This is a genomic window from Mycobacterium sp. 1274756.6, from assembly GCF_001668625.1.
Classification (GTDB): Bacteria; Actinomycetota; Actinomycetes; order Mycobacteriales; family Mycobacteriaceae; genus Mycobacterium.
The window spans coordinates 1-55,063 of record NZ_LZLJ01000088.1 but is presented as its reverse complement, the minus strand read 5'-3'; the positions used below and the strand labels follow the sequence as shown (position 1 = coordinate 55,063).

The window sequence follows — 55,063 nt, the reverse complement described above, 5'->3', positions numbered from 1 at the left end:
AGGGGTGCGCCAGCTGCGCGGCACCTCGGTGAACCAGGTCGACGGCGTCGAGCACGTGCTGGTCACCGCCGGCACCGGCGTGCCCACCTCCGGGCTGATCCTGGGCTAGGCCCGCACCAACTCCACGCCCGAGAGCACCACGGCGTCGTCGCGGCCCGGCGCGGTCACCGTGGCGAGCACCGAGTCGCCCTCGGTCCACAGCCGGGCGCGCAGGGTCTCGCCGGGGAACACCACCCCGGCGAAGCGCGCACCGAAGCTGCGCACCGCGCCGGCGTCACCGTCGAGGGCGGCGTCGACGATCGCCTTACACGTCATCCCGTAGGTGCACAGCCCGTGCAGGATCGGCTGGTCGAACCCCGCGCCGGCGGCGAACGCCGGGTCGGAGTGCAGCGGGTTGCGGTCTCCGCACAGCCGGTAGATCAGCGCCTGCTGCGGCAGCACCGGGATGTCGACCTGCAGGTCCGGGTCGCGCTCGGGCGGGCCGCCCGGCCCGGACGGGCCGCGCTCACCGCCGAAACCGCCCTCGCCGCGGGCGAAGATCGACCGCTGCTGGGTCCACAGCGGGGTGCCGTCGGTGGCGGTGACGGTGGTCTCCAGGTCCACGACCGCGGCCTTGCCCTTGTCCCACACGCCGACGATGCGGCTCACCGAGCGGGCCTGCCCCGACGGCGGCAGCGGCGCGGGCACGCTGACCCGCTCCGAGGCGTGCAGGATCTTGGCCAGGTCGATGTCGATGCCCGGCCAGCTCACCTTCGGCGGGTCGACGGCGTCGAATGACGCTGCCACACAACCGAACGTCGGCAGCACCTGCGGGGTGCGGTCGACGACGTAGCTCAGCTCCTGCGGGTCCATCGGATCCGACCCGGCACCCAGGGCGAGGTTGTAGAGCTGGACGTTGGTGGCGCTCCAGGAGAAGTCCACGGCGCCGAACTCCGCGCCGAGCGCGGCGTCGAGATCGATGGGCATGTCAGTCCTTTCCGGCCGGCGAACCAGCGAGGTGCAACGCGGCCAGGTAGCCGAAGGTCATGGCCGGGCCGATGGTGCCGCCCGGTCCGGGGTAAGTGTGGCCCATCACCGGCGCGCTGACGTTGCCGGCCGCGTACAGCCCGTCGATGACGCTGTCGTCGTCGCGCAGCGCCCGGCCGTGCACGTCGGTGCGGATCCCGCCCTTGGTGCCCAGGTCGCCGGGGACCATCTTGGCGGCGTAGAACGGCGCCTGGTCGATCGCCCCGAGGTTGGGGTTGGGTTTGTTGGTCGGGTCGCCGTAGTAGCGGTCGTAGACGCTCTCACCGCGGTGGAAGTCCTCGTCGACGCCGCTGCGGGCGAAGCCGTTGAACCGCTGCACGGTCGCGGCGAGCTGCTCGGCGGGCAGGGCGGTCTTGGCGGCCAGCTCCTCCAGCGTGTCGGCGGTGACGATCACCCCGGACTCCAGCCACTTGCGCGGCAGCCGCTGGCCCGGGTTGAGCCCGGCGAAGATGTAGCGGTCGCGGTAGCGCTGGTCGAACACCAGCCAGGCCGGGATGTTCTCGCCCGGGCCGGGGCCCTGGCCGTACTCGCCGCCGTACATGTGGTGGACGGCCTCCACGTAGGGCATCGACTCGTTCATGAACCGCTTGCCGGCCATGTTGACGATGATCGAGCCCGGCGAGTTGCGCTCGCTCAGCGCGAACCACGGGGCGTCGGCCAGCGGCACCGTCGGGCCCCACCAGGCGTCCTCCATGACGTCCAGGGCGGCGCCGAGCTTCTCCCCGGCCAGGATGCCGTCGCCGGTGTTGGCCTTGGCGCCGACGGTCCATTCGGTGGTGATCGGGGCGCGCTGGTATTTCACCCGCATCTCTTCGTTGTGCTCGAAGCCGCCGCAGGCCAGGATCACCCCGCGACGGGCCCGGATCAGCTCCGGCTCCCCGGCGTCGGCGGTGGTGTCGCGCACGTACACCCCGCGCACCGCGCCGTCCTCGACCAGCAGGTCGGTCAGCGCGGTGTTGAGCCGCACCGGCACCCCGGCCTGCTGCAGCCCGATGCGCAGCGGCGCGATCAGCGCCCGGCCCATGCCGACCAGGTTCTTGCCGGTCGCCTGCGCCCACATGGTGCGCGCGCCCACCTTCAGGCTGCGCAGCACCCCGCGCGGGTGACGCTTGAGCTGGTTGAGCCGCACGTAGTCCTGCTGCATCACCACCACGTTGAGCGGCACCTTGCCGTAGGCCGGCTCCAGGCCCGCCTCGTCGGCGCCGAGCTTCTTGGCGTTGAACGGCTTGGGTTCGATGGAGCGCCCGGTCGGCTTGCCGCCGGGGGCCTCCGGGTAGTAGTCGGCGTAGCCGGGCACCCAGCACATCTTCAGCGGCGAGTGCTTGAGCACGAACGACAGCATCTCCGGGCCGCGCTGCAGGTAGGTGTCGATCTTCTCGGCCGGCACCACGTCGCCGATGATCTCGTGCAGGTAGGTGCGGGCCGCTTCGGGGGTGTCCTTGACGCCTGCTCGCTTGAGCACTTCGTTGTTCGGGATCCACACTCCGCCACCGGATCGCGCGGTCGAACCGCCGAAGTGCGGCGCCTTCTCGATGACGATGGTGGAAAGTCCCTGGTGAGCTGCGGTCAGGGCGGCAACCAGGCCTGCGCCTCCGCTGCCGACCACAACGACGTCGTACTCCTGACTAGTCATGTAGAACACGTTATAGAATTGCGGTAGCCAGGCGCTACTTGCCCGGCCACAACACACAAGGAGACGCCTGAATGCTCAGCGCCGCCGTCCGCGACGAACTCGCCGCCGACCTGGCCAAGGCCGAACGCAGCCGTGTCGCGATCGGACCGCTCACCGACGCCCACCCCGACATCGACGTCGTCGACGCCTACGAGATCCAGCTGATCAACATCCGGCAGCGGGTCGCCGAGGGCGCCCGGGTGGTCGGGCACAAGGTGGGGCTGTCCAGCGAGGCCATGCAGCAGATGATGGGCGTCGACGAACCCGACTACGGCCACCTGCTCGACGACATGGCGGTGTTCGAGGACACCCCGGTGGCCGCCGGGCGCTACCTGTACCCGCGGATCGAGGTGGAGGTGGCCTTCATCCTGGCCGCCGACCTGCCCGGCGCGGACTGCACCGAGGACGACGTGCTGGCCGCCACCGAGGCGTTCGCCCCGGCGATCGAGTTGATCGACTCCCGCATCGCGGACTGGAAGATCAAGCTCTGCGACACCATCGCCGACAACGCCTCCTCGGCCGGCTGGGTGCTGGGCTCCGAGCGGGTGGCCCCGACCGACATCGACATCAAGAACATCGACGCGGTGCTCAAACGCAACGGCGAGGTGGTCGCCGAGGGGCGCAGCGACGCCGTGCTGGGCAACCCGGTCACCGCGGTGGCCTGGCTGGCGCGCAAGGTGGAGAGCTTCGGGGTGCGCCTCAAGGCCGGCGACATCGTGTTGCCCGGCACCGCGACCCGGGCGATCGACGCGCACCCGGGTGACCAATTCGTGGCGGATTTCACCGGGCTCGGCTCGGTCCGTCTGAGTTTCGACAAGTAGGGAGAAGACAATGCCGCAGAAGGCGTCCGTCGCCATCGTCGGATCGGGCAACATCAGCACCGATCTGCTCTACAAGCTGCTGCGGTCGGAGTGGCTGGAGCCGCGCTGGATGGTCGGTATCGACCCGAACAGCGAGGGGCTCGCCCGGGCCCGCAAACTCGGTCTGGAGACCACCCACGAGGGGGTGGACTGGCTGCTGGCCCAGGACGAGAAACCCGACCTGGTGTTCGAGGCAACCAGCGCCTACGTGCACCGCGACGCCGCGCCCCGCTACCAGGAGGCCGGCATCCGGGCCATCGACCTCACCCCGGCCGCGGTCGGACCCGCGGTCATCCCGCCGGCCAACCTGCACGAGCACCTCGATGCCCCCAACATCAACATGATCACCTGCGGCGGGCAGGCGACCATCCCGATCGTCTACGCGGTCTCGCGGGTGGTGAAGGTGCCCTACGCCGAGATCGTGGCCAGCGTGTCCAGCGTCTCGGCCGGTCCGGGCACCCGGGCCAACATCGACGAGTTCACCAAGACCACCTCGCGCGGCGTGGAGACCATCGGCGGAGCCGACCGCGGCAAGGCGATCATCATCTTGAACCCGGCCGACCCGCCGATGATCATGCGCGACACCATCTTCTGCGCCATCCCCGAGGACGCCGACCGCGACGCCATCACTCAGTCGATCCACGACGTGGTGTCCTACGTGCAGACCTACGTGCCCGGCTACCGGCTGCTCAACGAGCCGCAGTTTGACGAACCGTCGCTCAACTCCGGCGGGCAGGCGCTGGTCACCACGTTCGTCGAGGTGGAGGGCGCCGGGGACTACCTGCCGCCCTACGCCGGGAACCTGGACATCATGACCGCCGCGGCCACCAAGGTCGGCGAGGAGATCGCCAAGGAGATGGCGAGCGTGGCAGGAGGCAGCAAATGACCGAGCACATCTTCGACATCCGCATCACCGACACGTCGCTGCGGGACGGCTCGCACCACAAGCGCCACCAGTTCGACAAGGACGAGGTGCGTGCGATCGTCTCGGCGCTCGACGCCGCCGGCGTGCCGGTCATCGAGGTCACCCACGGGGACGGGCTCGGCGGGTCCAGCTTCAACTACGGCTTCTCCAAGGTGCCCGACCAGGAACTGATCACCCTGGCCGCCGAAACCGTGCGCGACGCGCGGATCGCGTTTTTGATGCTGCCGGGCGTGGGCACCGTCGAGGACATCAAACAGGCCCAGGCCAACGGCGGGTCGATCTGCCGGATCGCCACCCACTGCACCGAGGCCGACGTGTCGGTGCAGCACTTCGGCAAGGCCCGCGAGATGGGGCTGGAGACCGTCGGCTTCCTGATGATGGCCCACACCCTGCCGCCGGAGAAGCTGGCCGCGCAGGCGCGGATCATGGCCGACGCCGGCTGCCAGTGCGTCTACGTCGTCGACTCGGCCGGTGCGCTGGTGCTCAAGGATGTCCGCGACCGGGTGGAGGCGCTGGTCGCCGAGCTCGGCGACGACGCCCAGGTCGGTTTCCACGGCCACGAGAACCTCGGCCTGGGGGTGGCCAACTCGGTGGAGGCGGTCTACGCCGGCGCCAAGCAGATCGACGGGTCGGTGCGCCGGTTCGGCGCCGGGGCCGGTAACGCCCCGGTCGAGGCGCTCATCGGGGTGTTCGACAAGATCGGCGTCAAGACCGGCATCGACTTCTTCGACATCGCCGACGCCGCCGAGGACGTGGTGCGCCCGGCCATGCCCGCCGAGTGCGTGTTGGACCGCAACGCGCTGATCATGGGCTACTCCGGGGTGTACTCCAGCTTCCTCAAACACGCGGTGCGGCAGGGCGAGCGCTACGGGGTGCCCGCTCACGAACTGCTGCACCGGGCCGGGCAGCGCAAGCTGATCGGCGGCCAGGAGGACCAGCTCATCGACATCGCGCTGGAGATCCAGCGGGAGCAGGCGGGCCAGCAGGGCTGATCCGCGTCGCGCGGGGCGCCGGTGTCCGGGAGTACGTTGGAGCCGGTGGCCCACCGACGCGAAGGGAGCACCCCGATGACTGCACCTGCCGGCGGCTTACGACCCCGATGGCGCGCCGCGATCGTTCTGGTCGGAATCGCCGCGGCGCTGGTGATCGGGTCGCCGGTGGCCGTCGCCGACCCGCAGCAGTGCGACACCGCGGTGGGACAGTCCATCGACGCCTATCTGCAGCGGCATCCCGACGTCAAGCAGGAGTTGACCGACAAGGGCCGGGCGGAGTCGCCCGGGGATCCCGACCCGGTGCTCGGCTACCTCAACCGGCACCCGCACGTGCGGCAGGCGCTGATCACGCTGTCCCAGCAGTGCGCCTGACCCGCGGGCGCGCCGCCCCGCGAGACCGGAAATTTTCAGGGTTCGCTCAGCGAAACCGCGCTTAGGCTCGTTCCACACCGTTGCGGCAGCCCGACGACCGCGACCCGACGGAAGGACGCCCCATGATTCTCAGCGCTGAACTGCGCCGCGTGTTCGCCGGCGCGGTGGTGGCCGCGCCCCTTTTGCTAGCGGTGCCGGTCGCCCACGCCGCCCCGGCCGATCCGTGCAACCCGACCGTGGTGCGCACGGTGGCCGACGGGATCAACGGCTATCTGGCCCGCCACCCCGACGTCAACCAGGCGCTGATCGACATCAACAACGAGCCGCCCGGTCAGGTCAGCGACGGCTACCACAGCTACTTCGACGCCCACCCGGATGTGGCCGCCGAACTCCGGGCGCTGCGGACCCCGCTGCACGACCTACAGTGCGTCAACACCGCGCTGCCGCCACAGGTGGTCAACGCGCTCAAGGCGCTGTGAGCGCCCCGCTCAGTTGAACGGGCTGCGCAGCAGGTAGCGGCTGGTCGGCACGGTGTCGATGTTGGTGTCGGCGCCGAAGCGGGTGATGCTGGCCAGCATGCGGCCCAGCCGGTCCTGCAGGTCCGCGTCGTCGCGGGCGCCGTACCAGGCCAGCGGGTCGGTGGCGGCGGCCGCGGGGAACAGTTCCTCGACGATCGCGTCGACGGCGGGCGCGTCGGCGGTCAGGGCCCGCACCACGGTGTTCTGGGTGTAGCCGAAGGTGGCCTGGGTGGCCAGCGCCACCGGGGTGTGCTCGACCTGCCAGCGGTGCAGCCAGGTCGGCCGGTCCAGGTCGGCGGGCCGGCGCAGCAGTGCCACATTGGCCAGCCCCGGAGTGCGTTGTCCGCCGCCGGGATCCGGCGGCGGCAGCGGTGTCGACTCGGTCACCAGGTACGCCGCCACCGCATCGGCCGTACCGGCCAGACTCTGCAGGACCGCCTGCACCTGCGCGCCGTAGCACTGCCGGGTCCACAGGGTCACCACCGCGGTCACCGGCGGATTCAGCGTCGTCAGTTGCAGGGCGGTGTCGGCCACCGCCGCGTCGCGCACATTGACCGTCAGGCCGGGCGGATCCAGGTCCAGCAGTTCGGTGGCGACTGGGCCGCGCAGCCGCTCGCACCACTCTTCGTCGGCACCGTTGCGGCGCAACAGGATCACAACTTTTTCCATCCGTGAGCCTCTTTCAGTCGAACCCCGGCTTGTGCCCGCCGAGCCGGCCGGTGAGGACATCGGCGGTGGCGGTGAGCCGCCGCGCCCGTTTGGTGATCTCGGTGTCGGTGAGCGCGGCGCCGATCTGCAGGGACAGCACCATCGCCTGGCGCTGGTGGTGGTCGTAGACCGGGGCGGCGATCACGCTGATGTCGTGGCGGCCCCGGCCGGGGTGTTCGTCGCGCAGGTACACCCGCTCGCCGATGTCGGCGACCAGTTCGGGCAGCAGCGCCGCCAGCTCGTCGGGCAGGCTGGCCGACATCCCGGCCATCAGCCCGTAGAGGCGCCGCCCGGCCGGGGTGAGGCGCTCGACGAGGTAACCGGCGCTGCGGCACTGCGCGATCACCCGGTCCAGCCGGTCGGTGTCGGTGGTCAGCGGCACCGTCGGCTCGCGGGCCAACCAGTCGCGCAGCGCCTCGTCGTCCCAGAGCACGAACATCAGCCCGACCGGCGGGGCGAACGGGTAACTCTGTCCCACCGGGACCGGCGGGGTGACCCCCGGCGGGGACACCAGTTCCAGCAGGGTGATGCGGTCGTCGATGACGGCGGCGAGTGCGGCGGTCGTGTCGAACGCGGCGGACAGGTCGCGAAGCTCCGCCCGCGCGGCAGGGCTCACCCGCATCGACTCCTGGGCGGCGTGCCCGAGTGTGATCAGGGCCGGGCCGAGCCGGTAGCTCTTGTCGTCGGGGTCGCGCACCAGCAGGCCGGCGTCGGTCAGGGTGGTCGCGATGCCCAGGCAGGTGGGTTTGCTCAGCCCGGTTCGACGGGCCAGCTCCGAGAGCCCGAACCGCTGCTCGGGGTGGCGGGACAGGAAGTCGAGCATCGCCACCACTCGCGCCGCCGGTGGCGACGAGCGGCCCGACGAAGAGGTCATGTCAATAAGGTACCAATGCGGCTCACAAATGAACCGAAAAGTTGACGCGTCCGCCGGGCCGCTTTAGGCTCCGAGAAGATTATCTACCGCTGCGGTGCAATAATGAACCGCAGTGCGGCGCGACGCTGGAGGTGCGGTGATGTTCTCCCAACCGTTGACCGAGGCGATCGCCGAGGCCGAACGCCTGGTCGTGCAGGCGCCGCACATCGAGAACGACGACGACCTGGTCGAAGGCCTGCAGTACCTCGCCCAGGGCATCGCCGCCTGCACCCACACCGTCTTCCACCACGACCGGGAGCATCCGTTCCTGCTGTCGGGCACCGGGCCGTTCACCAAGATGGGTCTGGACAACCCCGACACCCTCTACTTCGGGGCCCGGCTGCAGGGCGGGCACGAGTACGTGGTCACCGGCCGGCGCGGCACCACCACCGACCTGAGCTTCCAGTTGCTCGGCGGGGAGTACACCGACGACCACGTCCCGGTCAGTCAGGCCGCCTTCGACGACCGCGAACTCGACATCGCCGCCGACGGCAGCTTCGAGTGGCGGATCGTGCCCAACGGCCCGGGCCAGCTGGTGATCCGGGAGGTCTACAACGACTGGTCGGCGCGCCGCGGCACCCTGGCCATCGCCCGCACCGACACCGCCGGCACCGCGCCCGCCCCGCTCACCCGCGAGCTGGTCGAGAAGCGCTACCGGGTCGCCGGAGCCCAACTGGTCAACCGGATCAAGACCTGGCTGGCGTTCCCGCAGTGGTTCTATCTGAACCTCGAACCCAACACGATGGTGGCGCCGCGGCTCACCCCGGGCGGGCTGGCCACCCAGTACTCCTCGGCCGGTCACTTCGACCTGACGCCGGACCAGGCGCTGGTCATCACGGTGCCGGTCGGCGACGCCCCCTACCTGGGCTTCCAGCTGGGCAGCAGGTGGTACATCTCGCTGGACTACATCAACCACCAGACATCGCTGAACGCCACTCAGGCGCAGGTCGATCCGGACGGCAACATCCGCATCGTGGTCGCCGCGCAGAACCCCGGGATCACCAACTGGGTGGAGACGCTGGGCCGGCGCCGCGGGTTCCTGCAGTTCCGCTGGCAGCGGCTCTCCCGGGCGCTCACCGAGGCCGACGGCCCGCAGGTGCAGCTGGTCGACGTCGACGCCGTGCCCGACGCGCTGCCCTACTACGCGGACAACCGGATCTCCGAAACCGACTGGCGCGCCCGGATCGCGCTGCGCCAGCAACAGATCGCCAACCGGATGCTGGGGTGAGCAGATGAGTGGATTGCTGGACGGCAAGGTCGTGGTGATCAGCGGGGTCGGGCCCGCGCTGGGCACCACGCTGGCCCGCCGCTGCGCTCAGGACGGCGCCGATCTGGTGCTGGCGGCGCGCACCGCCGAACGCCTCGAGGAGGTCGCGGCGCTGGTGCGCGAGACCGGCAGGCGCGCCCTGGCGGTGCCGACCGACATCACCGACGACGCCGCGGTCACCGAACTGGTCTCCGCCACGCAGCAGACCTACGGGCGGGTGGATGTGTTGATCAACAACGCCTTCCGGGTCCCGTCGATGAAACCGTTGGGCCAGACCACCTTCGAACACATCCGCGATGCCATCGAGCTCAGCGTGCTCGGCACGCTGCGGCTCACCCAGGCCTTCGCTCCGGCGCTCGCCGAGGCCAACGGCTCGGTGGTCAACGTCAACTCGATGGTGATCCGGCACTCCCAGCCCAAATACGGCGCCTACAAGATGGCCAAGTCCGCGCTGCTCGCGATGTCGCAGTCGCTGGCCTCCGAACTCGGCCCCGACGGCATCCGGGTCAACTCCGTTGCGCCGGGCTACATCTGGGGCGCCACCCTGCAGGGCTACTTCGCTCACCAGGCCGGCAAGTACAACATGACCGTGGAGCAGATCTACGACGCCACCGCCGCCAACTCCGACCTGAAACGCCTGCCCACCGAGGACGAGGTCGCCTCGGCGATCCTGTTCCTGGCCAGTGACCTGGCCAGCGGTATCACCGGGCACACCCTCGACGTCAACTGTGGGGAGTACAAATCCTGATGACCGCGCGCACCGATGTCGGCACCGTCGACGACCTGCACGCCTCGGCCACCAAGCTGGTCGGCCTCGACGATTTCGGCGCCGACGACGACAACTACCGCCACGCGCTGGGCGTGCTGCTGGAGTCCTACCGCGACGAGGCCGGCCTGACCGAGTTGGGCAGCAAGATGTCCCGGTTCTTCCTGCGCGGGGCGCTGGTGGCCCGCCTGCTCTCCGAGGCCGCGTTCAAACAGCATCCGCAGTACGCCGACGTGGCCATCGAGCGGCCGATCTTCGTCACCGGCCTGCCCCGCACCGGCACCACCGCGCTGCACCGGCTGCTGGGCGCCGACCCCGGCCACCAGGGTCTGCAGATGTGGCTCGCGGAGTTTCCGCAGCCGCGCCCGCCGCGGGACACCTGGGAGGCCAACCCGGTGTTCCGGCAGTTGCAGGACGGGTTCGCCCGCCACCACGAGGAGAACCCCGGGTACACCGGGCTGCACTTCATGACCGCCGACGAGCTCGAGGAATGCTGGCAGCTGCTGCGCCAGTCGCTGCACTCGGTGTCCTACGAAACCCTGGCGCACGTGCCCGGCTACGCGTCGTGGCTGGCGCAGCAGGACTGGACCCCGTCCTACCGTCGGCACCGGCGCAACCTGCAACTGATCGGGCTCAACGACATCGGCAAGCGCTGGGTGCTGAAGAACCCCAGCCACCTGTTCGCCCTGGACGCGCTGTTCGAGGTCTACCCCGACGCGTTGGTGATCCAGTGCCACCGGCCGGCCGAGACGATCATGGCCTCGATGTGCTCGCTGGCCCAGCACACCACCGCGGGCTGGTCGCACCGGTTCGTCGGCGAGCAGATCGGCCACGACGCGCTGGAGACCTGGTCGCGTGGCCTGGAGCGGTTCAACACCGTACGGGCCGGGCAGAACCCGAAGCAGTTCTACGACGTCGACTACTTCGACTTCATCGCCGACCCGATCGGCACGGTGCAGACCATCTACCGGCACTTCGACCTGACGTTGACCGACGAGGCGCTGGCGGCGATGCGCGAACATCACGACGCGAGTAAGCGGGGTCCGCGCGCCCCGAAACACAGTTACGCGCTGGCCGACTACGGGCTCACCGCCGAGCAGGTGCGGGAGCGTTTCGCCGGGCTGTGAGCCGTCGGCGACGGTGCGCTCAGTCCGCCGCGCGGGTTTCCAACACCCCTTCGGCCACCGCGTGGTTGATGCTGTCATGCAGCCGGGGGCAGGCCGGCACCCGGCTGGGGTCGCCGCCGTCGGCGCGCACCTCGGCGAAATAGGCGCACTGCTCGCTGGCCGCGGTGTTCCACTGCACCGCGGTGTAGCCGGTGTCGTACTTTTTGACCGCGACCGTGGTGTGGCAGAACCGGCAGGCGACTTCGGTCAGGCCCGCGTTGAGGTAGCGCTCCCGGTCCCGGCGGCTGGCCTCGGCGACCGCGGCGGCGCGTTGCGGGTCGTTGGCGAAACTCGGTGCCTTGGCCCAGGTTCCGGCGCCCGGCCCGCTGTCGCCGTGCTCGTGGTCGTCGTCGTCGTGCGCGCCGTAGAGGAGCAGCATGGACTGCGCCACCTGCTCGACGCTGGGCCGTCGGCCCTCGCTGCTCATGCGCGTAACCTCACGAGCCCTGCTCGGCCTTTTCCTTCTGCTCGGCCTGCGCCTCGATGTTGGCGTCGATCTCGGCCTGCCAGTTGCGGTTCGCCGCGGTGGGGTCGATCTCGATCTCGAACCGGTCGGTCATCTCCGGGGTGACATCGGCGGCGTCGACGTAGAACTGCGAGTACCACCGGCGCAGCTGGTAGACCGCCCCGTCCTCCTCGACCAGCAGCGGGTTGTCGATGCGGGTCTTGTGCTTCCAGATCTCGACGTCCTGCAGGAAGCCCTTGGAGACGCCTTCGGTCATGGCGTCGGCCAGCTTGTCGGTGGTCTTCTCATCCAGCCCCTTGGGCTTCTGCACGATCACGCCCCACTGCAGCACGAACTTGTCCTGGCTGATGGGGTAGTGGCAGTTGATCAGGATCGACTCGGCCTTGAACTCGCCGTAGCTGTTGTGCAGCCAGTTGATCATGAACGACGGACCGAAGTAGGACGCCTCGGAGTCCAGCTTGGTGTCGCCGTAGGCGGTGCCCATGTCGGTGATGTCGGCGCGGCCGACGTTGTGCAGGTACTGCGAGGCGATGTGGCCCTCGAAGACGTTCTTGAAGTACGTGGGCATCCCGTAGTGGATGTAGAAGAAGTGCGCGAAGTCGGTGACGTTGTCGATGATGTCGCGGCAGTTGGAGTTGATCTCCATCGAGTTCCACCGCCAGTCGGTCCACTCGTCGCTGGTGGCCTCCGGGATCTCCGGGATCCGCACCTCCGGCTGCGGCGGGTTGTTCTCGTGGTCGTGCCAGACGAACAGCAGGCCGCCGCGCTCATCGGTCGGCCAGGACCGGGTGCGCGCCGCCTTGGGGGTGCGCTTGGAGTACGGCACCAGCTTGCAGCGGCCGTCCCCGCCCCAGCGCCAGTCGTGGAACGGGCAGGCCACCTCGTCGCCCTTGATGGTGCCCTGGGTCAGGTCGCCGCCCATGTGCCGGCAGTAGCCGTCGAGGATGTGCAGGTCGCCCTGGGTGTCGGCGAAGACCACCAGTTTGCGGCCGAAGGCGTGCAGGGCATGCGGCTTGCCGTCCCGGAACGTGTCGGCCACCCCCACGCAGTGCCATCCTCGGGCGTACCGGTCCGGCAGCGTCCCGGTGTCGATCTCGCGGACCTCGCTCATTTCGCCTGCTACCTCCACTCGCTGGTTACTAGAACACGTTACTGTTTTGTCCGGGTGTTGTGCAATATGTCCCGGTCAACCCCGGTGCGCACGACACTGCGATATATCTGGCTGCATGCCGTTGTTCTCCTTCGAGGGTAAAAGCCCGAATGTCGCCGCCGACGCGTTCGTCGCCCCGACCGCGACCCTGATCGGCGACGTCACGATCGAGGCCGGCGCCTCGGTGTGGTTCAACGCCGTGCTGCGCGGCGACGACGCCCCCATCCACGTGCGCGCCGGCGCCAACGTGCAGGACGGCGCGGTGCTGCACGGCGCACCCGGCGCAGCGGTGGAGATCGGGCCCGATGCGACGGTGGCGCATCTGTGCCTGATCCACGGAGCACGGGTCGGGGCGCAGGCCTTGATCGGGAACCAGGCCACCGTGCTCGACGGCGCGGTGATCGGGGCGGGCAGCCTCGTCGCCGCCGGCGCGCTGGTGCTGGCCGGCACCCAGATTCCCGACAGCGTGCTGGCCGTCGGCGCCCCGGCGAAGGTCAAGGGCCCGCTGGCCGGCACCGGCGCCGAACTGTGGGTGAAAGCCAACCCGGAGCACTACCGCGACCTGGCGGCCCGGTACCGGACGGAGCTGGGGGAGGGGTAGCCCGGTTTTGCTGGTGTGCTCGCACCCGTGCGATATCGTAGATATCAGGAGGTCGCCATGGCGGACATCTTGATCAGGGGGCTGTCGGAAGCCGCGGTGGCACAGATCGACGCGGCCGCGGCGGCCAGTGGATTATCGCGGCAGGAGTATCTGCGCCGCCGGTTCGAAGCGGAGCGCCGGCATGGGCGGGATGACAAGGTCACCCGCGAAGATCTGCAGCGCGCTGCGGCGGCGGCAGCCGATCTCGATGACCCGAACGTGATGGACGCTGCGTGGCGGTGACTGTCTGGCTTGTCGACAAGTCGGCCTACACCCGTCTCGCGTCGTCACCTGAGGCCGATGCGTGGATGGAGCGCATCGACCGTGGCCTGCTCCGGCTGAGCACGGTCACCCGACTGGAGATCGGTTACTCATTTCGCACGGCGGCGCAGGCGCACGCGGAGGCCACCTCGCCGCCGCTGTCGTTGATGCCGATCGAGTACCTCACGCCGGCGGCCGAGGACCGCGCCGTCGAGATTCAACTCCTACTGGCCGACCGTGGCCAGCACCGAGGACCGGGTATCCCCGATTTGCTGGTGGCGGCCACCGCTGAACTGGCCGGTCTGACCGTTCTGCACGTCGACAAGGACTTCGAGACGATCGCCGCGCTCACCGGTCAACGGGTCGAACGGTTGACCTGAATACCGGTGGTGCTCATTATTTCCTCAACTGCAGACAATCCTGGCTGGTACCAACTGTCTTAGGGGCGCGCCATGCCGCGAAACAGGCGATTCTGGATACCGTCCACGACCGTGCAGGTCGGGCGGGGGCGCTCGCCCAACAGATCGCCGAGCGTTCGGCCGAGCTGAACCAGCGCCCGGCGTGATGATCTCCCCACCCGCGACGAAATTCTGCTCGCCGCCGAGTGCGCCTGTGGCGTCCGGCCGTTGGTGCGCGACCCGGGCCTGTTCGAGTCGTGTTTGATGCGCCCCGCCGCCGCCCGGCCGCCGGAGTTCACTCAGGGCTGAGCGCCTAGTCCTGCCAGCCGGAATGGATGAACGTCTCGGCGAACCGCTTCATGGCGTCCTGCTTGTCGGTCAGCGCCGCGCCGAAGCCGTGGCCGTAGAGCAGCCAGGGCACCACGATGTTGTCGGTGACCCCGGCCGCGGCCAGCTCGCGGTGCCCGTCGACGTCGAACTTGTCCACGCAGACGGCCTGGAACTCGAACGGCCCGTCGGCGCGGCCGTACTCGGTGCGTAGTTCGTTGATCCGGGTGATGGTCTCGGCCAGCTGCGCGCACGTCATCATCGCCGAAGTCCAGCCGTCGCCGACCCGGGCGGCCCGCTTCAGCGCGGGCTCGGTGTGCCCGCCGACGTAGAACGGCACCGGCTCGGTGGGCGCCGGGCTCATCTGCAGCCGGTCGAAGTCGAAGAACTCGCCGTGGTGTTCGACCATGCCGCCGGCCAGCACCTTCTTGATGACCTCGATCATCTCGTCCACGCGGGCGCCGCGGCGGGCATAGGGCACCCCGCACCACTCGAACTCCTCCGGCGCCCAACCGATCCCGACGCCCAGCGCGAACCGGTTGCCGGTCAGGTTCGCCACCGAGCCGACCTGCCGGGCCAGCAGCAGCGGGTTGCGTGAGCCCAGTTTGAGCACGTTGGTGTAGAACCGCAGCGTCGAGGTGACCGCCCCCATGGCGCCGGTGGCGATCAGCGGGTCCACCCACGGGGTGTTCTCGTCCCACATCCGCGACCCGTCGGGGGTGTAGGGGTAGTCCGCGGCCGCCTTCTCCATGTAGAACAGCGAGTCCGGCAGCGCGATCGCGTCGAACCCGACCTCCTCGGCGGTGCGCGCCAGCTCGGTCAGCTGATCGATCGGGCCCATCGCGATGCTGCAGGTGTACTTCACGGCCTCAGCTCCCCGGCTTCTCGGATCCCACGACCCACATCGAGTAATACTGCGAACCGCCACCATAGGCATGCCCCAACGCCTTTCGGGCATCAGGCACCTGGTGGTCACCGCCCTTGCCCATCACCTGGATGGCGGCCTCGGCGAAGCGGATCATCCCCGACGCCCCGATCGGGTTGCTCGACAGCACCCCGCCGGAGGGGTTGACCGGCAACCGCCCGCCGATCGCGGTCTCCCCGGCGTCGGTGAGCTTCCAACCCTCGCCCTCGGCGGCGAAGCCGAGGTTCTCCAGCCACATCGGCTCGAACCAGGAGAACGGCACGTAGATCTCGGCGGCGTCGATCTCGGTGAGCGGGTCGGTGATCCCGGCGTCGCGCCACAGCGCCGCGGCCGCCTCGCGGCCGGCCTGCGGGCTGACCTGGTCGCGGCCGGCGTAGGCCAGCGGCTCGGTGCGCAACGCGGTCGCGTGAATCCAGGCCACCGGCTCCCCGGCGGCCACCCGGGCCTGGGCCGCGGACTCGTCGCCGATCACCACGGCGCACGCCCCGTCGGAGGACGGGCAGGTCTCGTCGTAGCGGATCGGGTCCCACAGCATCTGCGAGGCCATCACCTTCTCCACGGTGATGTCGGGCTGATGCAGGTGCGCCAGCGGGTTCTTGGTCCCGTTGAGCCGGTCCTTGACCACCACCTTCGCCCCGATGTGCTCCGGAGCACCGGAGCGGCGGATGTAGGCGCGCACGTGCGGGGCGAAGTAGCCGCCGGCCCCGGCCCCGACCGGCTTGGTGAACGGCACCGGGATCGACAGTCCCCACATGGCGTTGGATTCCGACTGCTTCTCCCAGGCCATCGCCAGCACCCGCCGGTACTTGCCGGACTCGACCAGGCTGGCCGCGACGATCGCCGTGGACCCGCCCACGGACCCGGCGGTGTGCACCCGGATCAGCGGCTTGCCGGTCGCGCCCACGGCATCAGCCATGAACAGCTCCGGCATCATCGAGCCTTCGAAGAAGTCCGGCGCCTTGCCGACCACCACCGCGTCGATGTCGGCGAAGCTCGACCCGGAGTCGGCCAGCGCCCGGTCGATGGCCTCGCGCACCAGGCCGTTCATCGACACGTCGTGGCGCGCCTTGGTGTATTTGGTCTGTCCGGTGCCCAGCACCGCGGCCAGTTGTTTGCCCATGGCTCTAGCGCCCTTCCATCACGGCGACGAGGTTCTGTTGCAGCGCGGGCCCGCTGGTGGCGTGGGCCAGCACCCGCGACGCGTCCCCGGCGAAGATGTGCCGGGCGGCGAAGCCGATGCGCTCCAGCCCGGCGGAGAACATCGGGTTGGCGGTCAGCGCACCCCCGGACGGGTTGATCGTCGCCGAGGCGGGCAGCCCGATCGCCTCGGTGAGGATCAGCTGCTGGTGGGAGAACGGGGCGTGCAACTCGGCCACCTCGATGGAGCCGGGGTCGCCGCCGCTGGCGGTGGCCGCCGACGCCGCGGTGGACGGCGAGGTGGTCAGGTCCCGCGCGCCGAGCACCGGGGTCTCGATGCGGTGCTCGAACCCGGTGATCCAGGCCGGACGCTCGCGCAGCTCGCGGGCCCTGTCCCCGGCGGCCAGCACGATCGCCGACGCGCCGTCGGTGATCGGGGCGATGTCGTGGCGGCGCAGCGGGTCGGCGTAGAACGGCCGGTCCAGCAGCTGTTCGATGGTGTCGGCGGCCTCCACCGAGTCCACTCGCTCGGCGCGGGCGAACGCGTCCAGGGCCACCTGCGCCATCTGCTCGGCGGTGAACACCCCGGCGTCGAGCCCGGCGCGGGCCTGCAGCCCGGCCAGCGAGATCGAGTCCGGCCATAGCGGCGCGACCGTGTAGGGGTCGGTCTGCAGCGCCAGCACCCGGCGCAGCACCCCGGCCGAGGACTTGCCGAACCCGTAGACCAGCGCGGTGTCGACCTGGCCGGTCAGGATCTTGATGTAGGCCTCATACAGCGCCCAGGCCGCGTCCATCTCCACGTGCGACTCGTTGATCGGCGGCACCGCGCCGATCGAGTCGATCGCCGAGATGAACGAGAACGCCCTCCCGGCAAGGTAATCCGACGATCCCGAGCACCAGAAGTCGATGTCGGCCTTGGTGATGCCCAGGTCGTCGTAGAGCTCGGCGAAACACGGCAACAGCTGTTCGACGCCGTTGGTGGTGCCGTCGGTGCGGCGGACATGCGGGGCGTGGGCGAAGCCCACCACCGCGACATCGCGGGTACTCATTGGCAGCTTCCCCTCAGAGGTGATGTTTGTAGGTGTCGTAGTCGGCGTCGGGTTCACCCGTCGGCCGGAAGTATTCGATGTTCTCCATGCCGTAGGTCCACTGCTCGCGCGGCAGCCACACCGCCTGCACCCGCATCCCCATCCGCACCTCGTGGGCGTCGACGTCGGCGAGCAGGGTCAGAAACGGAATGTCGGCGCCGTCGAGCAGCACGTAGGCGGCCACATAGGGCGGCTTGATGCTCTGCCCGGCGAACGGGATGTTGATGATCGCGAACGTGGTGACGGTGCCGGTGTCGGCGACCTCCACCAGCTCGGTGGCGCGCCGCCCGGTGGCCGGATCGGCTTCCCGCGCCGGGAAATACACCTTGCCGGTGGCCCCGTCGCGTGAGCCCAGCAGCGTGCCCTCCTTCAGCGCGCGCAGGTACTCGCTCTCGATGGGGGAGGCGGTGTGGTCGATCTGCAGCGCGATCGGGGTGATCACCATGGCGACCGGGTCGGCTTCGCTCGGCGGGCCCTCCGGTTCCGCCTCGTCACCGAGCGCGAAGTAGGCGATGTCGGTGATGGCGCCGACCGGATTGTCGACCCAGTGGGCGTGCACCCGCGCGCCGGTCGCGATCTGCTCCGGGCTGCCGGCGTCCACCGCGTGCAGCAGCGGGGTGTCGGCGCCGTCGAGGCGGATCAGCGCCCAGGCGAACGGGCGGTCCAGCGGCTGGCCCTCGACCGGGTGGGCCTGCCAGGTCCAGGACACCACGGTCCCGACCGAGGCCACCGGTACGATCTCGGTCAGCGGTTCGTAGCTGACCGGGTCGTATTCGGCGACGGGGACCAACACCCGACCGTCGGAACCGCGCACCCCGACGATGCGGCGCTCGCGCAGTGCGGTGAAGAACGCCCCCAGGGCGGGCCCCACTGAACGGGTGTAGTCGAATGACAGTTTCAGCGGCGCAGAAAGAGGCGGCTCATGCGGATCGATCTGCACCGGGCGGCTATGGCTCGCAGTCACGGCATCGAGTAGAACAGGTTCTAACAACGGTGGCAAGCAACGGTCGGAAGGCGGTCTGATGAAGCTGGGTCTGCAACTGGGGTACTGGGGCGCCCAACCCCCCGACAACACCGCCGAACTCGTCGCCGCCGCCGAGCAGGCCGGCTTCGACACCGTGTTCACCGCCGAGGCGTGGGGGTCGGACGCCTACACCCCGCTGGCCTGGTGGGGGGCGGCCACCACCCGGATGCGGCTGGGCACCTCGGTGGTGCAGCTGTCGGCGCGCACCCCGACCGCGTGTGCGATGGCGTCGCTGACCCTCGATCACCTCTCCGGCGGCCGCCACATCCTGGGCCTGGGCGTGTCCGGCCCGCAGGTGGTGGAGGGCTGGTACGGGCAGCGCTTCCCCAAGCCGTTGGCCCGCACCCGCGAGTACATCGACATCCTGCGGCAGGTCTGGGCGCGCGAGGCGCCGGTGAGCAGCCCCGGACCGCACTACCCGCTGCCGCTGACCGGGGAGGGCACCACCGGGTTGGGCAAGACCCTCAAACCGATCACCCACCCGCTGCGCGCCGACATCCCGATCATGCTGGGGGCTGAGGGCCCGAAGAACATCGCGCTGGCCGCCGAGATCGCCGACGGCTGGCTGCCGATCTTCTACACCCCGCGGCTGGCCGACATGTACAACGAGTGGCTCGACGAGGGCTTCGCCCGCCCCGGCGCGCGCCGCACCCGCGAGGACTTCGAGATCTGCGCGACCGCGCAGGTCGTCATCACCGACGACCGGGCGGCCGCCTTCGCCGGGATCAAGCCCTACCTGGCGCTCTACATGGGCGGGATGGGCGCCGAGGACACCAACTTCCACGCCGACGTCTACCGCCGGATGGGCTACGCGGAGGTGGTCGACGAGGTCACCGCGCTGTTCCGCAGCAACCGCAAGGACCAGGCCGCCGACGTCATCCCCGACGAGTTGGTCGACGACGCGGTGATCGTCGGCGACATCGACTATGTGCGGGAGCAGATCAAGGTGTGGGAGGCCGCCGGGGTGACCATGATGGTGGTGACCGCGCGCAGCACCGAACAGGTTCGGGAACTGGCCACCCTCATCTAGATTTGGAGCCATGAGCTCCGCCACCCCGTCGACCTACCAGATCGCCGACACGCTGCTGACCATGCCGGTGCGGATCCGCCGCGCCGACACCCACGTCGCCGTCTTCTCGGTGCCCGCGCCGAACGCCCAGCGGCTCATCGACTACAGCGGGTTGGACGTCTGCCAGTACCTGCCCGGTCGGGCGCTGGTGATGCTGATGCTGGTCCGCTACCACGACGGCGACCTCGGCCAGTACCACGAGTTCGGCACCGCGATGATGGTCAACCCGCCCGGGCGCACCGGCCGCGGGCCGCTCGCGCTGCGCTCGGCCGCCGCGTTCATCCACCACCTGCCGGTCAACCAGAGCTTCACCCTGGAGGCGGGCCGGAAGATCTGGGGCTTCCCGAAGATCATGGCCGACTTCACCGTCCGGGAGCGCCCGAAGTTCGACTTCGAGGTCCGCGAGGACGGCCGGCTGATCGCCGGCATCGAATTCGGGGCGGGCATGCCGATCCCGTCGCGGCTGACCAACCGCTCGCAGGTGCTGACCACCTACAGTCACGCCGACGGCATCACCCGCGAAATCCCCTGGGAGATGCGCAATTCCGGGATGCGGTTCCGGATGGGCGGGGCCCGGCTGCGACTCGGCGACCACCCGTACGCCGTGGAGCTGACCGCACTGGGTTTGCCGAAACGCGCCCTGGCCAGTCAATCGTCTGCCAATGTCGAGATGACGTTCGGCGATGCCCATGAAGTGAAGCCCATGAAGTGACGCCCAGGTGACCCGCGGCAGAAAGGTCCGGTAAGCGATGACCACCACCGTGCCCGACATCGACCTGACCGACGGCACGGGGTATGCGGACGGATCGGTGCGCGCGGCCTACAGCTGGATGCGCGCCAACCAGCCGGTGTTCCGGGACCGCAAGGGCTTGGCGGCGGCGTCGACCTACCAGGCGGTGATCGAGGCCGAACGCACCCCGGAGGTGTTCTCCAACGCCGGCGGGATCCGGCCGGGCATCCCGGCGCTGCCGCACATGATCGACATGGACGACCCCGAGCACCTGATGCGCCGCAAGCTGGTCAACGCCGGGTTCACCCGCAAACAGGTGCACGCCAAACGGCCGCCGATCGCCGAACTGTGCGACACCCTCATCGACGCCGTCTGCGAACGCGGCGAGTGCGACTTCGTCCGCGACATCGCCGCGCCGCTGCCGATGGCGGTGATCGGCGACATGCTCGGGGTGGCGCCGCAGGACCGCGGCACGCTGCTGAAATGGTCCGACGACCTGGTGTGCGCGCTGTCCTCGACGGTGGAGGAGGCCGACTGGCAGGCCTCGATCGACGCCAACCTCGCCTACACCGAGTTCTCCATGAAGACGATCGCCGAGCGGCGGGCCAACCCCACCGACGACCTGACCAGCGTGCTGGTGCACGCCGAGGTCGACGGGGACCGGCTCACCGACGAGCAGATCGTCTCCGAGACCCTGCTGATCCTCATCGGCGGCGACGAGACCACCCGCCACACCCTGTCCGGCGGCGTCGAGGCGCTGCTGCGCAACCGCGAGCAGTGGGAGCGGCTGCGCGATGATCTGGAGCTGTTGCCGTCGGCCATCGAGGAGATGCTGCGCTGGACCACCCCGGTGAAGAACATGGCCCGCACCCTCACCCGCGACATCGAGTACCACGGCACCCAGCTGCACGAGGGCGAGAAGATCCTGCTGCTGTTCGAGTCCGCCAACTTCGACGAGACCGTCTTCGACGACCCGGAGCGCTTCGACATCACCCGCGACCCCAACAGTCATCTCGCGTTCGGGTTCGGCACCCACTTCTGCCTGGGCAACCAGCTGGCCCGGCTGGAGCTGGCGATGATGACCCGGCGGGTGCTGCAGCGCCTGCCCGACCTGCGGCTGGCCTCCGACGACCCGTTACCGCTGCGCCGGGCCAACTTCGTCGTCGGCCCCGAGGCCATGCCGGTGGTGTTCACCCCCACCGCTCCGGTGCTGCGTTAGCCGGTCTCGGCCGCTCCCAGGCGCCCGCTCCCGGGGTCCACCCCTCACGCCGAGCGTGCACGGGCTGCGAAAAAATCGCGAGAATTTCGCAGTGCGTGCACGTTGGGTGCGGGTTGTCCGGTCTGACGCTCCCACGCCCGGGCCACCCGAGCGACGATCCCGCCCTCACAGTCCTCGACCGTCACCCGCACGTCGACCCAGCCCAACTCGGTGAGGGCCTCCTGGCGGCGGATGTCGCGGTTGAACCGGTTGCTGCTGAGCCGGTGATGCTCACCCTCGTAGTCGACCCCCACCCGGATCTCCTCCCACCCCACGTCGACGACGGCCACGAGCTGCCCGTAGCGGTCGTAGACGGGAATCTGGGTCTGTGGTCGGGGGAAACCGGCCCGGATCAACAGCAGGCGCAGCCAACTCTCGCGTGGTGATTCGGCACCCGCGTCGACCAGCCCGAGGGAAACCCGAGCGCGCCGGATCCCGCGCCGCCCGGGGTGGCGCTCGGCGAGGAGTGCGGCGTGGGCGGGGACGAGCTTCGTCGCGTTGGCCAGCGCATCGATCTGCGCGACGGCCGTTTCGGTGGGGAGGCGGCAGGCCAAATCCAGTGCGGTCCGTTCCGCGGTGGTCACGGGAATCCCTGCCACGGTCTGCACCTCGTCGTCGCCGAGGTGGTCCGACCAGGTGACGACACCGGGAGGTGGGCGCCGGTAGTCGTACAGCAGCACCGCCGGAGCGTGGTCGTCCACCCACCGGGCGCCGTGGAGCGTCGCCGCCGAACTCCCGGCGACCACGCCGCGGCGTCGCGACCACAACCAGGCAGCTTTGGCGCGCAGCGCTGCGTTCACCTGGACCCCGCGCGGCAGGTACACATCGGGATGGACGGCGACGAACCGGCTCCGCAGTTGATAGGGCGTCAGTCTCCCCGCTGCGAGGGCCTCACTGCCGATGAAGGGTTGCGCCATGGCCGGAGTCTGCCGTCCGGCACCGACAACGGCCCGCCCCGCACCGACAATGGCCCGGACTCCGCCCGGACTTCGCCCCGCCGGGTCACCCAGCGTGCACAGGCTGCGAAAAAATCGCGAAAAGCTCGCAGGGAGTGCACGTTCGGCGTGATGGGGGCACGGCGCGGGGAGCGGGGACGCGGAACGGGAGAGGAAGGGCGCTCAGCCGCGGAACGACTCGGTGATCGCCGCGGTGGGCGAGCGCCACGTCATCCCCAGGTCGGCAAGCGTGGAAGTGTCGTCGGTGGGAGTCCCCTCGGTGAGCAGCCACGCCGCCTCGTAGGTGAGGCCGGCGCCGAGCGGGAGGAAGGCTCCCACCGCGTCGGCGGCTCGCCCGACCGCCCGGAAGGCCGACGGCGGGAGCGGGAACCGGCGGATCGGCTTCCCCAGCCCCGCCTGCACCGCCGTGATCATCTCGTCGAAGCTCACCATCACCCCGCCGCAGACGTAGCGGTGCGGACCACGACCCGGGGCCATCACCCGGGTGTGCACCTCGGCGACGTCGCGCACGTCGACCATCTGCATGCCGCCGCGCATCCGCGGCGCCACCCCGAACCGCACGATCGGCTCCCAACCCTGCTCGGTGACCCCGGGCGCGGTGAAAAACGCCGGGCCGACCACGCTCGACGGGTAGGTGATGACGACCGGGGCGCCCTCGCCCTGCAACTCCCGGGCCACCCGCTCGGCGTAGGCCTTGGTGCGGGCGTAGGCGCTGCGGCCGGGCACGACGGGCGAGTCCGGGCCGATCACCCCGTCCGGCGGCGGGAACATGGTGCTGTAGCTGCTCACCGAGACGATCGGGTCCAGGCCTTCCTCGGCCGCGCAGGTCAGGATCATCTCCCCGGCGTGGGCGTTGACCTCCCACATCAGCTTCTCGCGCCGGTTGTCGGTGCCGACGATCCCGGCGCCGTGCAGCACCGCATCCGCCCCGTCGAGCAGTTCGGCGACGGTGTCCTTGGTGCGGATGTCGCCGTCGAGGGTGGTCAGCTCGCCCAGCTCGCGCAGCCGGGGGATGACCGGTTCGTCGGCGCAGCCCGGCGCCACCAGCAACCGCACCGCATGGCCGGCCTCCAGCAGGGCGCGCACGGTGTGCGCCCCGATGTAGCCGGTCCCGCCGGTGACCGCGATCAGCATCAGCGGTTCTTGAACTGCGGGGCGCGCTTCTCGGCGAAGGCCCGCGGGCCCTCCTTGGCGTCCTCGCTCAAGAACACCTCGATGCCGATCTTGGTGTCGAGCTGGAACGCCTCGTTCTCCGGCATGCCCTCGGTCTCGCGGATCGTGCGCAGCAGCGCCCGCACCGCCAGCGGGCCGTTGGTGTTGATCGCCTCGGCGATCTGAAGCGCCTTGGTCAGCGCGTCGCCGTCGGGCACGACGTAGCCGATCAGGCCCATCTCGCGGGCCTCGGTCGCGGTGATGTGCCGGCCGGTGAGCAGCAGGTCGGCGGCCAGGGTGTAGGGGATCTGGCGGACCAGGCGCACCGCGGAGCCGCCCATCGGGTACAGGCTCCAGCGGGCCTCGGAGATGCCGAACTTGGCGCTCTCGCCGGCCACCCGGATGTCGGTGCCCTGCAGGATCTCGGTCCCGCCGGCGATCGCCGGGCCCTCGACGGCGGCGATCAGCGGCTTGGTCAGCCGCCGGCCCTTGAGCAGCGCGTCGATGCGCGACGGGTCGTAGCTGCCGTCCTTGAACGAGTCGCCCGGCGGTTTCTTGGTGGCGGTCTTGAGGTCCATGCCGGCGCAGAAGTAGCCGCCGGCGCCGGTGAGGATGCAGCTGCGGATGTCGTCGTCGGCGTCGACCCGGTCCCAGGCCTCGACCATGATCGAGAGCATCTCGGACGACAGGGCGTTGCGGGCTTCGGGGCGGTTCAGCGTGACGATCAGGGTGTGTCCACGCTGCTCGACCAGCGCATGTGGCTGTTGTGCCGCCTCGCCCACGGTGCCGCCTTCCTGTGCCGTTCGGGGTCAAACTTGAAAGGAAATGTAACACGTTCTAGTTTGTGTGTCGTGGCTCTCAACATTGCCGATCTGGCCGAACACACCATCGACGCCGTCCCCGACCGGGTCGCTTTGATCTGCGGTGACGAGCAGCTGACCTACGCGCAGCTGGAGGAGAAGGCCAACCGGCTGGCCCACTACCTGATCGACCGGGGCGTCAAGAAGGACGACAAGGTCGGGCTGTACTGCCGCAACCGCATCGAGATCGTGGTCGCCATGCTCGGCATCGTCAAGGCCGGCGCGATCCTGGTCAACGTCAACTTCCGCTACGTCGAAGGCGAACTGCGCTACCTGTTCGACAACTCCGACATGGTCGCGCTGGTGCACGAGCGCCAGTACGCCGACCGGGTCGCCAACGTGCTGCCCGAGACCCCGAACGTCAAAACCGTGCTGGTCGTCGAGGACGGCTCCGACGCCGACTACCAGCGCTACGGCGGGGTCGAGTTCGAGGCCGCCCTCGCCGAGGGCTCCCCGGAGCGCGACTTCGGTGAGCGCAGCGAAGACGACATCTACCTGCTCTACACCGGCGGCACCACCGGGTTCCCCAAGGGCGTGATGTGGCGCCACGAGGACATCTACCGGGTGCTGTTCGGCGGCACCGACTTCGCCACCGGCGAGCCGGTCGCCGACGAATACGACCTGTCCAAGGCCGCCGCCGCCAACCCGCCGATGATCCGCTACCCGATCCCGCCGATGATCCACGGCGCCACCCAGTCGGCCACCTGGATGTCGCTGTTCTCCGGGCAGACCGTGGTGCTGGCACCGGAGTTCGACCCCGACGCGGTGTGGCGGGCCATCCACGACCACAAGGTCAACCTGCTGTTCTTCACCGGCGACGCGATGGGCCGCCCGCTGCTGGACGCGCTGCTGGCCGCCCGGGAGCGCGGCGAGGACTACGACCTGTCCTCGCTGTTCCTGCTGGCCTCCACCGCCGCGCTGTTCTCGCCCAGCATCAAGGAGAAGCTGCTGGAGTTGCTGCCCAACCGGATCATCACCGACTCCATCGGGTCCAGCGAGACCGGCTTCGGCGGCACCAGCATCGTCGCCAAGGGCCAAGAGCACACCGGCGGCCCGCGGGTCACCATCGACAAGAACACCGTGGTGCTCGACGACGACGGCAACGAGGTGCAGCCCGGGTCGGGGGTGCGCGGCATCATCGCCAAGCGCGGCCACATCCCGGTCGGCTACTACAAGGACGAGAAGAAGACCGCCGAGACCTTCCGCACCATCAACGGCGTGCGCTACGCCATCCCAGGCGACTACGCGCAGGTCGAGGCCGACGGCACGGTGACGATGCTGGGCCGCGGCTCGGTGTCGATCAACTCCGGCGGCGAGAAGATCTACCCCGAGGAGGTCGAGGCGGCGCTCAAGGGCCACCCCGACGTGTTCGACGCCCTCGTGGTCGGGGTGCCCGACCCGCGCTACGGCCAGCACGTGGCCGCGGTGGTGCAGGCCCGTCCCGGCGCCCGGCCCACCCTGGCCGACCTGGACACCTTCGTCCGCTCCGAGATCGCCGGGTACAAGGTGCCGCGCAGCCTCTGGTACGTCGACGAGGTGAAGCGCTCCCCGGCCGGCAAGCCGGACTACCGCTGGGCCAAGGAGCAGACCGAGGCCCGCCCCGCCGACGAAGTCCACGCCAAACACGCCGCGGCCGGTAGCTGATGCGCACCGAACTGTGCGACAAGTTCGGGGTCGACTACCCGATCTTCGTCTTCACGCCCTCGGAGAAGGTGGCCGCCGCGGTCAGCCGGGCCGGCGGGCTCGGGGTGCTGGGCTGCGTCCGGTTCAACGAGCCCGACGAACTCGAGTCGGTGCTGACCTGGATGGACGAGAACACCGACGGGCGGCCCTACGGGGTCGACGTGGTGATGCCGGCGAAGGTGCCCACCGAGGGCAGCGCGGTCGACATCGACAAACTCATCCCGGCCGCGCACCGCGAGTTCGTCGACAAGACGCTGACCGACCTCGGGGTGCCGCCGCTGTCCGGGGAGGCCGGGTCCTCCGCCGGGGTGCTGGGCTGGCTGCACTCGGTGGCCCGCTCCCACGTCGAGGTCGCGCTGCGGCACCGGATCGCGCTGATCGCCAACGCGTTGGGCTCCCCGCCGACCGACGTCATCGAGCAGGCGCACGCGGCCGGGGTGCCGGTCGCCGCGCTGGCCGGGCACGCCGACCACGCCCGCCGACACGTCGACAACGGGGTGGACATCGTGGTCGCCCAGGGGCATGAGGCCGGCGGGCACACCGGCGAGATCGGCTCGGTGGTGCTGTGGCCGGAGATCGTCGACGCGGTGGGCGACCGGGCCCCGGTGCTCGCCGCGGGCGGCATCGGGTCCGGACGACAGATCGCGGCCGCCCTGGCGCTGGGCGCCTCCGGGGTCTGGATGGGCTCGGCGTTTCTGACCGCCGCCGAATACGACCTGGGGGCGCGCGGCTCGTCCGGTGCCTCGGTGATCCAGCAGGCGCTGCTGGCCGCCACCTCCAGCGACACGGTGCGCCGGCGCATCTACTCCGGCAAGCCGGCCCGGCTGCTCAAGAGCCGCTGGACCGACGCCTGGGACGCCCCCGAGGCGCCCGACCCGCTGCCGATGCCGCTGCAGAACATCCTGGTCGGCGAGGCCCACCAGCGGATGAGCGAGTCCAGCGACCCCACCGCGGTCGCGATGCCGGTCGGCCAGATCGTCGGGCGGATGAACGAGATCCGGCCGGCCGCCGACATCATCGCCGACCTGGTCGCCGGTTTCGAGGCCGCGACCCGGCGCCTGGACGACATCCGGGACGGCTGAGCGGGTTTAGGCTGAGCACGCGATGACCATCGACGTGTGGATGCAGCACCCGACCCGCCGGTTCCTCGCCGACGACATGCTGGCGTCGTTGCGCCGCTGGACCGGCGACGCGATCCCCGACGCCGAGGTCCCGCTCGAATCCACGGTCGCGGCGATGGACGCGGGCAACGTCGAGCGCGGCCTGCTCAGCGCGTGGTGGGGGCCGCGCGGCGAGCTGGTCGCCAACGACGAGGTCGCCGGCTGGGTCGCCCGGTACCCGACCCGCTTCGCCGGGATCGCCAGCGTGGACCTGGACCGGCCGATGGTCGCGGTGCGCGAACTGCGCCGCCGGGTGCGCGACGACGGGTTCGTCGGGCTACGGGTGGTGCCGTGGCTGTGGAACGCGCCGCCCACCGACCGGCGCTACTACCCACTGTTCGCCGAGTGCGTGCAGCTGGGGGTGCCGTTCTGCACCCAGGTCGGCCACACCGGCCCGCTGCGGCCCTCGGAGACCGGCCGCCCGATCCCCTACATCGACCAGGTGGCGCTGGACTTCCCCGAGCTGGTGATCGTCTGCGGGCACGTCGGCTATCCGTGGACCGAGGAGATGGTCGCGGTGGCCCGCAAGCACCCCAACGTCTACATCGACACCTCGGCCTACACCACCCGCCGGCTGCCCGAGGAGCTGGTCAGGTTCATGAAGACCGGCACCGGGCGGCGCAAGGTGCTCTTCGGCACCAACTACCCGATGATCAGCCACCAGCGGGCACTCGCCGGTCTCGACGAGCTGGGCCTCACCGCCGACGCGCGGGCCGACTACCTGCGCGGCAACGCCGCCCGGGTCTTCGGGTTCTAGCGACCGGGCAGCTTCTGCACGACCCGGATCATCGGGGTGAACGCCTTCTGCCAGAAGGTCGGCGAAATCCCCAGCGGCGGGTCGAGGTTGAGCACCCGCGCGGTGGAGATGGTCTGCGGCTCGGTGTATTTGAGCAGCCCGTCCGGTCCGTGGCGACGGCCCACCCCGGACGCCTTCATGCCGCCCATCGGCGCGGCGGTGGAGCCGAACGTCAGCGCGTACCCCTCGTCGACGTTGACCGTGCCGGCGTTGATCCGCGCGGCGATCGCCTCGCCGTCGGCCTTGCTCGCCGCCCAGACGCTGGCGTTGAGGCCGTACTCGGTGTCGTTGGCCTTCTCGATCGCCTCCTCGACGCTGTCGACGGGGTAGATCGCCACCACCGGGCCGAACGTCTCGTTGCGCCCGCACTCCATCTCGTCGTTGACATCGGCGAGCACGGTCGGTTCGAAGAACAGCGGGCCCAGGTCGGGACGCGGGTTGCCACCGGCGAGGACGGTGGCGCCCTTGACCTTGGCGTCGTCGACGTGCCCGGAGACGGTCTTGAGCTGATCCTCGGAGATCAGGCTGCCCATGTCGGTGGAGAAGTCGTAGCCCGGACCCAGTTTCATCGCCCGCACCTGCTCGGTGAACTTGGCGGTGAACTCCTCGACGATGGGCTTCTCGACGTAGATCCGTTCGACCGAGATGCACAGCTGCCCGGCGTTGGAGAAGCAGGCCCGGGTCGCGGCCTTGGCGACCTCGGAGAGGTTGGCGCCCTCGGTGACGATCATCGGGTTCTTCCCGCCGAGTTCGGCGGAGAAGCCGATCAGTCGCCGGCCGCACTGCTCGGCCAGGGTGCGTCCGGTGGCGCTGGACCCGGTGAACATCAGGTAGTCGCAGTTCTCCACGATGGCGGTGCCCACCACCGAGCCGGGCCCGGGCACCACCGCGAACACCTCACGCGGCAGGCCGGCCTGGTACAGCAGTTCGGCGTTGGCCAGCGTGCAGTAGGGGGTTTGGCTGTCGGGTTTGACCACCACGGCGTTGCCGGCGAGCAGTGCCGGGATCGCGTCGGAGATCGACAGCGTCATCGGGTAGTTCCACGGCGAGATGACTCCGACCACGCCCTTGGGCTGGTGGTGGACGACGGTCTTGACCACGCCGGGCAGCAGGCCCTGCACCCGGGTGGGTTTGAGCAGCTTGGGGGCGTGCCGCGCGTAGTACCGCGCGTTGAGCATCATGTCGACGATCTCTTCCTGCGCGGCGGCCCGGGACTTGCCGGTCTCGGCCTGGGCCACGTCCATCAGGAAGTCCCGGTTGGCGATCAGCAGGTCGCGGTAGCGCTCCATGATCGCCGCGCGGTCCTTGACCGGCCGCTTCACCCACTTGGCTTGGGCGGCACGGGCTTTGGCGAAGGCCGCGGTCACGTCCTCGGCGGTGCCGACCGGGATCGTGGTCAGCTCTTTACCGGTGAAGACCTCGTTGATGGTGCGGGACTGGCGGGCGTCGACGTCATCGATGGCGACGAGGCGGCGCAGCCGGTCGAACTCGGCGGCCGAGGGAGCGGGCATGGCGGATCACTCCTCCTCAGAGGTGGTTGGGCATTCCTTCAAACTTCGGTGCCTTCAACCTACTCGCAGCTCTGCGGCGGCGTCTGCCCCTCGATCATGGCGGCGACGAACTTCTCGGTGTCGGCGAGCGAGGCGGCGATGCTGCGCCGGTGGTCGGCGCCGGGGTAGCTGCGGTAGTCCACGGTGATGCCGTCGGCGCAGTAGGAGTCGACCAGGGCATCGGTGAGTTGCGGGGTGACCGTGACGTCGGCGGAGCCCTGCGCGATCAGCACCGGCACCTGCGGGCGGACGGTGGCCGGGTCCTGGCTGGCGAGGTAGTCGGTGAGCCGGCCGGTGTCCGCGCCGGGGGACAGGACGGCGTCGGCCGGGACCGCGGGCAGGGTGCGCAGCTGGTCGAGGCACTGGGTGCGGGCGGCGTCGAGGAACGGCCGGAACTGCTCGCCGACGAGGTGCTCCGGGACGATGCCGGGATCGGCCGCCGCGGCCCCGAGCATGACCAGCGGCAGGAACGGCTGCAGCGCCGGATCCAACGCGGCGGCGTCCCCGACGACGCCGGTGAAGCCCGATCCCGGCGCGATCGCGACCGCGGCCGTCAGGTCCAGCTCGGGCGCCCGGTCGGCGGCGCTGGCCGCGGTGAACAGGGCCGCCTGGCCGCCCTGGCTGTGGCCGATCGCCGCCCAGGTGGTGCTGAGGGACTCGTCGAGTTGGCGCGCCGCGCGCACGATGTCGACGACGTTGGCGGCCTCGCTGGCACCGTTGATGTACGGGGCGGGCCCCGGGCCGCCCAGCCCCTGGTAATCGGTCTGCACCACCGCGTAGCCGGCCGCCACCCAGTGGTCCAGGCTCGGCTGCACCACCTCGAGGTAGCCGTGGGCGGGGCCGGTGTCGAAGTCCAGCGACGGGGCGCAGACCGGGGCGTAGCCGGTGGTGCCGTGCGCCCAGCTGATCACCGGCCAGCCCGCGGCGGGCGGCTCACCGCGCGGCACCGACACCGTCCCGGAGACCACCGAGGCAGCGCCATCGGGGGCCTCGGAGACATAGCTGATCGCCCGGGTGCTTGCCGCGCTGGGCAACGCGGCCGTGCCGGCCAGCGGCCGGGCGGTGAGCAGCGTGCCTGCCGCGGGGGTGGTGCCGGGGTCCGGGGCGGCGTCGGTGCCGCGATCGGAGGCGGTGCAGCCGGCGGCCAGCAGCACCAGCGCGGTGCCCAGGGTGGTCATCAGTCGCATAGCCCGGAGGCTACCGGCGGCCCGGTGTCAGAACGGGGGTGGATCGTCGTCGGCGGGCGGGGAGGAGTCCGCGGCGATCATCTCGGCCTGCCGGGCCAGCCGGGCGTTGCGGTTCCGCCGGCGCTCGGCGGTGACGTAACGGGCGTGAGCGGCGGCGCGAGTGCGCCTCCGAGTGGGCATCAGCGCGGTGCGGTTGGTGCATTGGCGGGCCCGCTCCGGGTCGGGTGGTTCCAGATCGCCGGTGGGCGCGCACAGGCTGGGGAACAGCAGCGTGCTGCCCGGCAGGGTGACGTAGGTGTGGCCGGACGGGGCAGTCCAGATCACCGTGCCGTCAGGTAGCTGTTTGTCGCGCCAGCGCAGGAAAGTCTTGAGCAAGTGGTGTTTTCGGCACAGCAGTTTGCAATTGGAGGCGTGGGTGCGGCCGCCGGCACCGAACGGGACGGTGTGGTCGATGTCGCAGCACAGGGCCGGTTCGTCGCAGTCGGGGAACCGGCAGGTCAGGTCGCGGCACCGGATGAATTCCGCCAGCGCGCGCGACGGCGTGTAGCCCTTCTCCGGCGGCGCATCGACGGGATGGATCAGCGGGCGCAGCCGGGCGGAGGCGGCCAGCTCGACGAGTAGTTCGGGCGGGATGAGCCCGTCGGCGTTCAGCAGCGATGCCGACGAGTCCTGCTCGCCGTTCAGGGCCTGCTGATCGGCGACGACGTGGATGACCACCGGCCGGGGCGCCGGTTTGTTCGCCGCGGCGCAGTCGGCGCGCCGGCACAGGCAGGTGAGCCGCTCGGCGCCCGCGGCGAGGGCTCCCAGCGCGTCGGCGCGCCGCTGCTGGCGGGTGCGCGGGTCCTCTTCGCAGACGGTGTCGGCCAGCGCATCCAGGCGGGCGTCCACCGCGCGGGCGTCGGCGGTGATGAGCCGGCCGCGCACCTCGGTCAGCCCGCCCAGCAGGTCGAAGGTGGTGACCTCCCGTCCGGCCAGCACCTCGCGGCGCTTGCGGACCGCGTCGCGGTCGACGCGGGCGATGATCCGGTCGATGTGTCCGGCCAGTCGGGACTGGCTCAGCGCGGGCCAGCGCGCGGCCCGCGCCGCCACGGCGGCGTCCACGGTGGCCAGCGCCTCGGCGTCGTTGACGAGGCCGGTGCGGTAGCTGATGGTGCGGAAGGTGGAGTCGCTGATGTCGCCGGCCAGCAGCAGCGCGCCCACCTTGGGCAGCCGGTCGCGCAGGTCGCGGGCGTACTCCAGGTAGCTGCCGGCCAGCCGGTGGCCGATGCCCAGGGCCGCGGCGACCTCGGCGGAGACCGCCTCATAGGTGTCGATCGACCATTTCTCCTCGGCGGCGTGCTCGCGGGCACGCAGGGTGTCGAGTCGGCCGATCGCGACGAGCCGCTCGCCGGCCGCGCGGTTCTCCGCCCGCGCGGCGGCGGTGATGCGGTCCAGCAGCGCGGTGGTCGCCGGCGTCTCCGTCCAGCAATACTCGAACATACTTTCGATTGTAGCGGGCAACCCGGACACGCGCCGCAAGTGCGCAGCCCGGAATAGTGCCGCTAGCGTTCGATGCCGAAGACCGGGTCGGGGCAGTCGGTGCCCTCGGCGCTCAGCGCCCGCTTGATCACCTTGAACGTCTCGGTGCGCGGCAGGTCGCGGGCCACCCGCACCACCGACGGCCACTGCTTGGGGCCGAGGTCGGATTGGGCGGCCAGGAAGTCGCGGAAGGCGCCCGGGTCGAACTCCGCGCCGGGGGCGAGGACCAGCGCCGCCATCACCCGGTCGCCGACCGCGGGATCCGGGATCGGGTAGACGGCGGCCTCGATGACGCCGTCGTAGCGCAACAGCACCCGCTCGATGGGCGCGGTGCCCAGATTCTCCCCGTCGACGCGCATCCAGTCGCCGAGGCGACCGGCGAAGTAAGCGAAGCCGGCCTCGTCGCGGTAGGCGAGGTCGCCGCTGTGGTAGATCCCGCCGGCCATCCGTTCCGCCTCGGCGTCGGGATCGTTGTAGTAGCCGCCGAACTGCCCGGCGCCCGCGGTGTTCACCAGCTCACCCACCACGCCCGGCGGGCATTCCGCGCCGGTGTCGACGTCGACGATGCTCACCCCGTCGGCCAGCGGACCCAGCGCGCCCGGCGGGGTGTCGGGGGTGCGCGCGATGCTCACCCCGCCCTCGGAGGAGCCGAAGCCGTCGACGACGGTGACGTCGAACCGCTCGGCGAACCGGGCGATGTCTCGGGCCGCGCCCTCGTTGCCGTACATCAGCCTCAGCGGGTTGTCGGCGTCGTCGGCGGCTTCGGGAGTCGCCAGGATGTAGGAGAGCGGTTTGCCGACGTAGTTGGCGTAGGTGACGTTGTAGCGGCGCACGTCGGGCAGGAAGCCGGAGGCGGAGAACTTGCGGCGCAACGCGATCGACGCGCCGGCGCACACCGCCGGCGCCCAGCCGGCCATGATCGCGTTGGAGTGGAACAGCGGCATCGCCAGGTAGCAGGTGTCGGCCGGGCCGAGCCCGAAGCGCCCGGCCAGCAGCCGGCCCGGATGGGCCACCTTCCAGTGCGTGCAGCGCACCGCCTTCGGGTCGCCGCTGGTGCCGGAGGTGAAGATAAGCATGAACAGGTCGTCGGGATCGGCGGTCGGGAAGTCGACCGGCTCCCCGGAATGAGACGCCACCTCCGCCGCCCAGTCGGGAGATGTCACGTCGATCGCGCCGGGTACCGACACCCCGGCGGTGTTGTCGGTCAGCACCAACTGGCAGTCGGCGTGCTCGATGTCGCGGGCGAGGGCGGCGCCGCGGCGGGTGGGATTGAGCCCGACCGGGACCAGGCCGCAGTGCGCGGCGGCTACCAGCAGCGCGGAGAACACCGGCGTGTTGCCCAGCAGCACACCGACGTGCGGTGGCTTGGCCGGATCCAGCCGCGCCCGCAGCGTGGCCCCGAGGTCGGCCCCGGCCTGGATGTGGTTGCGCCAGCTGATGAAATCGTCGCCGCTGTACACGCCGCGATCGTCGACCTGCGCCAGCGGGGCCAGCAGCGCGGAGACGGTCAGATCGGGCACGGCCGGGATCAGGCCGGACTGTCGGCCAGGTTGCGTCCGATCGCCAGTAACGCCCCGGTCGCACTGCCGAGGGCGAACTCGGTCTGCTTGGCGGACAGGAAGTAGCGGTGCACCGGGTGGTCGGTGTCGATGCCGACACCGCCGTGGATGTGCACGATCGTGTGCGCCACCCGGTGGCCGGCCTCGGCGGCCCAGAAGGCGGCGGTGGCCACCTCGTTGTCGGCGGGCAGATCCTCCGACACCCGCCAGGCCGCCTGGGTCAGCGTGAGCCGCAGGCCCTTGATGTCGATGTAGCCGTCGGCCAGGCGCTGGGCCACCGCCTGGAAGCTGCCGATCGGGCGGTCGAACTGCTCGCGCTCACGGGCGTACTCCGCGGTCAACTCGAGCCCGCGCTCCAGGACGCCGAGTTGAAATGCACTGCGGCCCAGGGCGCGCCGGGAAGTCAGCCAGGAGACGGTGGTCTCGTCGCCGACCAGCCGCGACGCGTCGACGTTCACCTCGGTGAGCTCCAGGTGCCCGACGCAGCCCCGGCCGGTGGTGTCCAGCGCGGTCACGCTCACCCCGGGGGTGTCGGCGTCGATGAGGAAAACCCGGGCGCCGGAGTCGGTGTCGGCGGCGACCAGGAAGGCGTCGGCGACAGGGGCGTAGCCCACCTGGGTGCGGGTGCCGGTGAGCGTGTACTCGGCATCGCCGCCGCGGGCGCGCACCGGGGCCTCGTCCATGTCGGCGTCGAGGGCGACGGTGAGCACCTTGGTGTCGGTCACCGCCGGTGCCGCCCAGTCCTGTTGCAGCGCTTCGGAGCCGAACCGCGCCAGCGCCCCCACGCCGAGGATCACCGACTCCAGGTAGGGCACCGCCGCGAGCTGGCGGCCGAGCGCGGTGAGCACCGCGGTCTGCTCGAGCACGCCGAAACCGCCGCCGTCCAACGATTCCGGGGCGACCGCCGAGAGGATGTCGGAGTCGATCAGCTTGCGCCACAGTTCCCGGTCGAACCGCTGGTCGAGCCCGTCGATGGTGCGCTGGTGTTCCGGGGTGCACACGCTGTCGACGATGGTGCGAACCAGGCCGGACAGGTCCTGCGCCGCTTCGGTGGTGGTGAAGTCCATGGTGAGAGTCCTTTGCCTGAAAGAGGGTCAGCGGCTGCGGGGCAGGCCGAGGGCGACCATGCCGATGATGTCGCGCTGCACCTCGTTGGTGCCGCCGCCGAAGGTCAGGATCAGCGCCGCCCGGTGCATCCGCTCCACGCGGCCGCGCAGCAGCGCGCCCGGCGAGTCCTGGCGCAGGGTGGCCGCGGTGCCCAGCACCTCCATCAGCAGCCGGTAGGCCTCGGTGGCCAGTTCGGTGCCGTAGACCTTCGCGGCCGACGCGTCGGCCGGCGACGGCGCGGCGTCCTTGGCCGAGGCGAGTTCCCAGTTGTACAGCTTGAGCACCTCGGCCTTGGCGTGCACCCGGGCGAGGTTCAACTGCACCCACTGCGAGTCGATCAGCCGGTTGCCGTGTACGTCCTTGGTGTGCTGCGCCCACAGCCGCACCTCGTCGAGCGCGGTGAAGATCGGCTGCGCCGAGACCAGCGCCACCCGTTCGTGGTTGAGCTGGTTGGTGACCAGCTTCCAGCCGCCGTTCTCCTCGCCGACGAGGTTGGCCACCGGCACCCGCACGTCGGAGTAGTAGGTGGCGCTGGTGTCCGGGCCGGCCATGGTGTGCACCGGGGTCCAGGAGAACCCGTCGGCGGTGGTCGGCACGATCAGCATCGAGATCCCGCGGTGCTTCTTGGCCTCCTGGTTGGTGCGCACCGCCAGCCAGACGTAGTCGGCGTAGGCGATCAGCGAGGTCCACATCTTCTGGCCGTTGACCACGTAGTCGTCGCCGTCGCGCACCGCGGTGGTGCGCAGCGCCGCCAGGTCGGTGCCGGCCTCCGGCTCGGAGTAGCCGATCGCGAAATGCAGGTCACCGGAGGCGATCTTGGGTAGGTAGAACTTCTTCTGCTCGTCGGTGCCGAACGCCATGATCGTCGGCGCGACGCTGTTGATGGTCAGGAACGGCACCGGGGCGCCGGCGATCGCCGCCTCGTCGGTGAAGATCAGCTGATCCATCGGGGGCCGGGCCTGCCCGCCGTACTCGGTCGGCCAGCCCAGCGCCAGCCAGCCGTCGGTCCCCATCTGGGCGACGGTCTCGCGGTAGACGTTGCCGGTGCCGTACTCGCCCTGGGTGGAGCTGAGCGCCTCGCGGCGCTCCGGGGTCATCAGGGTGGTGAAGTAGGACCGCAGTTCCCGGCGCAGCTCTTCCTGCTCAGGGGTGTAGTGAATGCGCATGGGCGTGTCGACCTCCGGTTCGATGCATGGTGCCACAGGTCGCCGGCGACGGCCCTGCACTCGCCTTTCCTTGTAACACGTTCTAGTCTGAGGGTCCAAGCCGTATTCTGTAGCCGCGGCCCGCAGCCCCGGGCCCGTCCGGCACACGGTGCAAGGAGGTAGTCATGCGAGTGGAAGTGGACCTCGATCGGTGCGAGGGTAACGCCATCTGCGTTGGAATCGACCCGGACATCTTCGAGCTGAACGACGACGAGCAGGCGCATGTCAAGATCGCGCCGATCCCCGCGGACAAGGAAGCCCACGCCCAGCAGGCGATCGACGAATGTCCCCGGGCCGCCCTGATTCGCCGAGACTAGAGGTATTCATAAATTGACTGACAGCAGCAACGCGACCGATCTGTCCGGAAAGGTCGCGGTGGTGACCGGTGCCGCCGCCGGCCTGGGCCGCGCCGAGGCGATCGGCCTGGCCCGGTCCGGCGCGACCGTCGTGGTCAACGACATCGCCGCCGCCCTGGACTCCTCCGACGTGGTCGACGAGATCACCGCCGCGGGTGCCACCGCGGCGGCGGTGCCCGGGGACATCTCCGAGCGCGCCACCGCCGACGCCCTGGTGGGGCGCGCCGACGAGCTCGGCGGGCTGTCGATCGTGGTCAACAACGCCGGGATCACCCGGGACCGGATGCTGTTCAACATGTCCGACGAGGAGTGGGACGCGGTGCTCGCGGTCCACCTGCGCGGACACTTCCTGCTCACCCGCAACGCCGCCGCCTATTGGCGGGCGAAGGCCAAGGCCGGTGACGGCAAGGTCTACGGCCGGCTGGTCAACACCTCCTCGGAGGCCGGCCTGGTGGGCCCGGTCGGTCAGGCCAACTACGGCGCCGCCAAGGCGGGGATCACCGCGCTGACCCTGTCGGCGGCCCGCGCCCTGGGCAACTACGGGGTCTGCGCCAACGCGATCGCGCCGCGGGCGCGCACCGCGATGACCGCGGCGGTCTTCGGCGAGGAGCCGGAGTTGGCCGAGGGTGAGGTCGACTCCCTCTCGCCGGAGCACGTGGTCAACCTGGTCCGGTTCCTGTCCTCGCCGGCCGCCGAGAACGTCAACGGCCAGCTGTTCATCGTCTACGGGCCGACCGTGACGCTGCTGGCCGCGCCCACCATCGAGCGTCAGTTCACCGCCGAGGCCCCGGCGTGGGATCCGGCGGCGCTGGGCGAGACGCTGCGCGGCTACTTCGCCGACCGCGACCCCGCCGTAAACTTCGCGGCGACCGCCGTCATGGAGTCCTGAGGCGCTCCGAGCCGGCGGCGCATCGACCCGCATTTAACGGAGTCGAGTGCGTTATACCTGCTTTGACACCGAGAACACGTTCTAGTTAATATGATGCGGCTCACAGCGGCCGACGTCCACCGAAAGTCAGTGCGCGCAACGCTGTCCAGCCCGCAGCGCGAGAAGGGAACCGAGGTTGATCGAGCAGCTCGCGGTTCCGGCACGGGCTGTGGGCGGCTTCTTCGAAATGTCCCTGGACACCTTTCGGGGCATCTTCCGCCGGCCGTTCCAACTCCGCGAGTTCCTCGACCAGACCTGGATGATCGCCCGGGTGTCGCTGGTGCCGACGCTGCTGGTGGCCATCCCGTTCACCGTCCTGGTGGCGTTCACCCTCAACATCCTGCTGCGCGAGATCGGCGCCGCCGACCTCTCCGGCGCCGGCACCGCGTTCGGCACCATCACCCAGCTGGGGCCGGTGGTCACCGTGCTGGTGGTCGCCGGGGCGGGCGCCACCGCGATCTGCGCCGACCTGGGCGCGCGCACCATCCGCGAGGAGATCGACGCGATGCGGGTGCTGGGCATCGACCCCATCGCCCGGCTGGTGGTGCCCCGGGTGCTGGCCTCGACGTTCGTCGCGTTGCTGCTCAACGGGCTGGTGTGCGCGATCGGCCTCTCCGGCGGCTATGTTTTCTCGGTGTTTCTGCAGGGCGTCAACCCGGGTGCGTTCATCAACGGGCTCACCGTGCTCACCGGGCTGCCCGAGCTGCTGCTCGCCGAGGTCAAGGCGCTGCTGTTCGGGGTGGTCGCCGGCCTGGTCGGCTGCTACCGCGGGCTGACGGTCAAGGGCGGCCCCAAGGGGGTCGGCAACGCGGTCAACGAGACCGTCGTCTACGCGTTCATCTGCTTGTTCGTGATCAACGTCATCATGACCGCGATCGGCGTGCGGGTGCTGACCCGATGAGGCCGCGATGAGCTACGACGCCACCGTGAAGTTCCAGCGCTTCGTCGCCGGGCTGCCCCGCTTCGCCGACGGCTTCGGTGAGCAGGCGCTGTTCTACGGCCAGTCGATGCGCTACATCCCCAACGCGCTCACCCGCTACCGCCGCGAGACCATCCGGCTGATCGCCGAGATGACGATGGGCACCGGGGCGCTGGTGCTGATCGGCGGCACCGTCGGCGTCGCCACCTTCTTGACCCTGGCCTCCGGCGGCGTCATCGCCGTGCAGGGCTTCTCCTCGCTGGGCGACATCGGCATCGAGGCGCTCACCGGGTTCCTCTCGGCGTTCCTCAACGTGCGCATCGTCGCGCCGGTGGTGGCCGGCATCGCGCTGGCCGCGACCATCGGCGCCGGCGCCACCGCCCAACTGGGCGCGATGCGGGTGGCCGAGGAGATCGACGCGGTGGAGTCGATGGCGGTGCACGCCGTGTCCTACCTGGTGTCCACCCGCCTGATCGCCGGGCTGATCGCGATCATCCCGCTGTATTCGCTGGCCGTGCTGGCCGCGTTCTTCGCCGCCCGGTTCACCACCGTCTACATCAACGGCCAGTCGCCCGGACTCTACGACCACTACTTCGACACCTTCCTGAACCCGGTCGACCTGCTGTGGTCGTTCGCGCAGGCGATCGTGATGTCGGTGGCGGTGATGCTGGTGCACACCTATCACGGCTTCAACGCCGCGGGCGGGCCCGTCGGCGTGGGCATCGCGGTCGGTCAGGCCGTGCGCACCTCGCTGGTCGTCGTGGTGGTCATCACCTTGTTCATCTCGCTCGCCGTCTACGGCGGGTCCGGTAACTTCAACCTCTCGGGTTAGCGGAAGGACCAGCACCCAGGACTATGGCCGACATCGATGCCAACCGCACACACGTCAGGATTGCCGCGGCAATCCTGGCGGCGTTGTTGGCGGCTGCGGCGGTGTTCACCTTCCTGGCCTACACCGCGGCGTTCACCCCCACCGACACCGTCACGGTCACCGCGCCGCGCGCCGGGCTGGTGATGGACGCCGACGCCAAGGTCAAATACCGCGGCGTGCAGATCGGCAAGGTCAAATCGATCGACTACATCGGCGATCAGGCGCAGCTGACCCTGTCGATCACCCGCGGCCAGCTGCGCTACGTGCCCTCCGACGCGACCGTGCACATCGCCAGCAACACCATCTTCGGCGCCAAGTCGGTGGAGTTCCTCAAACCCGAAGCCGGCGCCCGGCCGGCCGCCCCGATGCGCCCCGACACCGTGGTGGCCGCCTCGGCGGTCCAGGTGGAGGCCAACACGCTGTTCGAGACCCTCAGCGACGTGCTGAAGAAGGTCGACCCGGTGCACCTCAACGCGACCATGAGCGCGCTCGGGGAGGGCCTGCGCGGCCACGGCGACGACCTGGGCGCCACCCTGACCGGGCTGAACGACTATCTGGCCCAACTCAACCCGCGGCTGCCCACCGTGCACGAGCTGTTCGCCAAGACCGCCACCGTCGGCAACATCTACGCCGACGCCGGCGACGACCTGGTGACCGTCATCAGCAACACCCCGGACATCAGCGCCACGATCGTCGACCAGCAGGACAACCTCAACGCCGCGCTGCTGGCGGCCACCGGGCTGGCCAACAACGCCTACGACACCCTGGCGCCGGCCGCCGACGACTACATCGCCGCCATCCAGCGGGCCCGGGCCCCGGCGAAGGTGCTCGGCGACTACTCCCCGGAGTTCGGCTGCCTGCTCGAGGCGCTGGTGACCGCCAAGCAGAACTTCGGCCCGATCATCGGTGGCACCAAGCCGGGGCTGTTCGTCTCCTCCAACTTCGTGCCCGGGGTGCCCGCCTACACCTACCCGGAGAGCTTGCCGATGGTGAACGCCTCCGGCGGACCGAACTGCCGCGGCCTGCCCAACTTCCCGAACAAGCAGATGGGCGGCTCCTGGTACCGGGCGCCGTTCCTGGTCACCGACAACGCCTACATTCCGTTCGAGCCGAACACCGAGCTGCAGTTCGACGCCCCGTCGACCGCGCAGTTCCTGTTCAACGGCGCCTTCGCGGAACGGGACGAGTACTGATGCGCGCGGACAAGACGCTGGTCAAGGTCTCGGTGTTCACGGTGGTGATGCTGCTGGTCGCCGGGGCGCTGGTGGTGATCTTCGGCGAGTTCCGGTTCGCCGCGGGCAACACCTACCACGCCACCTTCCACACCGCCTCCCGGCTCAAGTCCGGCCAGGATGTGCGGATCGCCGGCATCCCGGTGGGGACGGTGAAGTCGGTCAAACTGCAGCCGGACAACACCGTCGACGTCGCCTTCGATGTCAGCAAGCGCTACCAGCTCTACACCTCCTCGCAGGCGCTGATCCGCTACGAGAACCTCGTCGGCGACCGCTACCTGGAGATCACCTCCGGGCCCGGCGACCTGGTCAAGCTGGCGCCCGGCGCCACCCTGCCGCTGGACAACACCCGGCCGGCGCTGGACCTCGACGCGCTGCTGGGTGGGCTGCGCCCGGTGGTCAAGGGCCTGGATGGGGAGAAGCTCAACGAGATCAGCGGCGCGGTCATCGAACTGTTGCAGGGCAACGACGGCGCGCTGTCGGCGATGCTGGCAAGCACCAGCGCGTTCAGCCAGTCGCTGGCCGCCCGCGACCAGCTCATCGGCGACACCGTCACCAACCTCAACACGGTGCTGAGCACCGTCGACGCCAAGGCCGAGGAGTTCGACGCCAGCGTCGACCAGCTCCAACAGCTGATCTCCAGCCTGGCCGAGGGCCGCGACCCGATCGCCGGGGCGATCGAGCCGCTGGCGTCGGCGGAATCCGATCTCACCGACATGCTGGTCAAGGGCCGCCGCCCGGTGCAGGGGGTGCTGGAGAACGTGCGCCCGCTGGCGACCGTGGTCGACGACCGCAAGGGCGAGGTCAACGACGTCATCGAGCCGCTGGCCGAGAACTACATGCGGCTCAACGCGCTCGGCGCCTACGGCTCGTTCTTCAACATCTACTACTGTTCGATCCGCATCAAGATCAACGGCCCGGCCGCCAGTGACGTGCTGATCCCGTTCGGCGGCCCCGCCGACCCGTCGAAGGGGAGGTGTTCCCCTGTCAAGGATTGACGGCGTGTCCGTGATGGACCGCACCCTGCGCACCGGGATCTTCGGCGTGGTCACGGTGGTGTGCCTCGTGCTGGTGTCGTTCGGCTACACCTCGCTGCCGTTCTGGCCGCAGGGCAAGGACTACAGCGCCTACTTCACCGACGCCAGCGGCATCGCCCCGGGCAGTGACGTGCAGATCTCCGGCATCAAGGTCGGCAAGGTCAAGTCGGTGGCCCTCGACGGCGCCAACGCCCGGGTGGACTTCACCGTGGACCGCAAGCTCGCCATCGGCGACCAGTCGCTGGCCGCGATCCGCACCGAGACGGTGCTCGGCGAGAAGGCGCTGGCGATCACCCCGCTGGGCGCGGGCGCGGTCACCGTCATCCCGGTCGGGCGCACCACCACCCCCTACACGCTGAACACGGCGCTGCAGGACCTCGGCGGCAACGCAGGCAAACTCGACAAGGACCAGCTGGAGCGGGCGCTGGGCGTGCTCACCGACTCGCTGCAGGCGGCGACACCGCAACTGCGCGGCGCCCTGGACGGGGTGGCGGAGCTGTCCCGCAGCCTCAACGCCCGCGACGAGGCGTTCGGCCAGCTGCTCGGCCACGCCCGGTCGGTCACCACCTCGCTCAGCGAACGCGCCGACCAGGTCACCCAGCTGGTCAACGACGGCAACCAGCTCTTCGCCGCCCTCGACCGGCGCCGCCAGGCCCTGGCCACCCTGATCGCCGGCATCGATGACGTCTCCACCCAGCTGTCCGGGTTCGTCGCCGACAACGAGGCCGAGTTTGGGCCCGCGCTGACCAAACTCAACCTGGTGCTCGACAACCTGCTGGAGCGCAAGGACCACCTCAGCGAGGGGCTGCGCCGGCTGCCCGGCTTCGCCACCGCGCTCGGCGAGGTCGTCGGATCCGGCCCCGGCTTCCAGATCAACCTCTACGGTCTGCCGCCGGCCACCATCTCCGAGGTGCTGCTCGACGCCTACTTCCAGCCCGGCAAGCTGCCCGACAGCCTCGCCGACTACCTGCGCGGCATGATCACCGAACGCCTCATCATCCGGCCGAGGTCGGCATGACGATCACCTCGACCGGTTTCCGCGACAGGGCCCTGCGCCGCTCCCTGGTCGGCGTGCTGGTGGCGATGCTGGTCGCCGGGATCTACCTGGTCTGGCCCGCCACCCGCGGGCACAAGATCGTCGCGTATTTCCCGTCGGCGGTGGGGCTTTATCCCTCCGACGACGTCCGCGTCGCGGGGGTGCCGGTCGGCCGCATCGACTCCATCGAGCCGCGCGCCGACGACGTCAAGGTCACGATGACGGTCAACCCGGGGGTCAAGATCCCCGCCGACGCCGATGCCATCGTGATCGCGCCGAACATCGTCTCGGCCCGGTTCATCCAGCTGCGCCCGGCCTACACCGGCGGACCCACTCTGCCCGACGGCGCCGCCCTGGACCTCAAGCGCACCGCGGTCCCGGTGGAGTGGGACGACGTGAAAGCCGAACTCACCAAGCTCAGCGGCCAGCTGGGCCCGCAGGTCGGCGAGTTGCAGGGCCCGCTGAGCCGGTTCGTCAACCAGGCCGCCGACACCTTCGACGGCAACGGCGACTCGTTCCGGCAGGCGCTGCGGGAACTGTCCCAGACCGCCGGGCGGCTCGGCGACTCGCGCGGCGACCTGTTCGGCACGATCAAGAACCTGCACATCCTCGTCGACGCGCTGTCCTCCAGCAACGAGCAAATCGTGCAGTTCTCCGACCACGTCGCCTCGGTCTCCCAGGTGCTGGCCGACAGCTCGGTCGGGCTCGACAACACCCTGGGCACCCTCAACCAGGCGCTGTCGGACGTGCGCGGTTTCCTCAACGAGAACAACTCGGTGCTCATCGACTCGGTGGACAAACTGTCCCAGCTCACCCAGATCACCACCGATCAGAGCGACGCCATCGAGCAGGTCCTGCACATCACCCCCAACGGGTTGGCGAACTTCTACAACATCTACGACCCCGCCCAGGGCGCGGTCACCGGGCTGTTGTCGCTGCCCAACCTCGCCAACCCGGTGCAGTTCATCTGCGCGGGCACCTTCGACGTCGGCTCCAACCCGGACAACTTCAAACGCGCCGAGATCTGCCGGCAGCGGATGGGGCCGGTGCTGCGCCGGGCGACGATGAACTTCCCGCCGCTGCTGCTGCACCCGGTCAACGGCATCACCGCCTACAAGGGTCAGGTCATCTACGACACCCCGGAGACCGAGGCGAAGGCGAAGACCCCGATCCCCTACCTGCAGTGGCAGCCGCTGCCCGGGGTCACCCCGCCGGACCCGGCCGAGATCAGCAAGCTGCTGTTGCCCGCCGACCCCGAGCAGGGGGAAGGCGAATGAGCGTGACGCGGTGGACGGCGCGGCTGAAACGCGCCGGGGTGGTCGCGGCGGCCGGGGTGCTGCTGGCCGGCTGCCAGTTCGGCGGGCTGAACTCGCTGAACATGCCCGGCACCAAGGGGCACGGCAAGGGCTCCTACAACATCTGGGTGCAGGTGCCCGACGTGGCCACCCTGCCGCAGAACTCGCCGGTGATGATCGACGACGTCACCGTCGGCAGCGTCTCGGGGGTGCAGGCGGTCCAGCGGCCGGACGGCACCTTCTACGCGCTGCTGCAGCTGTCGCTGGAAGGCGACGTGGACCTGCCCGCCAACGCGGTCGCCCGGGTGGCGCAGACGTCGTTGCTGGGCTCGCAGCACGTCGCGCTGGCCGAACCCGACGACGTCCCGCCGATGGGCAAGCTCAGCGAGGGCTCGGAGATTCTGCTGACCCACTCCGACCGCTACCCGACCACCGAGGAAGTGCTGGCCTCGCTGGGCATGGTGGTCAACAACGGCAACCTGGGCGCGCTGCAGGACGTCACCGAGGAGATGTACGCCGCGGTGGTGGGCCGCACCGGGGGACTCAACACGCTGATCCCGCGGCTGGCGGAGCTGACCGGGTCCCTCGAGCAGCAGACCGGCGACATCATCGCCGCGCTGGACGGGCTGAACCGCTTCTCCGGCAAACTGGCCGCCAACAAGGAGCACCTGGGCAAGGCGCTGGAGTCGCTGCCGGCGGCGCTGGGCGTGCTCAACGACAACAGCACGGTCATGGTCGACGCGTTCGCCGCCCTCGGCCGGGTGGGCGAGGTGGCCGCACGGGTGCTCTCGGAGACCAAGGACGACTTCGTCGCCGACATGATCGACATGTACCCGGTGATCAAGTCCTTCGCCGACAACGCCGACAACCTGGTGGGCGCGCTGCCGATCATCCTGACCTTCCCGTTCACCAGCTACTACATCAAGAACGCGGTGCGCGGCGACTACCTGAACGTGTTCGTGACCTTCGACCTGACCCTGCGCCGGCTGGGCGAGACGGTGTTCACCACCTCCGCGCTCGACCCGAACATGCAGCACCTGTCCGAGGTGGTCAACCCGCCGGACTACCTGCTCGGCGCGATGGCCAACCTGTCCGGTCAGGCCGCGAACCCGTTCGAGATCCCGCCCAAGAACGGGGGTGAGGGCTGATGCTGGACCGGCTCACCCGCGTGCAACTGGCGATCTTCGCGCTGGTCACGGTGCTGTCCGTCGGGGCGATCTCGATCTTCTACCTGCAGGTGCCGTCCGCGCTGGGGATCGGCACCTACAACGTCACCGCCGATTTCGTGGCCGCCGGCGGCATCTACGAGAACGCCAACGTCACCTACCGCGGCGTGACCGTGGGCCGGGTGCAGTCGGTGAGCCTCAACGACGACGGCGTCGACGCGCACATGCGGCTCAACTCCGGCATGCCGATCCCCGACAACGTCACCGCGACCGTCAAGAGCGTCTCGGCGATCGGTGAGCAGTACATCGACCTGGTGCCGCCGGACCCGGCGTCGACGGAGAAACTGCGCGACGGCGCCCGCATCGGGCAGGACCGCACCGCGATCGGCCAGGACATCGCCGGCATGCTGGCCGAGGCGCAGAACCTGGTCAGCAGCCTCTCCGACGCCCGGGTGCAGGACCTGCTGACCGAGGCGTTCAAGGCGTTTCACGGCACCGGGCCGGAGCTGGCCCGGCTGATCGAGGCGTCCCGGCTGCTGGTCGACGAGGCCAACGCCAACGCCGGGGACACCTTCGCGCTGATCGAGCAGGCCGGCCCGTTCCTCGACGCGCAGATCCGCGCCGGCGACGACATCAAGGCGATGGCCGACGGGCTGGCCCGGTTCACCACCGAGCTGCGCGGCGCCGACTCGGAGTTCCGCCAGACGCTGGCCACCACCCCCGGTGCGGTCGACGCCGCCAACACCGCCTTCAGCGGGATCCGGCCGTCGTTCCCGGCGCTGGCCGCGAACCTGGCCAACCTGGGCCGGATCGGGGTGATCTACCACAAGTCCATCGAGCAGGCCCTGGTGATCTTCCCGGCGCTGATCGCCGCGCTGATCACCGTCGCCGGCGGGGTGCCCGCCGACGAGGGCGGCAAGCTGGACTTCAAGATCAGCCTGGGTGACCCGCCGCCGTGCCTGGTCGGGTTCGTGCCGTTCACCGAGATCCGGTCCCCGGCCGACGAGACGCTGCGCGAACTGCCCGACGACCTGTACTGCAAGACCGCGCAGAACGACCCGTCGGTGGTGCGCGGCGCGCGCAACTATCCGTGCATGGAGGTGCCGGGCAAACGCGCCCCGACCGTGCAGCTCTGCCGCGACCCGGAGGGCTACCAGCCGATCGGGTCCAACCCGTGGCGCGGCCCGCCCATCCCGTACGGCAGCGTGCCGGTCACCGACCCGCGGATGACGCTGCCGATGAACAAGTTCCCCTACATCCCGCCGGAAGCCGACTACGACCCCGGCCCGCCGGTGGTGCAGCTGCCGCCGGGCGTGCCGCCGGGCCCCGGACCGGCGCCCAACCCGCCGTATCCGCTGCCGATGCCGCCCAACGAGCCGGGCCCGCAGCCGGCGCCGTGGCCCTACTACGCGCCGCCGGACCAGAACCTGCCGACCGCCCCGGGCGGCAACGACGGCCTGCCGCCCTACGGGCGTCAGCCGCCGGGACCGCCACCCGGCCCGGCGCCGCAGGCCGCCGGACCCGCCTACGGCGTCTACGACTCGGAGAGCGGTGAGTTCGTCGACCAGGACGGCACCACCGGGGTGTTCGCCGCCGGGGCCACCGGCGCGACCTCGGCGGAGAACTGGGTGGATTTGATGCTCGACCCCAGATCCGCATAATGGCCCACGTGGTAACCGAGCAGACGGCACCGACCGCGGACACCGGCACCCGCGTGCGCCGCCGCGCCTCCCGGGCGGCCGGCCCGGCCGGGGAGGCGGCCACCGCGCGGGTGGCCTCGACCGGGCGGCCCGCCAGCCCGGTGCTGCGGTCGGCCACCCCGCCGCGCCCGCAATCCCACCGGCTGCTGGTCGCCGTGGTGGCGGCGGCGACCGCGTTCGTGCTTACCGCGGTGCTGGCCGGGCTGGTCGCCGTGGCGGCGCGGTCCGAGCGCAGCGCCGACGCCGAGGCGGCCCGCCAGCAGCGGTTCGTCGACACCGCCAGCCAGACGGTGGTCAACATGTTCAGCTACGACCAGGACCACATCGACGACAGCATCGACCGCTGGATCCACAACCTCAGCGGTCCGCTGCGCGACCAGTTCAGCCAGCCCGGCACCGTCGACATGCTCAAGGGTCTGTTCGTCGACACCAAATCCGACTCCGAGGCGGTCATCAACGCCGCCGCGCTGGAGAGCATCGACGAGGAGACCAACCGGGCCTCGGTACTGGTGGCCGCGCGGGTCACCGCCACCGACGTCAACGACGGCGTCAACCAGCCGTCCCAGCCGTACCGGCTGCGGGTGATCGTGCAGGAGGACTCCGCCGGCGCCATGACCGCCTACGACCTGCTCTGGCCCAACGGGGGCGCCTGATGCCCGGGACGTCCCCGTGGCCGCAGCGGCTGCTGGGGATCCTCGCCGCGGTGCTGGCCGCGGCGTTCGTCGGGCTGTCGGCCGTCGGCGGCTTCCTGTACTGGAACCGGGCGGAGGCCCACGCCGCGCAGGACACCCGCGCGGAACTGGCGCCGCTGGCCGCCGAGACCATCCCGAAGATCCTCGGCTACGACTACCAGACCGTCGAGACCACGATGACCGACGTGTACCCGCTGCTCACCCCGCGCTACCGGCAGGAGTTCGAGCAGCAGGCCACCCAGACCGTCATCCCGCAGGCGCGGCAACGCCAGATCGTCAGCCAGGTCAACGTGGTCGGTCACGGCGTGATGTCCGCGGCCCGCAACAGCGGCATGGTGCTGGTGTATCTGAACCGCACCGTCACCGACAAGAGCAAGGAACCGCTGGTCGACGGCGCCCGGGTGCAGGTCAGCTACGAAAAGGTCGACGGCCGCTGGCTGATCGACATGATCAAACCGATCTGACTCACGCCGAGCAGTGCCACGGGTCGTTGCAGTGCAACGGGTGCTCGTTGACCGGGATGTCCAGCGGCCGCTGGAAGGTCAACGTGAACGGGGTCTTGGTCAGCGCCGGGGCCACCTTGCCGCCGCAGACCTCCGCGTTGGAGCGGGTGTGGGTGCCGGCCAGCGTCGCGCTGTCGAAGCTGTAGGTGTGCTGAACCTCCGCCGTCGACCCGTCCGGGCAGGTCAAGCCGCGCGGTGACGGGAAACTGGTCGTCCACAGGTTGTTGGTCAGCCGGAACTGCCCGGCCTTCTCGTCGGCGGTGTTGGGCACCACCATCGACGCGTTGAGCGAACATCCCATCGGGGTGCAGGTGGGGTAGACCCGCCACATCGCATCCGGGGCGCCTTCCTCGGTGTAGGTGTAGATGCCCTGGATCGGGTCGGCGGCCTGCGCCGGCGCGGCACCGGCGAGGGTCAGCCCGACCGCACCGGCGAACACCGCGGCGGCACCGGCCCATCCTCGAGAACGCGTCATGGTGCCCAATTTAAACAGAGCCCGACGGCGGTGTGGCCGGTTCGGTGCCCGCCGCCCCCAGCGCATCGAGAAACGACCGGGCCCAGCGGTCCACGTCGTGGGTCAGCACCTGCCTGCGCAGCGCCCGCATCCGGCGGCGGCCCTCGTCGGCGGACTGGCCGATCGCCGCCTCGATGGTGTTCTTCACCCCGTCGAGGTCGTGCGGGTTCACCAGGTAGGCGTGCCGCAGTTCGTCGGCGGCGCCGGTGAACTCGCTGAGCACCAGCGCGCCGCCCAGATCGCTGCGGCAGGCGATGTACTCCTTGGCCACCAGGTTCATCCCGTCGCGCAGCGGGGTGACCAGCATGACGTCGGCGGCCACGAAGAACGCGATCAGCTCGTCGCGGGGCACCGGGCGGTGCAGGTAGTGCACCACCGGGTGGCCAACCTCGCCGTACTCACCGTTGATGTGGCCGACCTCGCGTTCGATGTCGTCGCGCAACTCCCGGTAGCTGTCCACCCGCTCCCGGCTCGGGGTGGCCAGCTGGACGAACACGGTGTCCGCGCCGTGGACCCGGTCCTCGGCCAGCAGCTCGGCGAACGCCTTGAGCCGCACGTCGATGCCCTTGGTGTAGTCCAGCCGGTCCACGCCCAGCAGGATCGTGCGCGGGTTGCCCAGCTCGGCGCGGATCTCCCGGGCGCGGCGGCGCACCGCCCGCTGCCGGGCCTGCCGGTCCAGGCTGGCCGAGTCGATGGAGATCGGGAACGCGCCGACCCGCACCGTGCGCGAGCCGTAGGCCACCTCCCCGAACCTCGAGCGCACCCCCACCGAGGCGCGGCTGGTGGGGGCGCCCACCAGCCGGCGCGCCAGGATCAGGAAGTTCTGCGCGCCGCCGGTCAGGTGGAACCCGACCAGGTCGGCGCCGAGCAGCCCCTCGGTGATCTCGGTGCGCCACGGCATCTGCATGAACAGCTCCACCGGCGGGAACGGGATGTGCAGGAAGAAGCCGATGGTCAGGTCGGGGCGCAGTTCGCGCAGCATCGCCGGCACCAGCTGCAGCTGGTAGTCCTGCACCCACACCGTCGCGCCGGGCGCGGCGGCCCGCGAGGTGGCCTCGGCGAACCGGCGATTGACGTCGACGTAGCGGTCCCACCAGGCGCGGTGGTAGATCGGCTTGACGATCACGTCGTGATACAGCGGCCACAGGGTGGCGTTGGAGAAGCCCTCGTAGTACTCGGCGATGTCGTCGGCGCTCAGCGGCACCGGGTGCAGCAGCAGGTCGTCGTCGGCGATCGGCGCCTCGGTGTCGGCGGGCAGGTCGGCCACCCCGGGCCAGCCCACCCAGGCGCCGCGGCGGCGGCGCAGCAGCGGCTCCAGCGCGGTGACCAGCCCGCCCGGGGCACGCTTCCAGGTGGCGGTGCCGTCCGGGTGGCGCTCCATGTCGATGGGCAACCGGTTGGCCACCACGACGAAATCGGATTCGCCGTGCGGTCCCGTCCCCATCTAGGCGTCGGTCTTCGCCGGTCCGATACCGAGCATCGACAGGAATACCCGGCACTCGTCGGCGTCGGTGGCGTAGGCGGCCACCACCCGCCGCGCCTGCCGTTCGGTGCTGTCGGCCAGCGGCTCCACCTCGCCGATCGCGGCGGGATCAGATTTTGCGGACATGGGTCCAACTGTAGGCGAAATGCGCAGATCGCGGCGGCCGGCGGGGGCGGGCCGCCGGGTAGGGTGCTGCAGGTGACTGCCGAGACGGTGACCTACGAAACCCTCGAGGGCGGCCGGATCGCCCGGATCTGGCTGAACCGGCCGGAAAGCCACAACGCCCAGCACCGCACCCTGCTGGTCGCCCTGGACGAGGCGTTCGCCCGCGCCGAGGCCGACGACGAGGTGCGGGTGGTGATCCTGGCCGCCCGCGGCAAGAACTTCTCCGCCGGGCACGACCTGGGCTCGGAGGAGGCGCTGGCCGAACGCCGGCCCGGCCCGGCCCAGCACCCCACGTTCACCAGCCACGGCGGCACCCGCGACGGCGTGGTGGAGAAGACCTACCTGCAGGAGTGGCACTTCTACTTCGAGAACACCCGCCGCTGGCGCAACCTGCGCAAGATCACCATCGCCGCGGTGCAGGGCAACGTGATCTCGGCCGGGCTGATGCTGATGTGGGCCTGCGACCTGATCGTGGCCGCCGACAACGCCCGGTTCTCCGACGTGGTCGGGGTGCGCCTGGGCATGCCCGGCGTCGAATACTATGCGCACCCCTGGGAGTTCGGGCCGCGCAAGGCCAAGGAGCTGCTGCTGACCGGGGACTCGATCGACGCCGAGGAGGCCCACCGGCTCGGCATGGTGTCCAAGGTGTTCCCGCTCGACCGCCTCGAGGAGGACACCCTGGCCTTCGCCCGGCGCATCGCGCAGCGCCCGACGATGGCGGCCCTGCTGATCAAGGACTCGGTCAACGCCGCCGCCGACGCGATGGGCTTCGACGAGGCGCTGCGGCACGGCTTCCACATCCACCAGCTCGGCCACGCCCACTGGGCGGCGACCAACGACAACCGCTTCCCGGTGGCCCTGCCGCCCGACGTCGAGGACTGGCGCAGCGCCGGTCCGACCCAACTGGCCCGCCGCGACCGGCCCTGACCCAGGAGTTCCAGCATGCAGCTCGACTTCGCCGACCGCAGTTATCTGGTGACCGGCGGCGGTAGCGGCATCGGCAAGGGGGTGGCGGCCGCGCTGGCCGCCGCGGGCGCGGCGGTGCTGATCGTCGGCCGCGACACCGACCGGCTGGCCGCGGCCGCGCAGGAGATCGGCGGGCGGCTGGCCGCCGAGGACCCCGCCGGGCGGGTCGATTACCGCTCGGTGGACGTGACCGACGAGGAGCAGGTGGCCGGCGCGGTCGCCAGGATCGTCGAGCGGCACGGCCGGCTGCACGGGGTGGTGCACTGCGCGGGCGGCTCGCAGACCATCGGCCCGGTCACCCAGATCGATTCGGCGGCGTGGGCGCGCACCGTCGAGCTGAACGTCACCGGCACCATGCACGTGCTCAAACACAGCGCCGCGGCGCTGGTACGCGGCGGCGGCGGCTCGTTCGTAGGTATCTCCTCGATCGCGGCGTCGAACACCCACCGCTGGTTCGGCGCCTACGGGCCCACCAAGTCCGCGGTCGACCACCTGATGAAGCTGGCCGCCGACGAGCTGGGCGCCTCCCGGGTGCGGGTCAACGGGATCCGGCCGGGGCTGATCCGCACCGAGCTGGTCACCGCGATCCTGGACTCGCCGGCGCTGAGCGAGGACTACGCGATCAACACCCCGCTGCCGCGCCCCGGGGAGGTCACCGACGTCGCCAACCTGGCGCTGTTCCTGCTCTCCGACGCCGCCGAATGGATCACCGGGCAGGTCATCAACGTCGACGGCGGCCAATCGCTGCGCCGCGGTCCGGACTTCACCTCGATGCTCGAGCCGGCCTTCGGCGCCGACGGACTGCGCGGGGTGGTGTAGATGGGCGTCTACGCGGTCACCGGGGCCGCGTCGGGGATGGGCCGGCAGGCGGCGGACAAGCTGCGCGCGGCCGGGCACACCGTGATCGGCGTGGATCTGCGCGACGCCGAGGTGATCGCCGACCTGTCCACCCCGGGCGGGCGCGCCGAGGCCGCCGCGGCGGTGCTCACCGCCGCCGACGGGCGCCTGGACGGGGCGGTGCTGGCCGCCGGACTGGGGCCCACCCCGGGCCGGGACCGGGCGCGGCTGATCTTCGCGGTCAACCACTTCGGGGTGGTGGAGCTGCTGGAAGCGTGGCGGCCGGGGTTCGCCGCCGCCGGGTCGGCCAAGGTGGTGGTGATCGGCTCGAACTCGTCGACCACCACCCCGCCGGTGCCGCGCCGCGCCATCCGGGCCCTGCTCGCCGGGGACCAGGGCAAGGCCGAGCGCGCGGTGCGGCTGTTCGGTTCCGGGGCGCCGACGTTCGCCTATGCGGCCTCCAAGATCGCGATCAGCCGCTGGGTGCGCCGCCACGCGGTGACCGCCGAGTGGGCCGGCGCCGGGATCCGGCTCAACGTGCTCGCGCCGGGGGCGATCATGACCCCGCTGCTGGAGAAGCAGCTGGCCACCCCGCGGGAGGCCAAGGCGATCAAGGCATTCCCGGTGCCGGTGGGCCATTTCGGCGACGCCGAGCAGCTGGCCGACTGGATGCTGTTCATGCTCTCCGACGCGGCGGAATTCCTGTGCGGCAGCGTGATCTTCGTCGACGGCGGCTCGGACGCCTACTTCCGCGCCGACGACTGGCCGCGCAGTGTGCCGCGGCGCGGCGTGCCGCGCTACCTCGACCGGTTCCGGCGGTTCCGCGCGACGCGCTAAGACGTCAGCAGGTCGAAACCCTTGTAGCCGGCCGCCGCCACGTCGGCGATGATCTGGCCGTACACCCCGAAGCCGCCGACGAACGGCATGAACACCCGCGGCTTACCGGCGATGTTCGCGCCCAGATACCACGAGTCCGCCTGCGGCATCAAGGTTTCCGCCGCCCGCCGGGTGCACTCCGCGCCCCAGCCCTCCGCGGCGTCGGGGCAGGCCTCCAGGCCGGTGGCGCCGTGGTCGGCCAGGTAGCCGATCGCGTCGGCCACCCAGTCGACGTGCAACTCGGAGTGCAACACCATGTTGGCCAGCACCGACGGGCTGCCCGGCCCGGTCAGGTTGAACAGGTTGGGGAATCCCGGCACCGACAGGCCCAGATAGGTCACCGGGCCGCCGGCCCACACGTCGTTGAGGGTGGCGCCGCCGCGCCCGACGATGTTGATCTTGGCCACCGACCCGGTCATCGCGTCGAACCCGGTGGCCAGCACCAGCGCGTCCAGGCCGTAGTGGGCGGCGGCGGTGTGCAACCCGGCGGCGTCGAAACGCTCGATGGGGGTGGCGCGGACGTCCACCAGGTGCACGTGGTCGGCGTTGAAGGTCTGGTAGTAGTGGTCGTCGGTGCAGATCCGTTTGGCGCCGATCGGGTGACCGCGCGGGATCAGCAGGTCGGCCACCGCCGGGTCGTCGATGACCGCGCGGACCTGCTCCTCCCAGAACAGTCGGGCGGTGTCGTTGGCCGGCAGCGACGTCAACTGGTCGGGGAAGGTCTTCGCGAACAGCACGCCGCCGAGTCGCCAGCGTTCGGCGTAGGCCGCCCGGCGCTCCGCGTCGGAGACCGCCAGCGCCGACCGGGGGTGCGGCCGGTGCGGTGACCCCCCGCCGCTGGTCATCGACGCCGCCCGCCGCTGCGGATAGCTCGCCTTCTGGGCGCGGCGGGTCGCGTCGTCGAGGGGGACGTTGCCCGCCGGCACGCTGTAGTTGGCGGTGCGCTGGAAGACGAACAGTTCGCCGGCCTGCTCGGCGATGCGGGGGATGGCCTGGATGCCCGAGGAGCCGGTGCCGATCACCCCGACCCGCAGACCGGTGAAGTCCACGCCCTCGTGCGGCCAGTGCGCGGTGTGGTAGATCGGGCCGGCGAAGGTGTCCAGGCCGGGAATGGCCGGGATGTTCGCGTTGGACAGCGGGCCGACCGCCAGCACGCAGTACCGCGCCGACACCTCGTCGCCGGCCTCGGTGCGGACCGTCCAGCGCAGGGTGGCCTCGTCGAGAACGATGTCGGTGACCCGGGTGCCGAAGGTGATGTCGCGGCGCAGGTCGAACCGGTCGGCGACGTGGTCGAGGTAACGGCGGATCTCCGGGCCGGTGGCGTACTTCTCGGTCCAGTCCCAGTCCTGCTGCAGGTCGGCGTCGAAGGAGTAGGAGTAGTCGACGCTCTCCACGTCACACCGCGCCCCCGGATAGCGGTTCCAGTACCAGACGCCGCCCACCCCGTCGGCGGCCTCGAACACCCGGACCCGCAACCCGTCGGCACGCAACCGGTGCAGGGCGTACAACCCGGCGAAGCCCGCGCCCACCACGACCACGTCGACCGAACCGCTCATGACGGCGACGCTACGGCGGGCGGCTCGGCCGCGACCCGGCCTGTCTCGCCCACCGAGACAGGCTGTGACCGTGGTCGCGGCGCTGTGGTGGTGTGGCCGGCATGACAGCGAAATCCCTGGCGGAGAAGGTCGTGCTGGTCACCGGCGGCGCCCGCGGTCTCGGGGCCGCCTTCGCCCGCGACATCGTGGCCCGCGGCGGCCGGGTGGTGATCGGCGACCTGCTCGACACCGAGGGCGCCGAACTCGCCGCGGAGCTGGGTGCACCCGCGCGCTTCGTGCACCTCGACGTCACCGAGCCGGGCCAGTGGGCGGCGGCGGTCACCGCCACCCGGGATGCGTTCGGCGCGCTGACCGGCCTGGTCAACAACGCCGGAGTGTCCACCGGGCAGCTGCTCGAACACGAGCCGGTGGACCACTTCCGCAGCGTGCTGGAGATCAACCTGGTCGGGGTCTTCAACGGCATCCAGGCCGTCATCGCCCCGATGCGCGCGGCCGGCGGCGGCTCGATCGTCAACATCTCCTCGGCCGCCGGGCTGGTCG

The 55,063-nt window shown here is 70.4% G+C and carries 57 protein-coding genes (1 of these 57 cut by a window edge); 34 read left to right on the top strand and 23 right to left on the bottom strand.

Annotated features, from left to right (window positions below):
• Positions 1-109: the 3' portion of a 17-hydroxy-3-oxo-4-pregnene-20-carboxyl-CoA lyase gene (ltp2, locus tag A5643_RS13685; protein ID WP_066856486.1), read on the top strand. 1,049 nt of this gene lie to the left of the window's left edge; only the last 109 of its 1,158 coding nucleotides appear in the window; the start codon falls outside the window, past its left edge; it ends in the stop codon at positions 107-109.
• Here ltp2 and chsH3 read toward each other — a convergent pair.
• Entirely contained in the window at positions 106-966 is an 861-nt protein-coding gene (gene chsH3, locus A5643_RS13680) for an enoyl-CoA hydratase ChsH3 (protein ID WP_066856483.1), read from the bottom strand. The genes ltp2 and chsH3 overlap by 4 nt on opposite strands.
• 1 nt (position 967) lies before the next feature.
• Positions 968-2,659 carry a 3-oxosteroid 1-dehydrogenase gene (gene kstD / locus A5643_RS13675; protein ID WP_066856523.1) on the bottom strand — a complete coding sequence of 564 codons (1,692 nt, stop codon included), beginning with the start codon at positions 2,657-2,659 and terminating at the stop codon, positions 968-970.
• 71 nt (positions 2,660-2,730) lie between these two features.
• On the opposite strand from kstD, the gene A5643_RS13670 reads away from it, so the two are divergent.
• The 5 genes from A5643_RS13670 (at position 2,731) to A5643_RS13650 (ending at position 6,326) form a co-directional block, all read left to right on the top strand.
• Positions 2,731-3,519 (top strand): 2-keto-4-pentenoate hydratase, encoded by a 789-nt coding sequence (locus A5643_RS13670; protein ID WP_066856480.1) that lies wholly within the window; start codon positions 2,731-2,733, stop codon positions 3,517-3,519.
• A gap of 10 nt (positions 3,520-3,529) precedes the next feature.
• A complete protein-coding gene (locus A5643_RS13665; protein ID WP_066856478.1) occupies positions 3,530-4,444 on the top strand; it encodes an acetaldehyde dehydrogenase (acetylating) in 915 nt (304 codons plus the stop codon).
• Complete coding sequence (gene dmpG, locus A5643_RS13660) at positions 4,441-5,475, top strand: 4-hydroxy-2-oxovalerate aldolase (protein ID WP_066856476.1); 1,035 nt, start codon at positions 4,441-4,443, stop codon at positions 5,473-5,475. Before A5643_RS13665 ends, dmpG begins: the two co-directional genes overlap by 4 nt.
• A gap of 75 nt (positions 5,476-5,550) precedes the next feature.
• The gene (locus A5643_RS13655; RefSeq protein ID WP_066856469.1) at positions 5,551-5,847 is read left to right on the top strand and encodes a heme-binding protein; all 297 of its coding nucleotides are present in this window, start codon (positions 5,551-5,553) and stop codon (positions 5,845-5,847) included.
• Positions 5,848-5,969: 122 nt separating this feature from the next.
• On the top strand, positions 5,970-6,326 hold the full coding sequence (locus A5643_RS13650; RefSeq protein ID WP_066856466.1) for a hemophore-related protein: 357 nt from the start codon (positions 5,970-5,972) through the stop codon (positions 6,324-6,326).
• 9 nt (positions 6,327-6,335) lie between these two features.
• Here the strand turns inward: A5643_RS13650 and A5643_RS13645 are convergent, their stop codons facing one another.
• Positions 6,336-7,034, bottom strand: coding sequence for an EthD domain-containing protein (locus A5643_RS13645; protein ID WP_066856463.1), 699 nt, complete (start codon positions 7,032-7,034; stop codon positions 6,336-6,338).
• Between the two features lie 13 nt (positions 7,035-7,047).
• Complete coding sequence (locus A5643_RS13640) at positions 7,048-7,947, bottom strand: IclR family transcriptional regulator (protein ID WP_066856460.1); 900 nt, start codon at positions 7,945-7,947, stop codon at positions 7,048-7,050.
• 139 nt (positions 7,948-8,086) lie between these two features.
• Here A5643_RS13640 and A5643_RS13635 point away from each other — a divergent pair, with 139 nt between their 5' ends.
• From A5643_RS13635 to A5643_RS13625, 3 genes are read left to right on the top strand one after another with little or no spacing between them, the layout of a single operon-like run.
• A complete protein-coding gene (locus A5643_RS13635; protein ID WP_066856457.1) occupies positions 8,087-9,214 on the top strand; it encodes a hypothetical protein in 1,128 nt (375 codons plus the stop codon).
• A gap of 4 nt (positions 9,215-9,218) precedes the next feature.
• Positions 9,219-10,001, top strand: a complete 783-nt coding sequence (locus tag A5643_RS13630; RefSeq protein ID WP_066856454.1) for an SDR family oxidoreductase — start codon at positions 9,219-9,221, stop codon at positions 9,999-10,001.
• Positions 10,001-11,146, top strand: coding sequence for a sulfotransferase family protein (locus A5643_RS13625; protein WP_066856451.1), 1,146 nt, complete (start codon positions 10,001-10,003; stop codon positions 11,144-11,146). Before A5643_RS13630 ends, A5643_RS13625 begins: the two co-directional genes overlap by 1 nt.
• 19 nt (positions 11,147-11,165) lie before the next feature.
• Here the strand turns inward: A5643_RS13625 and A5643_RS13620 are convergent, their stop codons facing one another.
• Both A5643_RS13620 and A5643_RS13615 read right to left on the bottom strand, forming a co-directional pair.
• On the bottom strand, positions 11,166-11,612 hold the full coding sequence (locus tag A5643_RS13620; RefSeq protein ID WP_066856448.1) for a hypothetical protein: 447 nt from the start codon (positions 11,610-11,612) through the stop codon (positions 11,166-11,168).
• 10 nt (positions 11,613-11,622) lie between these two features.
• Positions 11,623-12,762 carry a 3-ketosteroid-9-alpha-monooxygenase, oxygenase component gene (locus A5643_RS13615; RefSeq protein ID WP_066856445.1) on the bottom strand — a complete coding sequence of 380 codons (1,140 nt, stop codon included), beginning with the start codon at positions 12,760-12,762 and terminating at the stop codon, positions 11,623-11,625.
• 115 nt (positions 12,763-12,877) lie between these two features.
• Here A5643_RS13615 and A5643_RS13610 point away from each other — a divergent pair, with 115 nt between their 5' ends.
• Genes A5643_RS13610 through A5643_RS13600 form a run of 3 tightly spaced genes read left to right on the top strand, consistent with a single transcriptional unit; the run spans position 12,878 to position 14,082 of the window.
• A complete protein-coding gene (locus A5643_RS13610) occupies positions 12,878-13,402 on the top strand; it encodes a gamma carbonic anhydrase family protein (RefSeq protein ID WP_066856442.1) in 525 nt (174 codons plus the stop codon).
• Positions 13,403-13,459: 57 nt separating this feature from the next.
• On the top strand, positions 13,460-13,684 hold the full coding sequence (gene vapB, locus A5643_RS13605; protein ID WP_066856439.1) for a type II toxin-antitoxin system VapB family antitoxin: 225 nt from the start codon (positions 13,460-13,462) through the stop codon (positions 13,682-13,684).
• Positions 13,675-14,082 (top strand): PIN domain nuclease, encoded by a 408-nt coding sequence (locus tag A5643_RS13600; RefSeq protein ID WP_066856436.1) that lies wholly within the window; start codon positions 13,675-13,677, stop codon positions 14,080-14,082. The genes vapB and A5643_RS13600 overlap by 10 nt, the downstream gene beginning before the upstream one ends.
• 331 nt (positions 14,083-14,413) lie before the next feature.
• Here the strand turns inward: A5643_RS13600 and A5643_RS13595 are convergent, their stop codons facing one another.
• The 4 genes from A5643_RS13595 to A5643_RS13580 are packed head-to-tail and all read right to left on the bottom strand — an operon-like array spanning position 14,414 to position 18,541.
• Positions 14,414-15,292: a TIGR03619 family F420-dependent LLM class oxidoreductase gene (locus A5643_RS13595; RefSeq protein WP_066856433.1), complete on the bottom strand. Its 879-nt coding sequence runs from the start codon at positions 15,290-15,292 to the stop codon at positions 14,414-14,416.
• A gap of 4 nt (positions 15,293-15,296) precedes the next feature.
• Entirely contained in the window at positions 15,297-16,472 is a 1,176-nt protein-coding gene (locus A5643_RS13590) for a thiolase family protein (RefSeq protein WP_066856429.1), read from the bottom strand.
• A 4-nt stretch (positions 16,473-16,476) separates the two neighbouring features.
• Positions 16,477-17,538: a thiolase family protein gene (locus A5643_RS13585; protein WP_066856426.1), complete on the bottom strand. Its 1,062-nt coding sequence runs from the start codon at positions 17,536-17,538 to the stop codon at positions 16,477-16,479.
• A gap of 13 nt (positions 17,539-17,551) precedes the next feature.
• On the bottom strand, positions 17,552-18,541 hold the full coding sequence (locus A5643_RS13580) for a Zn-ribbon domain-containing OB-fold protein (protein WP_066856423.1): 990 nt from the start codon (positions 18,539-18,541) through the stop codon (positions 17,552-17,554).
• Positions 18,542-18,599: 58 nt separating this feature from the next.
• On the opposite strand from A5643_RS13580, the gene A5643_RS13575 reads away from it, so the two are divergent.
• The 3 genes from A5643_RS13575 to A5643_RS13565 are packed head-to-tail and all read left to right on the top strand — an operon-like array spanning position 18,600 to position 21,619.
• A complete protein-coding gene (locus tag A5643_RS13575; RefSeq protein WP_066856420.1) occupies positions 18,600-19,631 on the top strand; it encodes an LLM class F420-dependent oxidoreductase in 1,032 nt (343 codons plus the stop codon).
• Positions 19,632-19,641: 10 nt separating this feature from the next.
• Positions 19,642-20,382, top strand: a complete 741-nt coding sequence (locus tag A5643_RS13570) for an acetoacetate decarboxylase family protein (protein ID WP_066856417.1) — start codon at positions 19,642-19,644, stop codon at positions 20,380-20,382.
• 37 nt (positions 20,383-20,419) lie between these two features.
• A complete protein-coding gene (locus tag A5643_RS13565; protein WP_066856413.1) occupies positions 20,420-21,619 on the top strand; it encodes a cytochrome P450 in 1,200 nt (399 codons plus the stop codon).
• Positions 21,620-21,663: 44 nt separating this feature from the next.
• Here the strand turns inward: A5643_RS13565 and A5643_RS13560 are convergent, their stop codons facing one another.
• The 3 genes from A5643_RS13560 to A5643_RS13550 all read right to left on the bottom strand — a co-directional run bounded on the left by A5643_RS13560 (position 21,664) and on the right by A5643_RS13550 (position 24,548).
• Complete coding sequence (locus A5643_RS13560; protein ID WP_066856410.1) at positions 21,664-22,575, bottom strand: type IV toxin-antitoxin system AbiEi family antitoxin; 912 nt, start codon at positions 22,573-22,575, stop codon at positions 21,664-21,666.
• A 201-nt stretch (positions 22,576-22,776) separates the two neighbouring features.
• Entirely contained in the window at positions 22,777-23,748 is a 972-nt protein-coding gene (locus tag A5643_RS13555; protein WP_066856407.1) for an NAD-dependent epimerase/dehydratase family protein, read from the bottom strand.
• Positions 23,748-24,548, bottom strand: coding sequence for a crotonase/enoyl-CoA hydratase family protein (locus tag A5643_RS13550; protein ID WP_066856404.1), 801 nt, complete (start codon positions 24,546-24,548; stop codon positions 23,748-23,750). Before A5643_RS13550 ends, A5643_RS13555 begins: the two co-directional genes overlap by 1 nt.
• A gap of 69 nt (positions 24,549-24,617) precedes the next feature.
• On the opposite strand from A5643_RS13550, the gene A5643_RS13545 reads away from it, so the two are divergent.
• Genes A5643_RS13545 through A5643_RS13535 form a run of 3 tightly spaced genes read left to right on the top strand, consistent with a single transcriptional unit; the run spans position 24,618 to position 28,226 of the window.
• The gene (locus A5643_RS13545; protein WP_066856401.1) at positions 24,618-26,270 is read left to right on the top strand and encodes an acyl-CoA synthetase; all 1,653 of its coding nucleotides are present in this window, start codon (positions 24,618-24,620) and stop codon (positions 26,268-26,270) included.
• Positions 26,270-27,391, top strand: coding sequence for an NAD(P)H-dependent flavin oxidoreductase (locus A5643_RS13540; protein ID WP_066856398.1), 1,122 nt, complete (start codon positions 26,270-26,272; stop codon positions 27,389-27,391). The genes A5643_RS13545 and A5643_RS13540 overlap by 1 nt, the downstream gene beginning before the upstream one ends.
• A 22-nt stretch (positions 27,392-27,413) precedes the next feature.
• Entirely contained in the window at positions 27,414-28,226 is an 813-nt protein-coding gene (locus A5643_RS13535; protein WP_066856395.1) for an amidohydrolase family protein, read from the top strand.
• On the opposite strand, the gene A5643_RS13530 is transcribed toward A5643_RS13535, so the two are convergent.
• The 6 genes from A5643_RS13530 to A5643_RS13505 all read right to left on the bottom strand — a co-directional run bounded on the left by A5643_RS13530 (position 28,223) and on the right by A5643_RS13505 (position 36,352).
• Entirely contained in the window at positions 28,223-29,776 is a 1,554-nt protein-coding gene (locus A5643_RS13530; RefSeq protein ID WP_066856392.1) for a succinic semialdehyde dehydrogenase, read from the bottom strand. The two genes, A5643_RS13535 and A5643_RS13530, sit on opposite strands and share 4 nt — an antisense overlap.
• A gap of 59 nt (positions 29,777-29,835) precedes the next feature.
• Positions 29,836-31,002 (bottom strand): alpha/beta hydrolase family protein, encoded by a 1,167-nt coding sequence (locus tag A5643_RS13525; RefSeq protein ID WP_066856389.1) that lies wholly within the window; start codon positions 31,000-31,002, stop codon positions 29,836-29,838.
• A 27-nt stretch (positions 31,003-31,029) separates the two neighbouring features.
• Positions 31,030-32,481 carry an HNH endonuclease signature motif containing protein gene (locus A5643_RS13520; protein ID WP_066856385.1) on the bottom strand — a complete coding sequence of 484 codons (1,452 nt, stop codon included), beginning with the start codon at positions 32,479-32,481 and terminating at the stop codon, positions 31,030-31,032.
• Between the two features lie 62 nt (positions 32,482-32,543).
• Positions 32,544-34,040, bottom strand: a complete 1,497-nt coding sequence (fadD17, locus tag A5643_RS13515) for a long-chain-fatty-acid--CoA ligase FadD17 (protein ID WP_066856382.1) — start codon at positions 34,038-34,040, stop codon at positions 32,544-32,546.
• Between the two features lie 8 nt (positions 34,041-34,048).
• Positions 34,049-35,146: an acyl-CoA dehydrogenase family protein gene (locus tag A5643_RS13510; RefSeq protein WP_066856379.1), complete on the bottom strand. Its 1,098-nt coding sequence runs from the start codon at positions 35,144-35,146 to the stop codon at positions 34,049-34,051.
• Positions 35,147-35,173: 27 nt separating this feature from the next.
• Positions 35,174-36,352 carry an acyl-CoA dehydrogenase gene (locus tag A5643_RS13505; protein ID WP_066856376.1) on the bottom strand — a complete coding sequence of 393 codons (1,179 nt, stop codon included), beginning with the start codon at positions 36,350-36,352 and terminating at the stop codon, positions 35,174-35,176.
• 164 nt (positions 36,353-36,516) lie between these two features.
• Here A5643_RS13505 and A5643_RS13500 point away from each other — a divergent pair, with 164 nt between their 5' ends.
• The 12 genes from A5643_RS13500 to A5643_RS13445 all read left to right on the top strand — a co-directional run bounded on the left by A5643_RS13500 (position 36,517) and on the right by A5643_RS13445 (position 48,087).
• Complete coding sequence (locus A5643_RS13500; protein ID WP_066856372.1) at positions 36,517-36,708, top strand: ferredoxin; 192 nt, start codon at positions 36,517-36,519, stop codon at positions 36,706-36,708.
• Between the two features lie 13 nt (positions 36,709-36,721).
• Complete coding sequence (locus A5643_RS13495) at positions 36,722-37,636, top strand: 3-oxoacyl-ACP reductase (RefSeq protein ID WP_066856369.1); 915 nt, start codon at positions 36,722-36,724, stop codon at positions 37,634-37,636.
• A 175-nt stretch (positions 37,637-37,811) separates the two neighbouring features.
• A complete protein-coding gene (locus tag A5643_RS13490; RefSeq protein WP_066856366.1) occupies positions 37,812-38,576 on the top strand; it encodes an MlaE family ABC transporter permease in 765 nt (254 codons plus the stop codon).
• 7 nt (positions 38,577-38,583) lie between these two features.
• The gene (locus A5643_RS13485) at positions 38,584-39,426 is read left to right on the top strand and encodes an MlaE family ABC transporter permease (RefSeq protein WP_066856363.1); all 843 of its coding nucleotides are present in this window, start codon (positions 38,584-38,586) and stop codon (positions 39,424-39,426) included.
• Positions 39,427-39,449: 23 nt separating this feature from the next.
• Positions 39,450-40,658, top strand: a complete 1,209-nt coding sequence (locus tag A5643_RS13480; RefSeq protein ID WP_066856360.1) for an MCE family protein — start codon at positions 39,450-39,452, stop codon at positions 40,656-40,658.
• Entirely contained in the window at positions 40,658-41,695 is a 1,038-nt protein-coding gene (locus A5643_RS13475) for an MCE family protein (RefSeq protein WP_066856357.1), read from the top strand. Before A5643_RS13480 ends, A5643_RS13475 begins: the two co-directional genes overlap by 1 nt.
• Positions 41,696-41,708: 13 nt before the next feature.
• Positions 41,709-42,752, top strand: a complete 1,044-nt coding sequence (locus tag A5643_RS13470; protein ID WP_066856354.1) for an MCE family protein — start codon at positions 41,709-41,711, stop codon at positions 42,750-42,752.
• Positions 42,749-44,047 carry an MCE family protein gene (locus A5643_RS13465; protein ID WP_066856351.1) on the top strand — a complete coding sequence of 433 codons (1,299 nt, stop codon included), beginning with the start codon at positions 42,749-42,751 and terminating at the stop codon, positions 44,045-44,047. Before A5643_RS13470 ends, A5643_RS13465 begins: the two co-directional genes overlap by 4 nt.
• Positions 44,044-45,213, top strand: coding sequence for an MCE family protein (locus tag A5643_RS13460; protein ID WP_066856348.1), 1,170 nt, complete (start codon positions 44,044-44,046; stop codon positions 45,211-45,213). The genes A5643_RS13465 and A5643_RS13460 overlap by 4 nt, the downstream gene beginning before the upstream one ends.
• Complete coding sequence (locus tag A5643_RS13455) at positions 45,213-46,892, top strand: virulence factor Mce family protein (protein ID WP_066856345.1); 1,680 nt, start codon at positions 45,213-45,215, stop codon at positions 46,890-46,892. Before A5643_RS13460 ends, A5643_RS13455 begins: the two co-directional genes overlap by 1 nt.
• A complete protein-coding gene (locus tag A5643_RS13450) occupies positions 46,892-47,584 on the top strand; it encodes an Rv1363c family protein (protein WP_066856342.1) in 693 nt (230 codons plus the stop codon). Before A5643_RS13455 ends, A5643_RS13450 begins: the two co-directional genes overlap by 1 nt.
• The gene (locus A5643_RS13445) at positions 47,584-48,087 is read left to right on the top strand and encodes an Rv1363c family protein (protein WP_066856339.1); all 504 of its coding nucleotides are present in this window, start codon (positions 47,584-47,586) and stop codon (positions 48,085-48,087) included. The genes A5643_RS13450 and A5643_RS13445 overlap by 1 nt, the downstream gene beginning before the upstream one ends.
• Position 48,088: 1 nt before the next feature.
• Here A5643_RS13445 and A5643_RS13440 read toward each other — a convergent pair whose 3' ends face one another.
• Genes A5643_RS13440 through A5643_RS18475 form a run of 3 tightly spaced genes read right to left on the bottom strand, consistent with a single transcriptional unit; the run spans position 48,089 to position 50,249 of the window.
• The gene (locus tag A5643_RS13440; RefSeq protein WP_156628806.1) at positions 48,089-48,601 is read right to left on the bottom strand and encodes a hypothetical protein; all 513 of its coding nucleotides are present in this window, start codon (positions 48,599-48,601) and stop codon (positions 48,089-48,091) included.
• Between the two features lie 10 nt (positions 48,602-48,611).
• Entirely contained in the window at positions 48,612-50,084 is a 1,473-nt protein-coding gene (locus tag A5643_RS13435) for an alpha,alpha-trehalose-phosphate synthase (UDP-forming) (protein ID WP_066856334.1), read from the bottom strand.
• The gene (locus tag A5643_RS18475) at positions 50,085-50,249 is read right to left on the bottom strand and encodes a hypothetical protein (RefSeq protein WP_165756477.1); all 165 of its coding nucleotides are present in this window, start codon (positions 50,247-50,249) and stop codon (positions 50,085-50,087) included.
• A 63-nt stretch (positions 50,250-50,312) separates the two neighbouring features.
• On the opposite strand from A5643_RS18475, the gene A5643_RS13430 reads away from it, so the two are divergent.
• The 3 genes from A5643_RS13430 to A5643_RS13420 are packed head-to-tail and all read left to right on the top strand — an operon-like array spanning position 50,313 to position 52,928.
• Positions 50,313-51,215, top strand: a complete 903-nt coding sequence (locus A5643_RS13430; RefSeq protein WP_156628805.1) for an enoyl-CoA hydratase — start codon at positions 50,313-50,315, stop codon at positions 51,213-51,215.
• A 15-nt stretch (positions 51,216-51,230) separates the two neighbouring features.
• The gene (locus A5643_RS13425) at positions 51,231-52,073 is read left to right on the top strand and encodes an SDR family oxidoreductase (RefSeq protein ID WP_066856331.1); all 843 of its coding nucleotides are present in this window, start codon (positions 51,231-51,233) and stop codon (positions 52,071-52,073) included.
• Positions 52,074-52,928 (top strand): SDR family oxidoreductase, encoded by an 855-nt coding sequence (locus A5643_RS13420; RefSeq protein WP_066856328.1) that lies wholly within the window; start codon positions 52,074-52,076, stop codon positions 52,926-52,928.
• On the opposite strand, the gene A5643_RS13415 is transcribed toward A5643_RS13420, so the two are convergent.
• On the bottom strand, positions 52,925-54,523 hold the full coding sequence (locus A5643_RS13415; RefSeq protein ID WP_066856325.1) for a flavin-containing monooxygenase: 1,599 nt from the start codon (positions 54,521-54,523) through the stop codon (positions 52,925-52,927). The two genes, A5643_RS13420 and A5643_RS13415, sit on opposite strands and share 4 nt — an antisense overlap.
• Positions 54,524-54,624: 101 nt before the next feature.
• Here A5643_RS13415 and A5643_RS13410 point away from each other — a divergent pair.
• The coding region (locus A5643_RS13410) for an SDR family NAD(P)-dependent oxidoreductase (RefSeq protein ID WP_156628804.1) at positions 54,625-55,063 on the top strand (439 nt) is incomplete at its 3' end.

Coding starts and splice junctions, on each gene's coding strand:
- A5643_RS13425 (WP_066856331.1), top strand. CDS start 51,231: ATGCAGCTCGACTTCGCCGACCGCAGTTATCTGGTGACCGGCGGCGGT.
- A5643_RS13620 (WP_066856448.1), bottom strand. CDS start 11,612: ATGAGCAGCGAGGGCCGACGGCCCAGCGTCGAGCAGGTGGCGCAGTCC.
- A5643_RS13465 (WP_066856351.1), top strand. CDS start 42,749: ATGACGATCACCTCGACCGGTTTCCGCGACAGGGCCCTGCGCCGCTCC.
- A5643_RS13555 (WP_066856407.1), bottom strand. CDS start 23,748: ATGCTGATCGCGGTCACCGGCGGGACCGGCTACATCGGGGCGCACACC.
- A5643_RS13475 (WP_066856357.1), top strand. CDS start 40,658: ATGCGCGCGGACAAGACGCTGGTCAAGGTCTCGGTGTTCACGGTGGTG.
- A5643_RS13505 (WP_066856376.1), bottom strand. CDS start 36,352: ATGCGCATTCACTACACCCCTGAGCAGGAAGAGCTGCGCCGGGAACTG.
- A5643_RS13530 (WP_066856392.1), bottom strand. CDS start 29,776: ATGCCCGCTCCCTCGGCCGCCGAGTTCGACCGGCTGCGCCGCCTCGTC.
- A5643_RS13650 (WP_066856466.1), top strand. CDS start 5,970: ATGATTCTCAGCGCTGAACTGCGCCGCGTGTTCGCCGGCGCGGTGGTG.
- A5643_RS18475 (WP_165756477.1), bottom strand. CDS start 50,249: ATGTCCGCAAAATCTGATCCCGCCGCGATCGGCGAGGTGGAGCCGCTG.
- A5643_RS13455 (WP_066856345.1), top strand. CDS start 45,213: ATGCTGGACCGGCTCACCCGCGTGCAACTGGCGATCTTCGCGCTGGTC.
- A5643_RS13560 (WP_066856410.1), bottom strand. CDS start 22,575: ATGGCGCAACCCTTCATCGGCAGTGAGGCCCTCGCAGCGGGGAGACTG.
- A5643_RS13460 (WP_066856348.1), top strand. CDS start 44,044: ATGAGCGTGACGCGGTGGACGGCGCGGCTGAAACGCGCCGGGGTGGTC.
- A5643_RS13565 (WP_066856413.1), top strand. CDS start 20,420: ATGACCACCACCGTGCCCGACATCGACCTGACCGACGGCACGGGGTAT.
- A5643_RS13610 (WP_066856442.1), top strand. CDS start 12,878: ATGCCGTTGTTCTCCTTCGAGGGTAAAAGCCCGAATGTCGCCGCCGAC.
- A5643_RS13615 (WP_066856445.1), bottom strand. CDS start 12,762: ATGAGCGAGGTCCGCGAGATCGACACCGGGACGCTGCCGGACCGGTAC.
- A5643_RS13585 (WP_066856426.1), bottom strand. CDS start 17,538: ATGAGTACCCGCGATGTCGCGGTGGTGGGCTTCGCCCACGCCCCGCAT.
- A5643_RS13415 (WP_066856325.1), bottom strand. CDS start 54,523: ATGAGCGGTTCGGTCGACGTGGTCGTGGTGGGCGCGGGCTTCGCCGGG.
- A5643_RS13625 (WP_066856451.1), top strand. CDS start 10,001: ATGACCGCGCGCACCGATGTCGGCACCGTCGACGACCTGCACGCCTCG.
- chsH3 (WP_066856483.1), bottom strand. CDS start 966: ATGCCCATCGATCTCGACGCCGCGCTCGGCGCGGAGTTCGGCGCCGTG.
- A5643_RS13540 (WP_066856398.1), top strand. CDS start 26,270: ATGCGCACCGAACTGTGCGACAAGTTCGGGGTCGACTACCCGATCTTC.
- A5643_RS13520 (WP_066856385.1), bottom strand. CDS start 32,481: ATGTTCGAGTATTGCTGGACGGAGACGCCGGCGACCACCGCGCTGCTG.
- A5643_RS13435 (WP_066856334.1), bottom strand. CDS start 50,084: ATGGGGACGGGACCGCACGGCGAATCCGATTTCGTCGTGGTGGCCAAC.
- A5643_RS13440 (WP_156628806.1), bottom strand. CDS start 48,601: ATGACGCGTTCTCGAGGATGGGCCGGTGCCGCCGCGGTGTTCGCCGGT.
- kstD (WP_066856523.1), bottom strand. CDS start 2,659: ATGACTAGTCAGGAGTACGACGTCGTTGTGGTCGGCAGCGGAGGCGCA.
- A5643_RS13500 (WP_066856372.1), top strand. CDS start 36,517: ATGCGAGTGGAAGTGGACCTCGATCGGTGCGAGGGTAACGCCATCTGC.
- A5643_RS13445 (WP_066856339.1), top strand. CDS start 47,584: ATGCCCGGGACGTCCCCGTGGCCGCAGCGGCTGCTGGGGATCCTCGCC.
- A5643_RS13665 (WP_066856478.1), top strand. CDS start 3,530: ATGCCGCAGAAGGCGTCCGTCGCCATCGTCGGATCGGGCAACATCAGC.
- A5643_RS13420 (WP_066856328.1), top strand. CDS start 52,074: ATGGGCGTCTACGCGGTCACCGGGGCCGCGTCGGGGATGGGCCGGCAG.
- dmpG (WP_066856476.1), top strand. CDS start 4,441: ATGACCGAGCACATCTTCGACATCCGCATCACCGACACGTCGCTGCGG.
- vapB (WP_066856439.1), top strand. CDS start 13,460: ATGGCGGACATCTTGATCAGGGGGCTGTCGGAAGCCGCGGTGGCACAG.
- A5643_RS13535 (WP_066856395.1), top strand. CDS start 27,414: ATGACCATCGACGTGTGGATGCAGCACCCGACCCGCCGGTTCCTCGCC.
- A5643_RS13630 (WP_066856454.1), top strand. CDS start 9,219: ATGAGTGGATTGCTGGACGGCAAGGTCGTGGTGATCAGCGGGGTCGGG.
- A5643_RS13525 (WP_066856389.1), bottom strand. CDS start 31,002: ATGCGACTGATGACCACCCTGGGCACCGCGCTGGTGCTGCTGGCCGCC.
- A5643_RS13570 (WP_066856417.1), top strand. CDS start 19,642: ATGAGCTCCGCCACCCCGTCGACCTACCAGATCGCCGACACGCTGCTG.
- A5643_RS13450 (WP_066856342.1), top strand. CDS start 46,892: ATGGCCCACGTGGTAACCGAGCAGACGGCACCGACCGCGGACACCGGC.
- A5643_RS13670 (WP_066856480.1), top strand. CDS start 2,731: ATGCTCAGCGCCGCCGTCCGCGACGAACTCGCCGCCGACCTGGCCAAG.
- A5643_RS13635 (WP_066856457.1), top strand. CDS start 8,087: ATGTTCTCCCAACCGTTGACCGAGGCGATCGCCGAGGCCGAACGCCTG.
- A5643_RS13590 (WP_066856429.1), bottom strand. CDS start 16,472: ATGGGCAAACAACTGGCCGCGGTGCTGGGCACCGGACAGACCAAATAC.
- A5643_RS13510 (WP_066856379.1), bottom strand. CDS start 35,146: ATGGACTTCACCACCACCGAAGCGGCGCAGGACCTGTCCGGCCTGGTT.
- A5643_RS13655 (WP_066856469.1), top strand. CDS start 5,551: ATGACTGCACCTGCCGGCGGCTTACGACCCCGATGGCGCGCCGCGATC.
- A5643_RS13485 (WP_066856363.1), top strand. CDS start 38,584: ATGAGCTACGACGCCACCGTGAAGTTCCAGCGCTTCGTCGCCGGGCTG.
- A5643_RS13575 (WP_066856420.1), top strand. CDS start 18,600: ATGAAGCTGGGTCTGCAACTGGGGTACTGGGGCGCCCAACCCCCCGAC.
- A5643_RS13470 (WP_066856354.1), top strand. CDS start 41,709: ATGGACCGCACCCTGCGCACCGGGATCTTCGGCGTGGTCACGGTGGTG.
- A5643_RS13645 (WP_066856463.1), bottom strand. CDS start 7,034: ATGGAAAAAGTTGTGATCCTGTTGCGCCGCAACGGTGCCGACGAAGAG.
- A5643_RS13640 (WP_066856460.1), bottom strand. CDS start 7,947: ATGACCTCTTCGTCGGGCCGCTCGTCGCCACCGGCGGCGCGAGTGGTG.
- A5643_RS13480 (WP_066856360.1), top strand. CDS start 39,450: ATGGCCGACATCGATGCCAACCGCACACACGTCAGGATTGCCGCGGCA.